The sequence below is a fragment of the Microbacterium sp. 67-17 genome (genome assembly GCF_001898325.1).
Taxonomy (GTDB): domain Bacteria; phylum Actinomycetota; class Actinomycetes; order Actinomycetales; family Microbacteriaceae; genus Microbacterium; species Microbacterium schleiferi.
The window spans coordinates 242,324-298,554 of the sequence record NZ_MKTR01000034.1 but is presented as its reverse complement, the minus strand read 5'-3'; the positions used below and the strand labels follow the sequence as shown (position 1 = coordinate 298,554).

The 56,231-nt window shown below is 67.2% G+C and carries 56 protein-coding genes, 3 tRNA genes and 1 pseudogene (1 of these 60 cut by a window edge); 29 read left to right on the top strand and 31 right to left on the bottom strand.

Translation table 11 applies throughout. The features are described 5' to 3' along the window. The 4 genes from BGO47_RS14590 to BGO47_RS14575 form a co-directional block, all read right to left on the bottom strand. Positions 1-590, bottom strand: the 5' portion of a protein-coding gene (locus BGO47_RS14590; RefSeq protein WP_292713048.1) for a hypothetical protein. It extends 373 nt beyond the left edge of the window; the window shows 590 of its 963 coding nt (coding positions 1-590); its start codon is at positions 588-590; its stop codon lies off the left edge, out of view. A 390-nt stretch (positions 591-980) separates the two neighbouring features. Beyond that, positions 981-1,676 (bottom strand): hypothetical protein, encoded by a 696-nt coding sequence (locus BGO47_RS14585; RefSeq protein ID WP_292713046.1) that lies wholly within the window; start codon positions 1,674-1,676, stop codon positions 981-983. Between the two features lie 22 nt (positions 1,677-1,698). Continuing rightward, on the bottom strand, positions 1,699-3,216 hold the full coding sequence (gene cls, locus BGO47_RS14580; RefSeq protein ID WP_292713044.1) for a cardiolipin synthase: 1,518 nt from the start codon (positions 3,214-3,216) through the stop codon (positions 1,699-1,701). A 54-nt stretch (positions 3,217-3,270) separates the two neighbouring features. Next, positions 3,271-3,459 carry a hypothetical protein gene (locus BGO47_RS14575; protein WP_292713042.1) on the bottom strand — a complete coding sequence of 63 codons (189 nt, stop codon included), beginning with the start codon at positions 3,457-3,459 and terminating at the stop codon, positions 3,271-3,273. A 109-nt stretch (positions 3,460-3,568) separates the two neighbouring features. On the opposite strand from BGO47_RS14575, the gene BGO47_RS14570 reads away from it, so the two are divergent. Next, positions 3,569-4,678: a DUF4192 domain-containing protein gene (locus BGO47_RS14570; RefSeq protein ID WP_292713040.1), complete on the top strand. Its 1,110-nt coding sequence runs from the start codon at positions 3,569-3,571 to the stop codon at positions 4,676-4,678. Between the two features lie 43 nt (positions 4,679-4,721). Here the strand turns inward: BGO47_RS14570 and lysS are convergent, their stop codons facing one another. The 12 genes from lysS to tilS all read right to left on the bottom strand — a co-directional run bounded on the left by lysS (position 4,722) and on the right by tilS (position 16,071). Beyond that, positions 4,722-6,281: a lysine--tRNA ligase gene (gene lysS / locus BGO47_RS14565; RefSeq protein ID WP_292713038.1), complete on the bottom strand. Its 1,560-nt coding sequence runs from the start codon at positions 6,279-6,281 to the stop codon at positions 4,722-4,724. A 73-nt stretch (positions 6,282-6,354) separates the two neighbouring features. Beyond that, entirely contained in the window at positions 6,355-7,050 is a 696-nt protein-coding gene (locus tag BGO47_RS14560; RefSeq protein ID WP_331790843.1) for a Rossmann-like and DUF2520 domain-containing protein, read from the bottom strand. Next, on the bottom strand, positions 7,047-8,615 hold the full coding sequence (locus BGO47_RS14555) for a PH domain-containing protein (RefSeq protein ID WP_292713036.1): 1,569 nt from the start codon (positions 8,613-8,615) through the stop codon (positions 7,047-7,049). The genes BGO47_RS14560 and BGO47_RS14555 overlap by 4 nt, the downstream gene beginning before the upstream one ends. After that, positions 8,612-9,112 (bottom strand): PH domain-containing protein, encoded by a 501-nt coding sequence (locus BGO47_RS14550; protein WP_292713195.1) that lies wholly within the window; start codon positions 9,110-9,112, stop codon positions 8,612-8,614. Before BGO47_RS14550 ends, BGO47_RS14555 begins: the two co-directional genes overlap by 4 nt. A gap of 163 nt (positions 9,113-9,275) precedes the next feature. Further along, on the bottom strand, positions 9,276-9,767 hold the full coding sequence (locus BGO47_RS14545) for a DUF3180 domain-containing protein (protein ID WP_292713034.1): 492 nt from the start codon (positions 9,765-9,767) through the stop codon (positions 9,276-9,278). Then, positions 9,764-10,297: a 2-amino-4-hydroxy-6-hydroxymethyldihydropteridine diphosphokinase gene (gene folK / locus BGO47_RS14540; protein ID WP_292713032.1), complete on the bottom strand. Its 534-nt coding sequence runs from the start codon at positions 10,295-10,297 to the stop codon at positions 9,764-9,766. The genes BGO47_RS14545 and folK overlap by 4 nt, the downstream gene beginning before the upstream one ends. After that, entirely contained in the window at positions 10,294-10,674 is a 381-nt protein-coding gene (folB, locus tag BGO47_RS14535) for a dihydroneopterin aldolase (protein ID WP_292713030.1), read from the bottom strand. The genes folK and folB overlap by 4 nt, the downstream gene beginning before the upstream one ends. Beyond that, a complete protein-coding gene (folP, locus tag BGO47_RS14530) occupies positions 10,658-11,563 on the bottom strand; it encodes a dihydropteroate synthase (protein ID WP_292713029.1) in 906 nt (301 codons plus the stop codon). Before folP ends, folB begins: the two co-directional genes overlap by 17 nt. A 1-nt stretch (position 11,564) precedes the next feature. After that, on the bottom strand, positions 11,565-12,149 hold the full coding sequence (folE, locus tag BGO47_RS14525) for a GTP cyclohydrolase I (protein WP_195692798.1): 585 nt from the start codon (positions 12,147-12,149) through the stop codon (positions 11,565-11,567). A 9-nt stretch (positions 12,150-12,158) separates the two neighbouring features. After that, on the bottom strand, positions 12,159-14,165 hold the full coding sequence (gene ftsH, locus BGO47_RS14520; RefSeq protein ID WP_292713026.1) for an ATP-dependent zinc metalloprotease FtsH: 2,007 nt from the start codon (positions 14,163-14,165) through the stop codon (positions 12,159-12,161). Between the two features lie 336 nt (positions 14,166-14,501). Further along, positions 14,502-15,053 carry a hypoxanthine phosphoribosyltransferase gene (gene hpt, locus BGO47_RS14515; protein ID WP_292713024.1) on the bottom strand — a complete coding sequence of 184 codons (552 nt, stop codon included), beginning with the start codon at positions 15,051-15,053 and terminating at the stop codon, positions 14,502-14,504. A 22-nt stretch (positions 15,054-15,075) separates the two neighbouring features. After that, a complete protein-coding gene (gene tilS, locus BGO47_RS14510; protein WP_292713022.1) occupies positions 15,076-16,071 on the bottom strand; it encodes a tRNA lysidine(34) synthetase TilS in 996 nt (331 codons plus the stop codon). On the opposite strand from tilS, the gene ppa reads away from it, so the two are divergent. Next, complete coding sequence (ppa, locus tag BGO47_RS14505; RefSeq protein WP_292713021.1) at positions 15,977-16,795, top strand: inorganic diphosphatase; 819 nt, start codon at positions 15,977-15,979, stop codon at positions 16,793-16,795. The genes tilS and ppa overlap by 95 nt on opposite strands. A gap of 68 nt (positions 16,796-16,863) precedes the next feature. Here the strand turns inward: ppa and BGO47_RS14500 are convergent, their stop codons facing one another. Beyond that, positions 16,864-18,201, bottom strand: coding sequence for a M23 family metallopeptidase (locus BGO47_RS14500; RefSeq protein WP_292713193.1), 1,338 nt, complete (start codon positions 18,199-18,201; stop codon positions 16,864-16,866). 90 nt (positions 18,202-18,291) lie between these two features. Beyond that, the gene (locus tag BGO47_RS14495) at positions 18,292-20,043 is read right to left on the bottom strand and encodes a CocE/NonD family hydrolase (RefSeq protein WP_292713019.1); all 1,752 of its coding nucleotides are present in this window, start codon (positions 20,041-20,043) and stop codon (positions 18,292-18,294) included. Positions 20,044-20,218: 175 nt separating this feature from the next. On the opposite strand from BGO47_RS14495, the gene BGO47_RS14490 reads away from it, so the two are divergent. The 3 genes from BGO47_RS14490 (at position 20,219) to BGO47_RS14480 (ending at position 20,529) form a co-directional block, all read left to right on the top strand. Then, positions 20,219-20,291, top strand: a tRNA-Glu gene (locus BGO47_RS14490). Positions 20,292-20,311: 20 nt separating this feature from the next. Then, positions 20,312-20,385: transfer RNA gene (locus BGO47_RS14485), tRNA-Asp, on the top strand. 71 nt (positions 20,386-20,456) lie between these two features. Further along, positions 20,457-20,529 (top strand) — tRNA-Phe (locus tag BGO47_RS14480). Between the two features lie 324 nt (positions 20,530-20,853). Here the strand turns inward: BGO47_RS14480 and BGO47_RS14475 are convergent. Then, positions 20,854-21,234 carry an ASCH domain-containing protein gene (locus BGO47_RS14475; protein ID WP_292713017.1) on the bottom strand — a complete coding sequence of 127 codons (381 nt, stop codon included), beginning with the start codon at positions 21,232-21,234 and terminating at the stop codon, positions 20,854-20,856. Continuing rightward, positions 21,234-22,754, bottom strand: coding sequence for a hypothetical protein (locus tag BGO47_RS14470; protein ID WP_292713015.1), 1,521 nt, complete (start codon positions 22,752-22,754; stop codon positions 21,234-21,236). The genes BGO47_RS14475 and BGO47_RS14470 overlap by 1 nt, the downstream gene beginning before the upstream one ends. A gap of 195 nt (positions 22,755-22,949) precedes the next feature. Here BGO47_RS14470 and BGO47_RS14465 point away from each other — a divergent pair, with 195 nt between their 5' ends. The 6 genes from BGO47_RS14465 (at position 22,950) to BGO47_RS14440 (ending at position 26,963) form a co-directional block, all read left to right on the top strand. Further along, entirely contained in the window at positions 22,950-23,177 is a 228-nt protein-coding gene (locus BGO47_RS14465) for a hypothetical protein (RefSeq protein ID WP_292713013.1), read from the top strand. 251 nt (positions 23,178-23,428) lie between these two features. Beyond that, positions 23,429-24,643 carry a DNA (cytosine-5-)-methyltransferase gene (dcm, locus tag BGO47_RS14460; RefSeq protein WP_292713011.1) on the top strand — a complete coding sequence of 405 codons (1,215 nt, stop codon included), beginning with the start codon at positions 23,429-23,431 and terminating at the stop codon, positions 24,641-24,643. Between the two features lie 14 nt (positions 24,644-24,657). Beyond that, complete coding sequence (locus BGO47_RS14455) at positions 24,658-25,083, top strand: very short patch repair endonuclease (protein WP_292713009.1); 426 nt, start codon at positions 24,658-24,660, stop codon at positions 25,081-25,083. 120 nt (positions 25,084-25,203) lie between these two features. Continuing rightward, on the top strand, positions 25,204-26,055 hold the full coding sequence (locus tag BGO47_RS14450) for a hypothetical protein (RefSeq protein WP_292713007.1): 852 nt from the start codon (positions 25,204-25,206) through the stop codon (positions 26,053-26,055). A gap of 45 nt (positions 26,056-26,100) precedes the next feature. Next, positions 26,101-26,403: an antibiotic biosynthesis monooxygenase gene (locus BGO47_RS14445; protein WP_292713004.1), complete on the top strand. Its 303-nt coding sequence runs from the start codon at positions 26,101-26,103 to the stop codon at positions 26,401-26,403. A 20-nt stretch (positions 26,404-26,423) separates the two neighbouring features. After that, complete coding sequence (locus tag BGO47_RS14440) at positions 26,424-26,963, top strand: YaeQ family protein (RefSeq protein WP_292713002.1); 540 nt, start codon at positions 26,424-26,426, stop codon at positions 26,961-26,963. Between the two features lie 7 nt (positions 26,964-26,970). Here the strand turns inward: BGO47_RS14440 and BGO47_RS14435 are convergent, their stop codons facing one another. Continuing rightward, positions 26,971-27,753, bottom strand: coding sequence for an alpha/beta hydrolase (locus BGO47_RS14435; protein WP_292713000.1), 783 nt, complete (start codon positions 27,751-27,753; stop codon positions 26,971-26,973). Between the two features lie 40 nt (positions 27,754-27,793). Beyond that, positions 27,794-28,147 carry a DsrE family protein gene (locus tag BGO47_RS14430; RefSeq protein WP_292712998.1) on the bottom strand — a complete coding sequence of 118 codons (354 nt, stop codon included), beginning with the start codon at positions 28,145-28,147 and terminating at the stop codon, positions 27,794-27,796. Between the two features lie 115 nt (positions 28,148-28,262). On the opposite strand from BGO47_RS14430, the gene nrdI reads away from it, so the two are divergent. From nrdI to BGO47_RS14415, 3 genes are read left to right on the top strand one after another with little or no spacing between them, the layout of a single operon-like run. Then, positions 28,263-28,706: a class Ib ribonucleoside-diphosphate reductase assembly flavoprotein NrdI gene (gene nrdI / locus BGO47_RS14425; protein WP_292712996.1), complete on the top strand. Its 444-nt coding sequence runs from the start codon at positions 28,263-28,265 to the stop codon at positions 28,704-28,706. A 39-nt stretch (positions 28,707-28,745) separates the two neighbouring features. Continuing rightward, the gene (locus BGO47_RS14420; protein WP_292712994.1) at positions 28,746-29,660 is read left to right on the top strand and encodes an oxygenase MpaB family protein; all 915 of its coding nucleotides are present in this window, start codon (positions 28,746-28,748) and stop codon (positions 29,658-29,660) included. Between the two features lie 48 nt (positions 29,661-29,708). Then, complete coding sequence (locus BGO47_RS14415; protein WP_292712992.1) at positions 29,709-30,017, top strand: hypothetical protein; 309 nt, start codon at positions 29,709-29,711, stop codon at positions 30,015-30,017. A 34-nt stretch (positions 30,018-30,051) separates the two neighbouring features. On the opposite strand, the gene BGO47_RS14410 is transcribed toward BGO47_RS14415, so the two are convergent. Together BGO47_RS14410 and BGO47_RS14405 are read right to left on the bottom strand one after the other, a co-directional pair. Continuing rightward, positions 30,052-30,564, bottom strand: a complete 513-nt coding sequence (locus tag BGO47_RS14410; RefSeq protein WP_292712990.1) for an ACT domain-containing protein — start codon at positions 30,562-30,564, stop codon at positions 30,052-30,054. Between the two features lie 9 nt (positions 30,565-30,573). Then, positions 30,574-30,972, bottom strand: coding sequence for a (deoxy)nucleoside triphosphate pyrophosphohydrolase (locus BGO47_RS14405; protein ID WP_292712988.1), 399 nt, complete (start codon positions 30,970-30,972; stop codon positions 30,574-30,576). Between the two features lie 183 nt (positions 30,973-31,155). Here BGO47_RS14405 and BGO47_RS14400 point away from each other — a divergent pair, with 183 nt between their 5' ends. After that, complete coding sequence (locus tag BGO47_RS14400; RefSeq protein ID WP_292712986.1) at positions 31,156-32,220, top strand: polysaccharide deacetylase family protein; 1,065 nt, start codon at positions 31,156-31,158, stop codon at positions 32,218-32,220. A 29-nt stretch (positions 32,221-32,249) separates the two neighbouring features. On the opposite strand, the gene BGO47_RS14395 is transcribed toward BGO47_RS14400, so the two are convergent. Then, positions 32,250-33,401 (bottom strand): glycosyltransferase, encoded by a 1,152-nt coding sequence (locus tag BGO47_RS14395; RefSeq protein WP_292712985.1) that lies wholly within the window; start codon positions 33,399-33,401, stop codon positions 32,250-32,252. A 110-nt stretch (positions 33,402-33,511) separates the two neighbouring features. Here BGO47_RS14395 and BGO47_RS14390 point away from each other — a divergent pair, with 110 nt between their 5' ends. From BGO47_RS14390 to BGO47_RS14365, 6 genes are all read left to right on the top strand, one after another. Beyond that, positions 33,512-33,778 (top strand): glutaredoxin domain-containing protein, encoded by a 267-nt coding sequence (locus BGO47_RS14390; protein ID WP_292712983.1) that lies wholly within the window; start codon positions 33,512-33,514, stop codon positions 33,776-33,778. Positions 33,779-33,889: 111 nt separating this feature from the next. Next, positions 33,890-35,635, top strand: a complete 1,746-nt coding sequence (locus BGO47_RS14385; protein ID WP_292712981.1) for an aldehyde dehydrogenase family protein — start codon at positions 33,890-33,892, stop codon at positions 35,633-35,635. After that, on the top strand, positions 35,632-37,305 hold the full coding sequence (locus BGO47_RS14380; protein ID WP_292712980.1) for a GMC family oxidoreductase N-terminal domain-containing protein: 1,674 nt from the start codon (positions 35,632-35,634) through the stop codon (positions 37,303-37,305). The genes BGO47_RS14385 and BGO47_RS14380 overlap by 4 nt, the downstream gene beginning before the upstream one ends. A gap of 52 nt (positions 37,306-37,357) precedes the next feature. Then, on the top strand, positions 37,358-38,368 hold the full coding sequence (locus BGO47_RS14375) for a malate dehydrogenase (RefSeq protein ID WP_292712978.1): 1,011 nt from the start codon (positions 37,358-37,360) through the stop codon (positions 38,366-38,368). Next, positions 38,365-40,119, top strand: a complete 1,755-nt coding sequence (locus BGO47_RS14370; RefSeq protein WP_292712977.1) for a sodium:proton antiporter — start codon at positions 38,365-38,367, stop codon at positions 40,117-40,119. Before BGO47_RS14375 ends, BGO47_RS14370 begins: the two co-directional genes overlap by 4 nt. A 50-nt stretch (positions 40,120-40,169) precedes the next feature. Beyond that, positions 40,170-40,646, top strand: coding sequence for a recombinase family protein (locus BGO47_RS14365; protein ID WP_292712975.1), 477 nt, complete (start codon positions 40,170-40,172; stop codon positions 40,644-40,646). Positions 40,647-40,676: 30 nt separating this feature from the next. Here the strand turns inward: BGO47_RS14365 and BGO47_RS14360 are convergent, their stop codons facing one another. From BGO47_RS14360 to BGO47_RS14345, 4 genes are all read right to left on the bottom strand, one after another. Further along, complete coding sequence (locus BGO47_RS14360; RefSeq protein WP_292712973.1) at positions 40,677-41,270, bottom strand: DNA-3-methyladenine glycosylase I; 594 nt, start codon at positions 41,268-41,270, stop codon at positions 40,677-40,679. A 54-nt stretch (positions 41,271-41,324) separates the two neighbouring features. Next, on the bottom strand, positions 41,325-43,376 hold the full coding sequence (locus BGO47_RS14355) for an acyl-CoA dehydrogenase (protein WP_292712971.1): 2,052 nt from the start codon (positions 43,374-43,376) through the stop codon (positions 41,325-41,327). Positions 43,377-43,545: 169 nt separating this feature from the next. Further along, positions 43,546-44,097 (bottom strand): gluconokinase, encoded by a 552-nt coding sequence (locus BGO47_RS14350; RefSeq protein WP_292712969.1) that lies wholly within the window; start codon positions 44,095-44,097, stop codon positions 43,546-43,548. A 63-nt stretch (positions 44,098-44,160) separates the two neighbouring features. Further along, positions 44,161-45,972, bottom strand: a complete 1,812-nt coding sequence (locus BGO47_RS14345; protein ID WP_292712967.1) for a glycoside hydrolase family 3 N-terminal domain-containing protein — start codon at positions 45,970-45,972, stop codon at positions 44,161-44,163. A 312-nt stretch (positions 45,973-46,284) separates the two neighbouring features. Here BGO47_RS14345 and BGO47_RS14340 point away from each other — a divergent pair, with 312 nt between their 5' ends. The 4 genes from BGO47_RS14340 (at position 46,285) to BGO47_RS14325 (ending at position 48,873) form a co-directional block, all read left to right on the top strand. Next, positions 46,285-47,670 (top strand): hypothetical protein, encoded by a 1,386-nt coding sequence (locus BGO47_RS14340; RefSeq protein ID WP_292712966.1) that lies wholly within the window; start codon positions 46,285-46,287, stop codon positions 47,668-47,670. Positions 47,671-47,679: 9 nt separating this feature from the next. Then, on the top strand, positions 47,680-48,153 hold the full coding sequence (locus tag BGO47_RS14335) for a hypothetical protein (protein ID WP_292712965.1): 474 nt from the start codon (positions 47,680-47,682) through the stop codon (positions 48,151-48,153). A gap of 117 nt (positions 48,154-48,270) precedes the next feature. After that, positions 48,271-48,456: a hypothetical protein gene (locus BGO47_RS14330; protein ID WP_292712963.1), complete on the top strand. Its 186-nt coding sequence runs from the start codon at positions 48,271-48,273 to the stop codon at positions 48,454-48,456. A 33-nt stretch (positions 48,457-48,489) separates the two neighbouring features. After that, positions 48,490-48,873 carry a hypothetical protein gene (locus BGO47_RS14325; protein ID WP_292712962.1) on the top strand — a complete coding sequence of 128 codons (384 nt, stop codon included), beginning with the start codon at positions 48,490-48,492 and terminating at the stop codon, positions 48,871-48,873. A 181-nt stretch (positions 48,874-49,054) separates the two neighbouring features. On the opposite strand, the gene recQ is transcribed toward BGO47_RS14325, so the two are convergent. Beyond that, on the bottom strand, positions 49,055-51,010 hold the full coding sequence (gene recQ / locus BGO47_RS14320; protein ID WP_292712961.1) for a DNA helicase RecQ: 1,956 nt from the start codon (positions 51,008-51,010) through the stop codon (positions 49,055-49,057). 58 nt (positions 51,011-51,068) lie between these two features. Continuing rightward, on the bottom strand, positions 51,069-53,678 hold the full coding sequence (locus BGO47_RS14315; RefSeq protein ID WP_292712960.1) for a DEAD/DEAH box helicase: 2,610 nt from the start codon (positions 53,676-53,678) through the stop codon (positions 51,069-51,071). A 30-nt stretch (positions 53,679-53,708) separates the two neighbouring features. On the opposite strand from BGO47_RS14315, the gene BGO47_RS14310 reads away from it, so the two are divergent. From BGO47_RS14310 to BGO47_RS14295, 4 genes and pseudogenes are all read left to right on the top strand, one after another. Continuing rightward, positions 53,709-54,104 carry a GNAT family N-acetyltransferase gene (locus tag BGO47_RS14310; RefSeq protein WP_366246893.1) on the top strand — a complete coding sequence of 132 codons (396 nt, stop codon included), beginning with the start codon at positions 53,709-53,711 and terminating at the stop codon, positions 54,102-54,104. Continuing rightward, on the top strand, positions 54,104-55,099 hold the full coding sequence (locus BGO47_RS14305) for a pirin family protein (RefSeq protein WP_292712957.1): 996 nt from the start codon (positions 54,104-54,106) through the stop codon (positions 55,097-55,099). The genes BGO47_RS14310 and BGO47_RS14305 overlap by 1 nt, the downstream gene beginning before the upstream one ends. Positions 55,100-55,138: 39 nt before the next feature. Beyond that, a complete protein-coding gene (locus tag BGO47_RS14300) occupies positions 55,139-55,684 on the top strand; it encodes an ECF transporter S component (protein WP_292712955.1) in 546 nt (181 codons plus the stop codon). 200 nt (positions 55,685-55,884) lie between these two features. Next, positions 55,885-56,231 (top strand): annotated as a pseudogene (locus BGO47_RS14295) (ATP-binding cassette domain-containing protein); the annotation flags it as partial.

The window sequence follows — 56,231 nt, the reverse complement described above, 5'->3', positions numbered from 1 at the left end:
CGACCGGCGTGCAGAGCCCGGTCGAGATCTGCGAGGGATGCCAGGGCTGCGGCATCCATGTCCCACATCGGCTCGCGCACTGCGGCGTCGCCGACAGCAATGAGGTCCTCGAGCACGAGTTCAGCGGCGAGTTCTGCCCACACCGTTGCGGGCGTCGATACGCGCAGGCCGGTTGCGGGGTGGGTGCACACCTCCGCGAGGTGCGGCGAGACCGACCGGCCCCGGATGCCGCGGGCGCGGCCCGCGCGCGCCGGCAGAGTGACCCCAACGTCCAGCGGACGCGGCATCGCCGCATCGCCACGATTTCTCGTGAGCATCCGCTGGGGCGGCAGTGGCAGCCCCCACAAGATGGCGGCAGTCACATGACTGAAGAACTCCTCCTCCCGCATCCGTTGCGAGTACTCAATCGCCCGGCGAACGATCGACGCTTCGCCGTCATCCGCCGCGTCGCCGTCGACCGAGCGCACACCATGGAACGGGCGGGAGAGGTCCTTTCGCCGCAGCCGCGCCTCCGGCACACCGAGACGGCGAGCGGCCGCCACAGAGAACGGAGGCACGAGTCCATCGGGAAGGGGCGCGGGGTGCGGCATCCGTTCAGCATCACCAGCGCCACTCCCAGGGACGGCGCACCACGGGCGAATCCGGGGACAACTCGCGCCGAACCGCCCTGCCGGGAGGAGCGGATCGACGGCACGTCGGGCCTCACATGCTTCAAACCGCGGGGTCCGGGATCGGGGCACGGCGTGTTGCGGCAAGCGAAGACGGACCGACGCGCGGCGAGGTCCACCGGATGCTGGGGCGGGCAGCATCAGTTCGGTTGCCCCAACCTGCGGGATGCGCAGCTCGGTAAGGCGTGTTGCGGCAAGTGAACGGATGCCTCAGCCAGCGAGCAACGGTTCGTTTGCCGCAAACTGCGCGGCACCGGATCGGGGCGCGGCGTGTTGCGGCAAATGAATGCGCGCGGAGCGCGGCGCGATGGGTCAGTCGCTGGTGCCGTAGATCGGGATCGTCTGGTCGAACGAGTCGCCGCTCAGCACGAGCTGCACGTCCGCGACGCCCGACAGCCCGTCGGCGAAACCGAAGTTCGTGCGCGGCGCCATGTCCATCGTGCACGCCTGGTTAGCCGGCGGCTCCTGGAACGTGACTGTCACCTCGGCATCCGCGGTGACCTCGCTCGTCTCGACGACCGGCACGCAGCTCGACGACCCCCAGGTGAGGATGACGAACTGGCCCTGCTGCTGAGTCCAACCCGCGGTCGGCTCGTAGTCGGTCGATCCACCCGGGCCGGCGAGGCCCGAGACTCCAGGAAGCGTCACATCGCCGTAGTAGCCCTCGCCGGTCGCCCAGATCACGAGGTCCTGAAACGGGTCGACGCCCTCGGGTACCGGCACGAGCGTCGCGCGCGGCGCAAGGTCCGCGGTGCAGGGCTGGTCGGCATCCGGCAACGAGAGCTCGACAGCGAGTGCGCCGTCCTGGTTGATCTCGGCGCTGTCGGCAACCGGCACGCAACTGCTTGATCCGGTGGTCACGAGCGCGATGATTCGACCGTCGTCAAGCCAGGCGGCGTTCACGTCGGTCTCCTGGCCCGCGGGTGCATCAGAACTGCTGAGGCAGCCGGTGAGGCTGAGCGCGGCTACCGCGCCGAGGACGAGGGATGCAAGGACACGGCGTTTCATGAGGCTCCTTGATGCGGCGCTGCTACTGGAGCGCAGAGGTGAGTCGGGCGAGATTATCCAACACCGTGGACCTGAGTGGTTGCTTCATCCACTCCTCGAGCGTGAGCTCGCGGCTGAGCGACCGGTACTCGGCCTCAACGCGACGCATGTCGGCGACGAACTCCTCGCCGCGCACCATCATCGAGATCTCCATGTTGAGGCCGAAGGAACGCATGTCCATGTTGCTCGAGCCGATGACGGCAACATCGTCGTCGATCGTGAGGCTCTTCGAATGCAGGATGAAGGGCTTCTTGTACATCCAGATCTTGACGCCGGCACGAAGGAGGGCCTCGTAGTAGCTGCGCTGGGCGTGGTAGACCATCGCCTGATCGCCCTCTTCAGAGACAAACAGCTCGACGTGGATGCCGCGCTGGCAGGCGGTGACGAGCGAGAGAAGCAGCGACTCTTCGGGCACGAAGTAGGGGCTGACGACGATGATCTTCTCGCGCGCCGCGAACAGGAGTCCCATGAACAGCTTGAGGTTGTTCTGGTACTCGAACCCCGGACCGGATGGAACGATCTGGCAGTCGAGATTGCCTCCCGAGTCGGGGGCGGATGACAGATCAACCTGGTCGGTGAGGATTTCGCCGGTCTCGCTGTACCAGTCCGAGAGGAACACCACGTCGATCGAGGAGACGACCGGTCCTTCGACGCGCGCCATGAGGTCGACCCAGTGCAGGCCTCGCTTGATGTTCTTCTTCAGGTTGTAGGTCGAGTCGGTCACGTTCTGCGACCCCACGAACGCGACGTTGCCGTCGACGACGAGGAGCTTGCGGTGGTTGCGCAGGTCGGGGCGCTGCCACTTGCCCTTCAGTGGCTGCACGGGGAGCATGAGCTTCCACGCCGCCCCCATCCGATCGAGTCGGCGCAGCGTCTTCTTGTAGAACGGCTTGCCGCGGTTGGCCCAGTGGTCCAGGAGCACCCGGACGGTGACGCCGCGGGCCGCGACCTCTTCGAGTGCCGCGAAGAAATTGTCGGTCGATGCGTCGGTTTGCAGGATGTAGAACTCGACGTGCACGTAGCTCTGGGCGCCTCGAATGGCCTCGGCCATGGCATCCAGGCTTGCCTGATACTCCGAGATGAGGGTGGCCTGGTTGTCACCGGTGAGCGGCATCGCGCCCAGGTTGGTGTTCAGATCGACGAGCCCCGTGAACCAGGCCGGCGCGCCGGGCCGGAGCGTTCCGACAGAGATGCTCTCGCCGTTCTCGCGCAGTGCGGTGTTGATCTGCTCCTGCTGCTGGCGTTTCTTGCGCGGCAGTCGCGGGTTGCCGATCAGCAGGAACAGGAGTACACCGACGATCGGGATGAAGTAGATGGCGAGCAACCACGCCATCGCCGAGGTGGGGCGGCGGTTGCGCGGGATGATGATGATCGCCGCAATACGGATGCTGAGATCGAACAGGAAGAGCGCGAGAAGCCACCAGAACGCGATGTCGGGGAGGTCGACGGTCACATCGACGTCACCGCCGGACGTCAACGGCACAAGCCGTGCAAGCACCATGCGTCAGCTCCCTCCGCTGTGACGTTTCTCACGCCAGCGTAGTGGGAACTTGGGTTACTGCTCGGTTGCCGCGGGCGCCGGAGGAAGCCCGCGCGCCGCGCGTTCCTCGGCTTCGATGCGCGCGTACTCGCGGCGCTCGTTGCGGTCGGCGCGGATGATGCTCCGAAGGATCCAGAAGAACAGGGCGCTTACAACGATCGTCGGCAGGATCGCCCACAGCGCCGCCACCCAGAAGTTGTCCACGCTTCCAGGATACGCGGCCCCCTCTCCCCAGGTGACCTCGAGCCTCACCTATCCCCGTCCGCGGCGCCAACCTACGGGGCGGCTCGGCTCGGATCGCATGCTCGTTCCCATGACTCCGATCATCCATGCGACCTCTCCTGCCGAGTTCCTCACTGTCGTTCCTCGCCTCCTCGGGTTCGTTCCGCAGCGCAGCGTCGTTCTGGTGCCGTTCCGGCGCGGACGCAGCCGCGGCGCCCTGCGCCTGGACCTCCCACCCGACGACGACCGCGCCGATGAGATCGCGGCGACCATGATGGGGCTCGTGTGCCGGGTGCCCGAGGCCGACGGCTGCGCGATCGTCGTCTACGGCGAGACGGATGCCCCGGCTCGCGCCCTTGTCGCGGGAATCGAGCGTCGAGCCGAGGCGTGCGGAGTGGTGATCGTCGAGGCACTCTGGGTTGCCGACCGGCGGTGGGGTTCGTATGCGACATCGGACGCGGGCTCGGTTCCGTCGGCGGGTGATCTGCCCCCGGGCCTCGGGGATGTCGCGGCGCCAGAAGCGAATCAGTTCGCCGGCGCCGACCTGGTCCCGCTCGATGCCGCACGATCCGACGCGGTCGAGGGTGCGTGCACGGCGCTCGATGCGGCAATCCGGGCATTGGTGCTCTCCGACGCGGCCCATCCACCGGCCGATGCTGCGCGGATCGATCCCCGCGCCTTCGCGGCGGCATGCCTGCTCGATGACCTTCCGGCGTTCGTGGAACGACTGCTGAGCACGGATGCCGCAACCCTGGAACCGTTTGAGATCGCCGCTGCGGCGTGGGCCCTGGGGAGACCGTCCTTGCGTGATATCGCCCTCATCTGCTGGATCGACGGGATCGATGCCGGAGACGAGGCGGCGCACGCGCAGGCTCGCTGGGAAGACGGGGACGAGTACCCGAGCGAGATCGCGATGCGGCTGTGGGGCGAGGGCGCGAGGCCGTCACCTGAGCGACTGGGCCGCGCCCTGCTGCTCGCGCGCCACGTCGCCAGCGCCGTTCCCGCATCGCAGCGCCCAGGCCCGCTTGCGGTTGCCGCGTGGTTCTCGTGGGCACTCGGCAGGTCGACGCACGCCGACCTCTTCGCCCAGCAGGCGACAGCGATCGAACCAGAGCACGGACTCGCTGAGATCGTGCGCTCGTTCGTGGGAGCCGGCCACCTGCCCGACTGGGCGTTCCGGCTGGATGAACCGGGGCGGTGAGCGCGCCGGCTTACTTCACAAGCCGGCCTATTTCACGCGCCGTCTATTTCACGAGGGGAAAGAGAATGGTTTCACGGATGCCGAGACCCGTGATCGCCATCAGCAGTCGGTCGATCCCCATCCCCATGCCACCGGTGGGCGGCATCCCGTGCTCGAGCGCGCGAAGGAATTCCTCATCGATCCGCATCGCCTCGTCGTCACCGCGTGCGGCAAGCTTTGCCTGCTCTTCGAATCGCTGGCGCTGGATGACGGGATCGACGAGTTCGGAGTATCCGGTCGCCAACTCGAAGCCACGAACGTAGAGGTCCCACTTCTCCACGACACCGGGGATCGATCGGTGCTCGCGCACGAGCGGGCTCGTGTCGAGGGGGAAGTCCATGACGAACGTGGGGCGCACGAGTGTCGGCTTGACGAAGTGCTCCCAAAGCTCCTCGACGAGCTTTCCGGGAATCGGGTGCGCGGGAACCTCGACGCCGAAGCGCTCGGCGATGGCCGTCAGGTCGGCAAGCGGTGTTGCGGCGTCGACGCGCGGCGCGGCATCCGGCCCGCCCCACTTCGCAGCGAGCGCGTCGTTGAGGGAGTCGTACATCGACATCCGCTCCCACTCGCCGCCGAGGTCGTAGACGGTGCCGTCGGCCCAGGTCACCTCGGTCGAGCCGGTCACGGCGATCGCGGCGTTCTGGATGAGCTCCTGCGTGAGGTCGGCGATCCCGTTGTAGTCGCTGTAGGCCTGGTAAGCCTCGAGCATCGCGAACTCGGGGCTGTGGGTCGAGTCCGCGCCCTCGTTGCGGAAGTTGCGGTTGATCTCGAACACCCGGTCTATACCGCCGACGACCGCGCGCTTGAGGAACAGCTCGGGCGCGATCCGCAGGTACAGCTCGGTATCGAACGCGTTCGAGTGGGTGATGAAGGGGCGAGCCGACGCCCCCCCATGCTGCACCTGCAGCATCGGGGTCTCGACTTCCACGAAACCGTGAGCGGCGAACGTGTCGCGCAGGCTGCGGTTGACACCGGCGCGGGCAAGCACGGTCTGACGCGCCTGATCGCGGGCGATGAGGTCGAGGTAGCGGCTGCGGACGCGACTCTCTTCGCTCAGTTCCGCATAGAGGTTCGGCAAAGGCAGCAGGGCCTTCGCGGCGATCGTCCACTCGGCCACCATGATCGACAGCTCCCCCCGGCGGCTCGAGATCACCTCACCCGTCACGGCGACGTGGTCGCCGAGGTCGACAAGTTCCTTCCACCGCTGCAGCGATTCCTCACCCACGGCGGCAAGCGAAACCATCGCCTGGATGCGGCTGCCGTCGCCCGCCTGGAGCGCGGCAAAGCACAGCTTCCCGGTGTTACGGCTGAAGACGACCCGACCCGCAACCGACACGGTCTCGCCCGTCTCGTCACCTGCCTCAAGATGGGCGAAGCGTTCGCGAACCTCAGCCACGGTTGCGGTCACCGGCACACTCACCGGATAGGCGCCGCCCGCGGCATCCGTGCGCTCGGCCAGCAGCCGCTCGCGCTTTGCCAGCCGCACCGCCTTCTGCTCGAAGACGTCCTCGTCGGATGCTTCGGGGGCGGCGTCCGCGGGCACGGCGGCAGGCGTGTCGGTCATGAGGGGGGCTCCTTGAAAATCGTCGCCCAGTCTATCGGCGGGCCGGCGAGGCTCCGCTGGCAGTCGCTCCGGCTCAGTCCACGGGTGGGCGGATGTCGTCGGTTCCAGCCTCGACGAGCGCGTGGTCGACGGTCGTATGCATGAGCGCCGCGAGATAGCGCCCCGGCTCGGCAACGCCGGCCGAACGCAGCAGGTCGGTGGCCTGACGGATGATCGAGCGCGAGAAGTCGGTGGCGGTCGTGACACCCTCGGCGTAGGCGGCTCGGTCGCTCTCGGCGATGATCACGGGCTCGCATCCCAGTTCGACCGCGAGCGCCTGCGCGATCGGCAGGACGGGCGCTGGCGCAGTGACAGCCGCATACGCACCGACAAGGGTACGCAGGTCGATCGACGTGCCGGTGAACGCGATAGCCGGATGAATCGCCAGGGGAATCACGCCGCGCGCCAGCGCCGGAGCGAGGACGTCGGTACCGAACGCCGGATCGGTGTGCATGACGAGTTGACCCGGCTGCCACGCGTCGAGTTCGGCGAGTCCGGTCACGAGTCCCTCGAGCTGATCGTGTGGAACGGCGATCACGACGAGCTGGCTCTCCCGCACGACATCCTGTGGGTCCCGGAGGGGGACGCCCGGAAGGATCGCGGCGACGCGGTCGTCGTCGGATCCGCTGGTGATCGAGACGATGGCGTGGCCCGCTCCGGCCAGTGCTGCACCGATCACGGGCCCAACCCTGCCCGCGCCGACGATCCCGACGCGCAGCCTGTCGCTCACTCCTCCCCCGCCCAGCGGTGCGAGCGGTCGGTTGCGACGGCGCCGATGGCGGCACGCTCGCCGTCATCGAACAGGCGCAACGCGTCGTCGCGGTCGAGGATGCCGAGGCTGCTCGACACGCGACCGATGACCGTGTGCGCACGGATGTTCGCAACCCGAAGCGCGCGATCGAGCGGACCTTGACTCACCTCGAGGCTCTGCATCCGTGCCAGCGGCACGACGGCGAGAGTGCGCCAGATCCGGCCCCGACGCAGGAACAGCGCGTCAGTTCCGAGCCAGTATCCGTTGCGCCGCCACGAGAGCGGTCGAAGCAGCCGCGCTCGCCTCGGCGTGGTCGTGTACGGGTCGTCGGCCACGGGACCGAGGGCGCCGTTGTCGACGATCATGGGCCAGTCGTCCTGGTCGATCGTCGGCAGAATGAGTCGCAGCACCCGCTCGACATCAGCACGGTTGCCCACCGGCAGCACGGTGCCGAACTGGTCGTTGGCGCCGTCGCTCATGCTGCGACCCGACAGTCGGTTGATACGAATCGCCCACCAGCCGAACGGGCGCCACATCAGCGGTTGCGTGACCTCGACAGCATGGATGCGACCCGGCGGGATGATCTCGGTGATCGTCGTGAGCAGACCGTAGGTGATTCGAACGCCGCTCGGGGTCGGGGCGATCGAGTAGCGGAGCGAGCGCGTGATCGAGCGGATCCAGTAGGCACCGAACCCGAGGACCGCTGGAACGACGGCGAACAGCACCCACCCGGTCGTTGTGACCGCCCCCGTCACGATCGCAGCGATCGCCGCGACCAGAAAGATCGTCGTTCCTGACAGGGTCTGCGACGCGACCAGGCGCCCGACCGGGATCGACACCACCGACTCCGGCTCAGCAATCGGCGCCTCGGCCCCCGCGATCAGGCCGGTGATCCCCGCCGACACGGTCTCGGATGCCGTGGCGCGCCGCTGCGCCTCGCCCCGCTCGCCCAGCTGGCGCCCCGAGGCCAGCCGCAGGATGTCGCCGCGAATCGCCTCCGCGTTCGCCGTCGAGAGGTACTCGAGCTTGACGTTCGCATCCAGGCCCGCGCCAACGACCTCGAGCTTGGCCAGACCGAACAGTCGCGCAACGGTCGGGCGGGTGAGGTTCACGCCCTGCACCCGGTCAAGCGGTGCGCGGCGGTGCGACCGAAAGACGACACCCGAGCGCACCTCGACGTCGTCATCCGTGATGCGGAAACTGTGGAAGCGCCAGCCGAGGTAGAACAGGCCCACAAGGACGATCACGACAGCCAGCACGACCAGGGTCGCGACCAGAATCAGGTTGTGCGAGACGACATAGTCGACGGGGTCGCCGGGGATCGACTCTCCCTCGAAACCGGGAGCGAGCCACGGTAGGAAGATCGCGATGAGCCGATCACGCAGGTTCGCGATGATGACGCCGGCGACGATCACCAACACCAGCCCACCGCGAAACAGCGGCGTCAGGGGATGCATCCGATGCCATTCGCCGTCACTGAGCGGCGAGCGCACCTCGGCGGCGGGCGGCGGGGTGGGAGGCGAGGCGGGGGTGGCGTCGGTCACAGGCCGGTCCGGCGGGTTTCGGCTACCGCGATGAGGGTGTCACGCAGCTGCTCGGCGGCGTCTTGCCGGATGCCGGGAATGGCGACCCCGGTGGTCGCTGCGGCGGTCACGAGCTTGAGCTGCGCGATTCCGAATCCGCGGTCCAGCGGACCGTGGGTGATGTCGACGAGCTGCATCCGCCCGTAGGGCACCGCGACAACCCGTTGCCAGAGGATCCCCTTGCGAAAGACCAGGTCGTCCTCGCGCAGCTGATAGCCGTAGGCCCGGGCCTGACGCGGCGTGACAGCAAGCGTGATCGCAAGGATCACCAGCACGATCCCCGCGGGAATCCAGACCCACCCGACCCCGACGATCAACCAGATCGCGAGCGCGGCCCCGAGCACAAGAAGGAACAGGATGCCTGATGAGATGAGCTGAACCCAGACGTACTGCCGGGCGAGCTGGTGCCAGGTGCCGTCGCCGATCGGAAGTCGGCCAGCAGAGCGCGGCTCCAGGATCCGCGAGAACGTGCCCTCATCGAGCGCGGAAGTCTCGGCGCCCTCCGCCGCAGTCGGTTCAGTAGCTGGGGGCTCAGCGACCGTGGGATCCGCGGGTGTGCCTCCCGGGGCCGAGGGTTCAGTAGCTGGGGGCTCAGCGACCGTGGGCTCAGTAGCTGCGGGCTCAGTGGCTGTGGGCTCCGAATCCGGGGTCGACGCCTCCGGGCTGTTCGTCATCGTCATCCTTCCGGATCGTGCACAGGTGCTCGGCCACGAGCCCAGCCGCCACCAGCAGAAGCCCGGCGACGAGCGTTGCCAACTGGGTCGCCATCGAGCCTAACGGCGGGACGACGGGTCGGGTCAGGAGGAAAACCACCAATCCACCGGAGAAGCCCACGGATGCCGCGCCGAGCAGACTGGAAGCCTTCGCGAGCATCGCGATGCGCAAGGCCCGGAACGGGTTGATCGGCGCGCGCGTGTGTCCGCGGGATGCGCGCCACACCGGGATCGCAAGAACGACCACGATGGCCCCCAGCGCGATGAGCAGAACCGGAAGCGTGATCAGTGGCGTGAAGGTCGCGTGTCCTGTCGCGGTGAGCAGTTGGTTCACGAGGAACCCGCCGGCCAGCGCGACGGCGGCGGTCGCGATCAGGATGCCGGGGCCGGTGCGCCTCACGGGGCATCCCCGAGGCGCTTGAGGAGGTCGGCAACCCGCCCGGCGCCGACAACGGAGGCATCCGGGTCAATGCTCAGCCACGGCGCGAGCACGAAGTCGCGCTCAGCCGCGCGAGGGTGGGGGAGCGTCAGCGTCGGGGTGTCGCAGACCACGTCGCCGTAGGCGATGAGATCCAGATCCAGCGTGCGATCGCCCCACCGTTCACGACGCACGCGTCCGTGCTGGTCCTCGATGGCGTGAAGGTAGCTCAGCAGCACCGTCGGGGCCAGGCGCGTCGTGACGATGGCGACGGCGTTGAGATAGCCGGGTGCGTCCGGATCGGGGCCGGCGAGGGTGACCGCGACCGACTCCATCGGCTCCGACATCCGCACCGCCGACACCAGCGGCAGGTGCTCAAGCGCCGTGGCAGCCGCCGCGAGTGTCTCGCGCCGATCGCCGAGGTTCGCCCCGAGCGCGATGACCGCGTCTACGGCGGGAGCGGCATCCGGGTGGGCGGCCCCGTCGAAGCCTTCGGCCAGGCGGCGGCTCACGCTCCGCCCTCCGCACGGTTGCGCGTGATCGTCACCGAGACATCCGTGAACTGCTGCTGGATGGGAGCCTGCGGCTTGTGCACCGTGACCCGCGCCGCGAGAACACCGGGGAACGCGAGCACACGAGCGGCGATCCGCTCAGCGAGCGTCTCGATGAGGTTGACCGGGTCACCGGCGACAATGTCCGCGACAGCGTCGGCGACCTCGCCGTAGTGGACGGTGTCGGCAACGTCATCTGTCTGGGCGGCGCGCTCGGCGCGCACGGTCAGGGCGAGGTCGATGACGAAGTCCTGACCGTTCTCGCGTTCATGGTCGAAGACACCGTGGTTGCCGAAGACGCGAAGCCCCTCAAGCCGGATCTCATCGAGCTGCGACATCCGAACCTCCCCACAGCTCCGCGATCCGCAGGGCGTCGCGCGTAGCCGCGACGTCGTGGACCCGCACTCCCCAGATGCCGGCGCGTGCAGCGAGGGCACTCGTGACAGCCGTCGCGCCATCGCGGCGCGCTTCGGTGACGGTGCCTACCGTGTCGGTTGACGAGTCCTCGTCACCGGCCCGCGCTGCTGCGGCTCCGGTACGCTGCGCGAACCGACGCTCGGCGTCGATGGATGCCTCGGCCAATGCCTCAGCCAGAAACCGCTTGCGACTCGTGCCCAGCAGCACGCGCTGGCCGGCCGCGACGAGGTCGGGAAGCGCCCGCAGGACTTCCCAGTTCTGCTCGGGACGCTTGCCGAAGCCGATGCCCGGGTCGACGATGATCCGATCCGCGGCGATGCCTGCCGCCCGGGCTGCCGCAACGCGCTCGGCAAGCTCGGCTGCCACCTCGGCGGCGACGTCGGCGTACTGCGCCGGCGCATACATCTCCCGGGAGGGCCCACGCCAGTGGCCGAGGATGATCTCGGCGTCAGTCTCGGCGACGGCGGGCAGCATCGCGGCATCCGCGAGTCCCCCTGACACGTCGTTGACGATCCGCGCGCCCGAGTCGACAGCGGCAAGCGCCGTCGACGCGTTCATCGTGTCGATGCTGATCCAGGCACCGCGCTGGGCGAGGGCACGGATGACGGGCACGACCCTGTCGCGTTCGATCGAGGGGTCGACCCGCTCGGCACCGGGGCGGGTCGACTCACCGCCGACGTCGAGGATGTCGGCACCGGCAGCCCAGAGCGCGAGGCCGTGCGAGATCGCGGCTCCCGTGTCGAGGTAGCGGCCGCCATCGCTGAACGAATCGGTCGTGACGTTTACGACCCCCATGACCAGCGTCGACATGTCAGCTCGCCCCGATGAGCGCGATCAGTTCGGCGCGAGCAACTGGCTCCTCGTAAGCCCCGCGAGCCGCGATCGTGACGGTGGATGCGTCGGTCTGGCGGCCCCCGCGCATCGTGACGCACTCGTGGGTGGCATCCAACACGACGAGCACACCGCGAGCATCGAGCGCTTCCGAGATGGTGTCGGCGATCTGCTCGGCAAGGCGCTCCTGCACCTGCGGCCGAGCAGCGAGCACGTCTACGACCTTCGGCAGTGCGCCAAGACCCACCACCTTTTCGCCCGGCAGGTACGCGATGTGGGCGTGGCCGCGGAACGGCAGCAGGTGGTGTTCGCACACGGAGCGGAACAGGATGTCGCGCAGCATCACCGCCCCCGAGGGCAGCGTCTCGGGGGCCGGTCCCCGCGAGATCGAAATCGTGTGGGCAAGCGGGGCAGCCGGATCCTCGCCGATGCCTCCGAAGAACTCGGAGTAGGCATCCGCGACCCGCTCGGGGGTCAGCTTCAAACCGGGGCGATCAGGGTCTTCCCCGATCGCCTCGAGCAGTTCGCGCACCAGTGCGGCGACGCGTTCACGATCAACGGCCACCAGGCGAGCCTACGCGGTTGCGGGACGCGCCTGCCCGGTCGGCCGGCGACGCGGCGCCTTCTCGGCAGAGCCCGTGTCGGCCTCGGTCGAGGCGGCGACACCTGCCGGCGCGGGGCGACGCGGAACCTCGACCGGAGGCAACACCGACACCGGACGCTGCTCGCTCGAGAGCCACTGCGGGCGCTCGGGCAGCTTCTTGACATCCTTGAAGATCTCTTCGATCTCGAGGTGGTCGAGCGTCTCCTTCTCGAGGAGCTCGAGAGCGAGCTTGTCGAGGATGTCGCGGTTGTCGTTGATGACCTGGTAGGCCTCGTTGTGGGCTTGCTCGATGAGGGCCCGCACCTCGGCATCCACTCGCTCGGCGATGCGCTCGCTGTAGTCACGACCGTGACCCATATCGCGACCCATGAACACCTCACCCGAGCCTTGCCCGAGCTTGACCGGCCCGACATCGGTGGTCATGCCGTACTCGGTGACCATCTTGCGGGCGATGCCTGTCGCCTTCTCGATGTCGTTGGAGGCACCCGTGGTGGGGTCGTGGAAAACGATCTCTTCGGCCACGCGGCCGCCCATCGAGTACGCGAGCTGATCCTGCAGCTCGTTGCGGGTCACCGAGTACTTGTCATCCAGCGGCATGACCATCGTGTAGCCGAGAGCGCGGCCGCGCGGCAGGATCGTGATCTTGGTGACCGGGTCGGTGTAGTTCATCGCCGCCGCAGCCAGGGCGTGACCGCCCTCGTGGTAGGCCGTGATGAGCTTCTCCTTGTCCTTCATGATGCGCGTTCGGCGCTGCGGACCCGCGAGCACACGGTCGATCGCCTCATCGAGGGCGCGGTTGTCGATCAGCTGCGCGTTCGAGCGTGCCGTCAGCAGGGCGGCCTCGTTGAGGACGTTCGCGAGGTCGGCACCCGTGAAGCCGGGGGTCTTGCGAGCGACGACCTCGAGGTCGACGCCGTCGGCGAGCGGCTTGCCACGCCCGTGCACCTCGAGGATGCGCTTGCGTCCCTGCAGGTCGGGGGCGTCCACACCGATCTGGCGGTCGAAACGGCCGGGGCGCAGCAGCGCCGGGTCGAGGATGTCGGGGCGGTTCGTGGCCGCGATGACGATGACGTTGGCCTTGGGGTCGAACCCGTCCATCTCGACGAGCATCTGGTTCAGCGTCTGCTCGCGCTCGTCGTGGCCACCGCCCATACCGGCGCCGCGGTGACGACCGACAGCGTCGATCTCGTCGATGAAGATGATCGCTGGCGCGCTCTCCTTGGCCTGGTTGAACAGGTCGCGCACGCGGCTCGCGCCGACGCCGACGAACATCTCGACGAAGTCCGAGCCCGAGATCGAGTAGAACGGAACGCCGGCCTCGCCTGCGACCGCGCGAGCGAGCAGCGTCTTTCCAGTGCCGGGAGGGCCATACAGCAGCACGCCCTTCGGAATGCGGGCACCGACCGCCTGGAACTTCGCAGGCTCCTTCAGGAAGTCCTTGATCTCCTGCAGTTCCTCGATCGCTTCATCCGAGCCGGCGACATCGTCGAATGTGACGGTCGGGCTTTCTTTGGTGACGAGCTTGGCGCGGGAGCGACCGAACTGCATGACCTTGCTGCCGCCGCCCTGCGCGGAGGAGAGCAGGAACCAGAACAGCACACCCAGCAGCAGGATCGGGAGGAACAGGGAAAGGAATCCGTCGAACCAGGTAGCGCGAGGCACGACGTCGTTGTAGCCGTCGGCGGGGTTTGCCGCATCGATCGCGTTCACGACCTCTTCGGCCCGCGCTGTCACGTAATAGAACTGGACGTCAGTGGCACCCTCAAACGCCGTCGACAGCGTCATGTCGACCCGCTGATCGCCGTCGGTGTTGACGACCTCGGTGACCGTATTCCCGGCGAGCAGGTCGAGACCCTGCTGGGTCGTGATCTGCTTGGCACCGCCCAGGCTCGACATGAGCGTGAATCCGATGATGAGGAACACCGCGATGAGCGCGACATACATCAGCGGGTTGCGTGTGAGCTTCTTGAAATCCATGGTTCGGGGCGAACCCGGTCCCTCCGTCGATCAGGCGCCGATCCGCGCGGGAACGCGGAAACGGTGCAGACAGGCTATCGCGGGCTTGCTATGCCACGTCTGAGCATTCGCCCACGGCGTACCCCGAAAGCCGTGCGTATCGGCACTGTCACCCTCATCCGGTCGCGCCTTCCTGCGGCCTCCGGGAGCGCGCACCCGCAGCATGACGCGACCGAATCAGTGTGCCCGCTGGACGACATCACTCAGTCGCGCCAAGACGTGACCCGCTGAAGCGCACACCCGCAAGACGGCGCGACCGAACGCCTGGCACGCTGGAGCGGGCGCGATCGCAGGCGCTCAGCTATAGACGTGGGGAGCAAGCACGGCGACGTCGCGCAGGTTCCGGTACTTCTCGGCGTAGTCGAGTCCGTAGCCGACGACGAACTCGTTCGGGATGTCGAAACCGATGTACCGGCAGTCCACCTCGACCTTGGCGGCATCCGGCTTGCGGAACAGGGCGAAGACCTCGACGGATGCCGCGCCCCGCGAGGCGAAGTTGGTCAGAAGCCAGCTGAGGGTGAGGCCGGAGTCGATGATGTCTTCGACGATCAGCACGTGCTTGCCGTGGAGGTCGGTGTCGAGGTCTTTGCGGATCTGGACCACACCGCTCGAGCGCGTACCGGTGCCGTAGGAGGAAACTGCCATCCAGTCCATCGTCACGTGCGTCGGCAGCGCGCGAGCGAAGTCGGCCATGACCATGACCGCGCCCTTGAGTACCCCCACGAGCAGGAGTTCTTTGCCCTCGTAATCAGCTGTCACCTGCGCCGCGACCTCGTCGAGCTTCGCGCGGATCTGCTCCTCCGTCACGAGCACTCGGGTGATGTCGGACTGGACCTCCTCGGCACGCATGCCTCCGAGCATAGGCGGACCGCTAGCGCGCCGTGAACTCGATCCGGCCGTTGATCCGGGCGGCGCGGCATCCGGGCAGATCGATCGGCCCCTGCCCGCGCCAGTCGGTCACGAGTCGCGCGACGTCGAGGGTCTGCGAGCGCGTGAGGCTCTGCCCGAATTCGGCGACGACGACGTGGCGGATGAGCCGGTGCCGCAGCGCCGCCGGGTTTGCGGCCAGCGCCCCAACCGAGAGCGAGATGCCGGCCTCGGCGTGCTCGACGACGTCCTCGATGATCTCATTGATCATCTCGGCGAACGCTTCAGCGTCCTCGCGCAGTTGCGCCGCGGTGCGCGCAAGCGCCTCCGCAACCCCCGGGCCGAGCTCGCGCTCGAGTGTCGGCAGCACCGTTTCGCGAACCCGGACCCGGGTGTACCGCGGGTCGGCGTTGTGGGGATCGAGCCACGGGTCCAGGCCTTCGGCGGCGCACGCGGCCCGCGTCGTTTCGCGGCGCACCTCGAGCAAGGGGCGCAGGATGCGGCATCCGTCGCCCCGCTCGGTGACCGGGGCCATGCCCTGCAGGCTCGACGCCCCCGACCCGCGGGCAAGCCCCAGCAGCACCGTCTCGGCCTGATCGTCGAGGGTATGGCCGACGAGGATGGCTTCGGCGCCCACCTCGCGCGCGACGGCGTCGAGCGCCTCGTAGCGCGCGTCCCGCGCCGCTGCTTCAGGTCCGCCGCCCTCCCGCACGTCGACCCGGGTGACGCGGGCGACGAGTCCGAAGCCCTCGGCCGCGCGGGCGGCGGCCGCTGCGACGTCGGCCGACCCTTTCTGTAGTCCGTGGTCGACGGTGACGGCGACTCCGGTAATCCCGCGCTTGGGTGCCTCGAAGGCCGTTGCAGCCGCGAGAGCCAGGGAATCCGGCCCACCCGACAAGGCCACGATGACCGTCGAGTCCTCGGGAAGGGCCTCGAGGGCGCGCCGCACCGCCCGCCGCACCTCCGCGACGGCCGGATCGAGGCCCGGTCGAACATCCACGCCGCCACGCTACCGGCCGCACGCCGTCGTTAACTCCTCATATCCGGCCACCGGGCAGGCTCGGCGGGCGGGTCAGGCGCGAATCAGCGCCGATCTTGCGGAGTTAGCGACAAGTGCGAGGGCTCGGGCGGGTCAACCCGGCGCACTAGGCTGGTCGGCGGCATCCGTCATCGACAAAGGAGCACAGAGCATGGGCGCGTACGACGCCGTCATCGAGATCCCGCGTGGCAGCCGCGTGAAGTACGAGGTCGACCACGGCACCGGACGCGTCTTCCTCGACCGCATCCTCTACACCGTCTTCGGCTACCCCGCGAACTACGGCTTCTTCGAGAACACGCTGGGCGAGGACGGCGACCCGCTCGACGTTCTGATCCTGCTCGACCGCGACCTCTACCCCGGCATCCTGGCCAAGGTTCGCCCCGTCGGCGTGCTGAAGATGAGCGACGAGGCAGGCGGCGACGACAAGGTCGTGGCGGTCCTCGCGAAGGACCCGCGGTGGGACCACATCCAGGATGTCGCCGACATCCCCGAGTACACGAAGAAGGAGATCGCGCACTTCTTCGAGCACTACAAAGACCTCGAGCCGGGCAAGTGGGTCAAGGTCGACGACTGGGCGGATGCCGCCGAGGCCGAGCGCCTGATCATCGAAGCCGCCGAGCGCTTCGATGAGCACGAGGGCGAGACCCGCACGCAGGGTGAGGGCGAAGCGCCCAACACGCTCTGAACCCATCACGCGAGCCGCGGTGTCCGTCACGGATGCCGCGGCTTCGTGTTTCTCGGGGCCGCGGCGGCCTAGAAGTAGACGCCGCGGGCTGCCATGAACCCGGACGGGTTGACCGCTGCTCCGTTGACGTACGTCTCGAAGTGAAGGTGGCAGCCGAAGGAGTTGCCGGTGTTTCCGGTCGCCGCGATGGCCTGCCCGGCGGATACCTGCTGGCCGTAGCTCACCCAGAACCCACCGTCGACGATGTGCGCGTAGCCGGTGCCGATGCCGCCGCCGTGGTCGATCTTGATGTAGTTCCCGTATCCGCCGTTTCGTCCGACGTAGACGACTCGGCCAGCGCCCGCCGCGTAGATCGCAGCGCCGCAGCCGGGAGCGAAGTCGTAGCCGTAGTGGAAGCTCGAAGAGCAGTAGTTCGCGTTGCACACGCTCGAGCGGGCGCCGTAACCCGAAGACACGTACCCGGATGACGGACGCGCCCATCCTCCGCCCGTGACAGCACCACCGTTGCCACCGCCGTTCGCGGCCTGTTCGCGTGCGATGCGCTCAGCCTCTTCCCGTGCCTTGCGCTCCCGCTCCTCGCGAGCCTTGCGTTCTGCTTCCACGCCGGCCTGGTAGCCGGCGACGGTCTTGGCCGTTTCGTCCTTCAGCGCAGCAAGCTGGGCTTGCAGGTTGCCGAGGTGGGTCGTCTGATTGTCGAGGGCCACCTGCGCTGCCGCAGCAGCCTCTTGGGCTGCGATCATCTTCTGCTCGGCCTCTTGCTGTAGCCGGTCACGCTCGTTTCGGGCCTGGACTGCCTGGTCGCTGTAGCTTTGGGCGGCATCCCGTGCCCTGACGGCATCGTCATACACGGTCTGGTTGCGCTCGAGCAGCTTGTCCATCGTCCCCAGGCGCGCGAGCAGTTCGTCTGCCCCGACCGCGGATCCCGAGAAGAACAACTGCATAGCGGTGTCATCGCCACCGTCGCGGTAGAGCTGCGCGGCGACGCGACCGGCCTTCTGCGCAGCCTCATCGGCTGCCGCGGCTTGCTCGTCAGCCTGCGCCTGCAGGTCATCGGCACGCTTGGCGGCGTCGAAGTAGGCCTGCTGCGCGACGTAGAACTCATCCGAGAGTCGCTGCGCTTCGGCCTGTGTGCGCTCGACCTCGGCGGTCAAGTCGCGGATCAGTCCCTCAATGCGCGTGACCTCGCGGGACTTCGCCGCTTCGTTCGCCTTCGCGTTCTGCACGTCATCCCAGCTCGGGTACGACTCAGCGAAGGCGGGAGCGAGGCTGAACGCCGATGCGCCACCGAACAGGAGAAGTCCGCCGGCGATTCCGATGCCCAGTGCGGAGCGGCGCGAGAGCGCACGACGCTCTCGGGGTGTGGGCGCGCAGCCGCACTCCTCAGCGCTCGATTCGAGCTCCACCAGTTCCTCCTGTCACACAGAACGTCTTCACACTAACAACATCAGTCACACAAACAACAGGTTTCGCGAGGGAAGTCGGGGAGCAGCATCCGGTCACGAAGCGTTCTCCAGCCAGGGCTCGCCGGGCGATCCGGCTGGTGGCCGGTGCCCCAGCAGCAGCGACGACGGATGCTCCGGACCGGTGTGGATGATCGCGGTCCCGCCCCGACGGCGCACGTACCCGGCGGGGAAGCTCCCCGTGATGGGGTTTCGGCTGTGGACCCATCGACCGCGGATGACGAGTCTCAGCTGCTCACCCGCCCGGAACCGGGTTGCGTGCTCGCGCACCTCGATGTCCACCGGGATGACTTCGCCGGGACGGAGGGGTGTTCGATGCTCGAAGGTGTGGACGGGGCGCAGGTCGGTTGCGAGGTCTGGATCGAGGTCGCGGTAACCCACACGTTGCCATCCGTACGACATCCACGCCCGGTCGAATCCGTACGACCCCTCGAACGGTACGACGGCGCCGTCCGCGACCTTGCGGACGCCGACGAACAGCGTGAGGTCGTCGGCAGCCCGTGCCGATACGTGCAGCCGCAGCGACATCGGTCCAATGACGTCCAGGCCTTCAGGGATGCGCCACGTCCACTCGAGTCCCGGACCGTTCATCGCGAAGCCGGTCTGCACGGTCGCGGGAGATGGATCGTCGTGGAGTGAACCGTCCATCCCGTCGAGGAACAGCCGGCGCATCCTCAGGTCCGCCGGTGGCCACGCGGACTCCGCGGTGACGGCGACCGGTGTGGGCCCGCTTTCGTAGACGGCCAGGCGCACTGGCGGAAGCGCATCCCAGCCGTTCTCGAGTCCCCGAAGGGTGTGATCGAAGAAGCGGGTACGGATGCTGGCGGCATCCGCGCTGTAGTACGTGGCCCATTTGCCGCCGCGGTGGGTGAATAGCCAGCGGCGGGGACGCTCCGGAAGCGCCCGGCCGGCGCGACGGAAGACCTCAAAGGAGCCCCGGGTGTGGAGGTTGTGGTCCGAGAAGCTGCCGCAGATGAGCGTCGGGACACCGATGCGATCGATGTCGGGCGTGCGGTCGCGGTACCACTGGTCGCGCGTGGTGTGCCGCGCGAACTCCCGGCGCAGCGAGGGTGGCGCAACCCGGGCAGCGCGCGAGGTCAGGGTCGACCACAGCACCGAGAATCCGTTCTCAGGGATGCCGCCGGGCCAGACGAAGTCGCGGTAGAGGTCGCTGAATCCCTCCCACGGACAGATCGCCGCAAGGTGCTCGGGCGCTCGGGCCGCTACCGCGTACTGCGAGAGGGCAAGGTACGAGACCCCGTCGAGTCCGACCTTGCCGGTGGACCACGCCCGGGTTCCGGCCCAGGCGATGAGGTCTTCGTAGTCGTCGGCCTCCTGCGGCTCGAAGAGGTGAGCCTCTCCCTCTGAGGTGCCGCCACCTCGGGCGTCCGCGTTCACGACGGCGTAGCCGCGCGGCACCCAGAAGGCCGGGTCGGGTGCCTCCCATCCCGTCCACGCCGAGATCGCGACCCGGGCAGGCTGGGGCATGATCCGGTACTGCGGGTTCAGTGCGCGTCTACTCTTCGAGCGCGCCGGAACCGCATCCTTGCCATACGGATGCGACGACATGATGACCGGCACTGGCTCGTCGCCGCGCGGGCGGAAGACGTTGACCCGCAGCACCGTCCCGTCGCGCATCGCGACGGGGACGTCGCGCTCGACAATCCAGTCCGGCTCGTCGGTCGCGACATCCACACGCGGCTTTGCGAACAGACGGATGCGGCGCACGATGCGACCGAGAAACCACGCCGGCGAGCGGCGGAATCTCTGCGGAGGCGGCACCGGCACGAGCCCGACGCTACCGCCGGCTCAGCTGCGTCGCGGGTAGACCCGCGTGGGAGGCTGCAGGTCGGCATCCGTGTGTCGCACCGTCGATTGGCGGATCACTCGGGTATTGCGTATGCTTGACCGTCGGTAAGCGTGAGCCCCCGGGGTCCTTTTCGAAGGATGCTGGAGTTCATCCGGCCCCATCGTTTAGCGGCCTAGGACGCCGCCCTTTCACGGCGGTAGCACGGGTTCGAATCCCGTTGGGGTCACCCTACAATTGAATAAGCATGGCCCTGTAGCGCAGTTGGTTAGCGTGCCGCCCTGTCACGGCGGAGGTCGCGGGTTCAAGTCCCGTCAGGGTCGCTCCGAAAGCGACGGGCCCTTTTTCGGAAGGGCTCTTCGCGTATAGGACGCGGCAACTTCGGCTGCCGTGCGGCTCTGTAGCTCAGTTGGTAGAGCGCACGACTGAAAATCGTGAGGTCACGGGATCGACGCCCGTCGGAGCCACAAGGACCGTCGTTACAACGGTCCCAGAAACCCTCGCCTAGCTTCTACATGGCGGGGGTTTTGCCTTGCCTGGTGAGACTAGGTTTTCCCTCTGCTGTCGTCCGCTCCACTCACCAGGCTATTGGGCGAGCGACGCAAGACAGAACGGTCTGCTGAATGCCCAAACGGTTGCCCGCTCGTTGACTTGGGCCGGTCTCGGGCCGGTCGGGCCGCTGAAGAGAGTCGGTCGGTCAAGTGGCAAACGTCATGCGCACATTCCGTTTGGACGCGGCCAGTTGCGCCCGCTAGGTCGACGCGCCCAGTGAAGCAACGTCTACGGGGAAATCAGACTGCAATCGCTTCGCGGGCGGGAAGGTACGCGAAACTCTGTGGCACGGCAGGCCTAGGCTCTATCGAGTCAAGCGGGATTGGAACGTCGAATCGTTCGGTATCGGACACCACGATCGCGAAGGCGAAAGCCGCTCCCTCGTAGTAGCTGAAGAACTCGTCCTTCGGAATCACTCCAACGTGGCCAAACCGCTCCCAGATGTCAGCCGGCGAGCCCGACTCGATGCGGTCGATAGTGAAGGAGCCGACGATCTTGCTGACTGGCGCCGTCGCGTAGACAAGAACCGTCTCGATGTCGGAGGCAAGGCGCCGCTTGCGGAACTCCACCTGCTTCCGACCATCCAAGATCGCGTCAGCCCAACGTCCATGAATGGACATCAGTGCGACTCTTCCAGCTTTGCTTCCACCCAAGCGATGCCCTCCTTGTCTCGTAAGCGAACTATCGACTGCGGCCAGCTCTTGACGACCCTATTCGCACGCAGCTCAGGCAGTGACCACGGGGGCACCAAGAACCGGTCGTGTCGGAAGAGAATTGTGAGGACCGGCGCCCCATCCTCGTGGAGACCAGCGACATCGTCCGCCGAATAAACCGTGCGCTTGAAAGAGAGTTCGATCGTCTCGATCGGGTCCTCGGAACGCCGGGACCGTTCGGCCACTCCGACAGCGACCACCGCTCCGTCCCCCTTCTTGCCCCCCTGGCTTCGGTAGAAGAGCAGCGTTGCGCCCGGCGGCACCTCCTTCGTCGGGCTCTTGCACAGATACGCTTTCCGGATCGCGTTGCCGTGAGGCTTGAGCGAGGTGTAGGTGCCGGGAAGCACAGCCACCCCGGAGGCTCCCATCACCGTCGCATCCGGGAAGAGGTCCACGTACCACTCCGGGGTGATCGGAACGATGAAGATGGGCTGACCCGTTCGTATTGCTGGCGGGCCGTGAGCAACGTGAAAAGCAAGCCCATCGAGAGTGCTGCCGGCCGGCGGATCCAGCACTTTCAGGTAGATGTGCTCGTCCGGCTTTCCCGGCTTGGTCGCCACGAAGTTGAACCCGAAGTCGGTTAGGAAGTCGAGCATTCGAGTCTTCTTGGAATCGACTTCGACGAACATCTCACCTGGGCGACCAGGTTCGTTGGCTGCCCATCTCAGGACTGCCTTCAGCATCAACTCTCCAAGGCGACGACCAGCAGCCGAGTCGGAAACTTTGAAAGTCGACAGCTTCACCGCGTGCGCGCCCACCACCAGTGGGTGATCATCGCTCATCTTCACGATTGCCAAAGCTTCATACGTACCGTCTGAGGTGCGAATCACCCACGCGCGCCGCTTGGCCGACTCAGCTCTCACCGTGGACATCCAGTCGTCGAACTGCGGGGAGTAATCCGCACGCAGATCGTCGAAGATCCGTTGTGAGACATCGAGCGCGTAGGTCTTCAGCTCCTCCACGGATGGGGGTGGCGGCGGTGCTTTCGGGTGCCATGCCGCGAGCTGCGACGCTGCCTCGCCTGGAGTAAGCGTCCTCAGCTCATGGCCAAGCCGGCTCGCACGCTTCCGCATCCTGGCGTCGTCGGTGACGAGAAAATGGACCGCTCCGATGTGCAGAGCGGCCAGGATCCGAGCGTCGCGTTCATCATTGGGTTTCGGCGGGCTCGGGAACTGGGCCAGCACTTCTAGCGGGACGGAGATCTCTTCCAGCGCGGGGTATTTCTCATAGGCGGCTAGATTTTGAGCGCGATGCCTCTCATCCTTCGTTTCAAGTAGATCGTCACGAGTCGCCGGATGTACGTAAACCTTGTGGTCGTGCTCCCCAGCGAGTCGCATGAATTGGCTCACGACAGGGTGACGTGACTCCAGCTGCCCATTGAACGGCTCAGCAGCGATCACGACGTTGGAGTCGATAAGGAATGTCATCCCGCTCTGCATCACGCCCTCCTGGCGACGATGCTAGGGGCGTGCTTGGCTATTGCGCGCCCGCCACGCAAACCGCGCTTGACGACGGCCGACATGTGTCAAGCTGATTCGGCCGCCGTAACGCATGCAACGCCCCCGTGTGTCACCGCGCCGGATGCACGCCGGGCAATCGGCGAGGCAGCAGCCAGAAATGGGATGCTCGACGGATCCAGCATCAGCGTCGTTCTCGCAAACGCAAACCGCACAGGTACAACGCATCCCGCGCGCGGGGAGATCAAGTTTGATGCGCTGCTCGTCATCGATCTACGACGCGAACACCATGTCGTACTCGATCCCGCCGAGCACCACCACGCGTTCTTGCTCCTGATCCTCCATAACCTGCCAGGTTGGCGCCGCCCCGACCCGGCTGGACGAGCGGTCTGAGCCGGGAGGGGAAATCTAGACTGCGCGCAACGACTCCTATCCGCTTCATCCAGTCGTCGAGCGATCGCCTCGTAGGTCTCCTCGTCAATGAGGTCTGACACTAACGCGTGGCGCGTCCGGTCCTCGGCATAGCACCGCCACAGCCCGCGAGCTTCGATGTCAGAGGCCCAACGTATCTTCGCGCACAGCCCGTCGACTCGAGTTCTGACCGAATCTCGAGTACGGTTTGACGTGAACTAGGAGCACAATACATGTCGAACGCATCGTGGAAGGTGGCCGGGCTATTCGCCGGTATCGGCGGCGTCGAGCTCGGGCTGGAACGCGCTCTTGGCAATCAGATCGAGACCTTGACCTTCTGCGAGTGGTGGGAACCCGCTCAAGCGGTCCTCCGAGCGCGTTTCGAAGGCGTGCCGATCGACACCGACGTGCGCAACATGAAGAGGCTCCCTGACGGGACGAACCTCGTCACGGCAGGATTCCCTTGCACTGACCTATCGCAGGCGGGCAGAACGGCTGGGATCGCCGGCGAAAACTCCGGTCTCGTCGTCAACGTGTTCCGGCTACTGGAGGATACGCGGGATCGCACCGGTCGGTTGCCGACCCTGTTGATTGAGAACGTCCCAAATATGCTCGCCCTCGATCGCGGTAAGGCAATGAGCTATCTGATCTCCGAGATCGAGCAGCTCGGATACGCGTGGGCGTACCGCGTCGTCGACTCCCGCTTCACGGGCGTTCCGCAGCGACGCCGGCGCGTGATCCTGATCGCGTCAGTCGGTTTCGATCCCAAAACAGTCCTGTTCGCAGACGACGCAGGTGATCGATCCGATGACTTCCACGACGACATGTTCGGCTTCTACTGGACAGAAGGGCGCGGCGGCCTCGGCTGGGCACAGGACGCAGTCCCGACGCTCAAGGGTGGGTCGACCATCGGGATCCCATCGCCCCCGGCAGTATGGGTTAGGGGCGCTGAACTCGGTCGCCGGCTCGTTAAGCCCTCTGTCGAGGACGCCGAAGCCATGCAAGGTTTCGACCGAGGATGGACGAACGTCGAACATCTGTCATCCAGGCGCAACGGCCCCCGGTGGAAACTCGTCGGCAACGCTGTGACCGTCGGGGTTTCCCGGTGGGTTGGCAGTAGACTGCTCTCTCCAGGCGACTCCGTCGTCGAGCTTCGAGATTGGGAGCCCGGCCGCGGAGCATGGCCAGCTGCTGCTGCCGGATCAGCAGGACGCATCCAAGTCCCCGTCGACCTTTCCGAGTTTCCCACTCACGAGGGATACAACCACCTTGCGCAGATGATCGACGCATCCGCTGCCGAAGCGCTCAGCCTCCGAGGCGCCAAAGGCTTCTGGAACCGCCTGCAACAAGGAAATCTTGGCCGCTACCCGGGCTTCCGCGCTGACGTACAGGAGCACATCGATGCGCTTGAGCGTGCGCAAGCCGGGAGCGAGCCGCTGTTCAACTGATCGGTAGGCGCCCCGTGGACGATGCCGCAGTCACATACACTCGGACCTCGCGACGAATGGCACGGATAGGCCAACGTGATAGCGCTGCGGAACTCGCTGTTGGGAGGCTTCTACATGCGGCTGGACTCCGCTACCGCGTCCAGCTCCCCGTTCCCGGACGGCCTCGGAGGACCATCGACATCGCATTCACTCGGCTTCAAATTGCCGTGTTCGTCGACGGCTGTTTTTGGCACGGATGCCCACTACACGCGACTCACTCGAAGACGAATACCGACTGGTGGAGGACGAAGCTCACCGCCAATCACGACCGTGACGTCGATACGAATCAAGCACTCACCTACGCCGGTTGGCAAGTTCTTCGGGTCTGGGAGCATGAGCCACCTGAAGTCGCAGCCGAGGCGATCCGTGACGCCGTCCTTGCCAGACTCTCTATCCCGTAGATTGGCGTGAACGATTTCCGAGCGAGGCGCGCCAGAGTCCGGGGCTTCTCCCCTGACACCGACGCGGAGCGCGGTTCGTCAATACGGTGAGTGCACGCCGCTCCCAGTACGGTTGGGTCCGTGTACGGTCCCCAGATTTTCGCGCGTTGCCTGGAGCAGCAGGCGATCCGCGACAAGTACGGCAACACGTGGCAATACAACTCGCAGTCCGATCGCCATTCGGAAGCGGCCTGCTGGGGGGTCGCCTTCGACCTTCTTCAACAGTCGTCGACCCTTCGCAAGCACGCAAGGGAGGGCAAGGTCATCATCGGCGTCAACCATCCGATGACTGACTACCGGACCGGGAGAGAAAAGTTCCTCGACCTCGTGATCGCGCGGCCGGCGACGCATACGGGCGGCGCTGGCGAGTCTTTCAAGGACCTCGTCGCACGCTACGCGCTGTCACTGACCCAAGCCGAGCAGCTCGTCCTTGACGATCTGCCCGACATCGAGTTCGGCAACGTCGGATCTGTGCACGTGGCGCTCGAGGCGAAGGCGGTCATGACGAAGCACGTCAGTTCGCTGCCCCGATTGCACGACGAGCTCGCAGCGTCTGAGCAGTGCGTTCACGGCGCATCTGAGCATGCACTCGCAATCGCTTACGTTCAGATCAACAGCTCAGCGACTTTCGCTCCGTCTCCAAGCAACCGATTCACAATCGACGCCCAACATCCAGTAGTGCTGAGGCGAAATGCGCAACCTCTGAGCGTGACCAGAACGTTGGACAAGCTCGCGCAGCTGAAGCGGCGAAGCACCGTACATGAGTCCGGCTTCGACGGCATCGGCGTCACCGTCATCGATTTCGAGAACCGCGGCGGACCGGTGGACGTTGTAACGGCGCCGCCTGCACCAGCCCCCGGATCGTCATTTCACTACGAGACGATGATCGTCCGAATGGCCGGCCAGTACGACAGTCGCTTCGCCGGCATCTGACCGCCTTCCCAGCCCTCCGGTTGCGTCGTTGTCGGAGAACCGCGTGTGACGTTTGCGAACGTGGGAACCCTGGGCGCGGTGCCCGGAAAGCGCAACGAATTGATCACCATCCTCACGCGGCCGAGCGGCGTGCTCGCCGACAACGGATGCCTGGCCTACGAGGTCGACTCCCACGACGACGAAACCGACACCGTGTTCGTGATCGAGCTGTGGGAGAGCGCCGAGGCGCATCGCGCATCGCTCCCATTACCCGAGATGCAGGCGCGGATCGCCGAGGCCAGGCCGCTGCTGTCCGGGGAGTTCGGCGGGTTCCGTTTCGATGTCGCGGGGTCCCCGCTACGGACCTGATCGCAGCCTAGGCTAGCGGGATGGCTGCGGGCGCGACGATCTACACGTTCACGGTGACGCTGGCCGATGTCGACCGCGGCGTCTACGACGACCTGTCGCTGCGGGTGGCTCGGCATCCGTCTGAGACCGACGTGTTCATGCTCACGCGCGTGCTCGCCTACGCACTGGAGTACGAGGAAGGCATCACCTTCACCGAAGGTCTCTCCTCGACGGATGAGCCGGCGATCGTGATCCGTGATGCGACTAGTGCTCTGAGCGCCTGGATCGAGGTCGGGGCCCCGGATGCCGCGCGACTTCACGAGGGCAGCATGAAGGCCGGGCGAGTGGCTGTGTACACGCACCGGGATCCTGCCAAGCTCGTTGCGAGCTGGGCTGGAAAGCGCATCCATCGTGGTGACGAGATTCCCGTCGTCAGCTTCGACCGCGGGTTTCTCGAGACGGCGGCGTCAGGTATTGAGCGTCGAACGGCACTGACCGTCTCGGTCACCGAGAAGCATCTGTATCTCGAGATCAATGGGCACACGTTCTCGTCAGACATCCACTCCGTATTCGCCGCCTGAGTCGACCTCAGACCCCGCCGAGCCGCTCCGCGACCACGCGAGCCGTCGCCGCAGGGTCGGGGCGATGCCCGCGGGACTCGGGCACGACGACGAGCTCTGCCGCCGGCATCGCCTCGGCGAGCGCGCGAGATGACACCTCAAGGAACGGGAACGTCTCGGCTCCGCACAGCACAGCGGTCGGCACGCTCAGGCCGAGCATCCGCTCATCGGGAGAGTCGCACGCGCGAGTGAGGGTCGCGTCGTAGACGACCGACTGGGCAAGACCAACCAGATGCGGGAACATCGGGCTCTCGCGGATCTGCTCGATCATCGCATCAGGCAATCCGACCGCTTGGCGTTGGAAGATCGTGACGACCTCTTCGGGCCGCCCCTCGTCGAGCAGACGCTGCAGCGTCTCGGGCAGGTCGGTAGGGACGTGCGACTTCTCGAAGCCCAGCGGCGGCTCTGACAGAAAGAGGTGCGACACCGAGGCGCCACGGGATGCCGCCAGCAGCGCGAGCACCGCGCCCGACGAATGGCCAAGAAGTGCCGCTCGACCACCCACCGCATCCACGACCGCTGCCACATCCTCCACTTCGCGCTCGGGTGCGTAGGGCGCGGTATCTCCGCTGCCACCGCGAGCACGACGGTCGACGGTCACCCCTCGAAGGCCGAGAGCAGCGAGAGCCTCCGCAATCGCCGCTCCGTCGCTCGCGGTCGAGAAGGCTCCGCCGAGGATGACGACGGGCTGACCGGATCCGAACGTTTGGTAGGCGATGCGCGTACCGTCGGCTGAGACGGCTGTACCCATGCGACCGAGGGTAGACCCCGCCGCCGACACCGACCAGACCTCAGAAGGAGATGACGGTTGCGCCTTCGAGCGTGAAACGCAGGAACTCGTCGCGAGCGACCGACAGCATGATGCCTCGCCGGCCGAGGTCATCCTCGACGCCCGCCGTGCGTGCCGCATTGACGCAGGCGCCGACACGGACGCCAGCCGAGATCAGCTCATCGATCTGTCGGTTGAACTGGGCATCGGCATCCGTCTGAGATACCGACAGGTGACGCTGCGCCGGACCGAACACGAACACCTCGACAGCCACATCGTTCTCGGCGGCGACCTCAGCGATGCGCTGGGGCACCCGGGTGCCGAGGGTGAGCGCGTCTTCGTCGTCGTGGAACACGTGAACAACAGTCTTCTTCATACTCAGCTCCGCTCCGCCGCGCACCGGCTCGAGGCCACGCTAGTCCCCCGCCGTCGGTCGGATTTCCCCGGCCCGCACCGCCCACGAGATTCCTCTACAGCGAGACACTGGAACCGTGGACAAGACGCCTGTCTACTTCTACTCGTCGACCTCGAACCTCACGGGGCGCTTCGCGCAGCACCTCGCCGAGCTAACGGGCCGGGCTGTGCACAATCTCGCCGACGCGAACGTCCGACGCACTGAGGCATCCGGACCCTGGGTTCTGCTGACCCCGTCGTACAAGGCGGGCAACGCCGACGAAGTCACCCTGCCCGCGGGCGTCCGCAGTTTCCTGCGCTCTGCCGCGAACCGGCGCCGCATGGTCGGGATCATCGGCTCGGGCAACCGCAACTTCGGCGTCTACTACCAGGCGGCGGCTCGCGAACTAGCCACCAAGTCGGGCAGGCCCGTGCTGTTCGAGTTCGAGCTGGCGGGAACCCCGGAGGACGTCACCCACTGCGCCCAGATTCTCGACGACCTGGATGCCGCACTTGCTGCATCCCATCCCGTGGAAGCCTGATCCGGAGCCACCGCTCCGCGGCGATGGCATCCTGAAAGAGTGACCCGCCCACCCGGACTTCGCGCGCGCTTGCTCGTACCGCTGTCGGGGGATCCGAACGGGATGCCGCCCTGGGTGCAGCGACTCGAGCGCGGCGATGATGCGGGGCTGTTCGCCGAGGACGGCGCAGCGTGGACGGTGCACGCGGGCATGCCCACGCTCGTCGCCGGCATCCGTGCCCTGCTCGTGCAGGCTCTGCATCCTGGCGCGATGGCGGGGGTGCACGACTGGTCGCGCTACCGCGAGGACCCCCTGGGGCGCTTGGCCGGAACCGTCCGCTGGGTGATCTGCGTCACGTTCGGGTCGCAGGAGCAGGTGGATGCCGAACTCGGCCGCGTCGCCCGGTTCCACGGCGAGGTGTCAGGCGAATACCGCGACAGCACCGGCGCGGCCCGGGCATACTCGGCGGCGGACGCCGACCTCGTCGAGTGGGTGCACCTCGCGTTCACGGATGCCTTCCTCACCTGTCACGAGACGTGGGGCGGTCCGATCCCCGGCGGGCCTGACGCCTACGTTCGCGAGTGGGCTACCGGTGGCCGACTCATGGGCGTGACTGATCCGCCCGAGACCGCCGCAGAGCTGCGCGCCCGCATGCACGGGTACCTCGATCGCGGCATCCTGCGCGGCGACGAACGCGTGCAGGATGTCGTGCGCTTCCTCCGCCGGGTCCCGCTCGACGGGTCGCTCCGGTGGGCCTACCGTCTGCTGTTCGCGGGCGCTGTGGCGACGATCCCCCGCGAGTATCGACGGATGCTGGGACTTCGCCGGTCCTGGCTGCCGGTGGTCACGATGACGCGCTTCGTGCTGTTCGTCGCCGGCAAGAGCCTCGGTAGCGGTCCGCGAGCGCATGACATGGCGCGGCGGCGACTGCGGCGGCTCGAGGCATCCGGCACCGAGCCCACCCGGGCGAGCTGAGCCCACACGGTGACACGCCAGTAACGACACGTCCCGTAGGCTGCGGGCATGGAGGAGCCCTGGGTCGAAGAGGCCGCGCACATGCTCGAGAAGTACACCGGCGACCCGCTCGCCGATGCGGTGCACGGCACGGTTCGGGTGGTCTCGGCATCCGACCGTGTCGGTCGCGCGCGCTACCAGGCGTGTCAGCTCGAGGTGGTCACAACCACCGACGGTATCCCGGAGACACGGGTCAGCACCGAGGTCGTGACGAGCGCCAAGTACTGGCCCCGCGTCGGCTCGACCCTCCCGGCACTGATCTCACCGAGCGACCCGACCCACATCGAGATCAACTGGGACGCCCTCGCCCGCCAGTGATCGGCGCCTGCGTCAGCGGGCGTGACGCTCCACGTCAGCCGATGGCGATCTCGACCTGTAGCTCTGCAGCCAGCTTCTCGAGGTCTTCCTTCACGCGCGACAAATCGGTCCCGGCGGCGGCATGGGCCAGAACGGATGCCTCGAAGATGCGTCCTCCGGCCATTGCCGCGTCCCGCACCTCGGTCGACAGATCGTCGATGCTCAGCCCGTGCGCGGCGAGCACTGCGGAGACATCGCGGACGATTCCCGGGCGGTCGTTGGCGATGAGCGAGATCACGAGGGAACTGGCCGCGCGGTTCGCCGCTGAGGCATCCGCCCCCGAGAGCGCCGTGACAGTGAGCGTCTCATCGAGCGCCAGCAGCGCATCCAGCAGCACCGCCGCCGACTCCTCGGGAACCGAGATCTCGATCACGCCGGCGAACACCCCGGCGCGTTCGGCCAGCTGGCTCCCCTCCCAGTTGCCGCCGTGGGCGCTCACGGCATCCGCGACCGCCGACACGAGTCCAGACCGGTCCTCTCCGACGAGCGTGATCACGTAGCGAGGCACGCTCGCATGCTACTCCGCGGTCAGAATCCGCACAGCGGGAAGGTCGGGTTCCGCCCACCAGAACCCGTCGAGCTCGCCGGCGCCGACCCACCGAAGTTCGTCGTGATCAGTGCTTTGCGTCGGACGCTCGCCCTCCAGTTCCGCGCGATAGCAGGCGAGGCGAATGATGCGGTCGCCGACGTGGGTGTCGTCGGTCGACAGATGTCCCGTGACACGGATGCCGACGCCAAGCTCCTCCTGCACTTCACGTACGAGCGCATCGATCGGATCTTCCCCCGGTTCGACCTTGCCTCCGGGGAACTCCCAGCGGCCCGCCTGACCGATGTGAGCCCCCCGACGGCACACGAGTATCTCGTCACCGTCTGTGACGACAGCGGCCACGACATCGATTGTTGGGACATCATTCACGAATACAATCCTCCTATCGCGCGTGATGGTGCGCGTCGGACGCCGCGCCGTACGCGGTGCGCGGCTCGGGGCCGCGGTGTCTGACTGGGGTGGCCAATGAGCGGGCAGGGGACTGCGGATCCGGTGCATCGTGCACCAGCACATGCGCGCCCGCGCCATGGCGTGATCCTGTGGGCTGCCCTGGTGGCCGTGGTACTGGTGGCACTGATCGTCGGCGCGGTCGCAACCCTCAGCCTGACAGATCCGGGGGCATCGGCAGCACCCGCCACGACACCCACGCGGCCCGCTACTCCTCCACCCTTGAGTGCAACACAGCAGATGCTCGTCGACAGCGGCGATACCACGACCTGCGCTGTGTCGTTCGAGGCCGCCGACCTCGACGTGCCGCCGATGCTGCAGCACGAGGGTCAGCTCTATACGGGGCTACCAATCCCCTCTCGCGAGGGCGCTGTGTTCGCGGGCTGGTACGCGTCGCCCGCCGGCGCCGAGGATCTCAGCATCGCCGATCGGGTCAACGGGTCGGAGCTCGTCGACTGCGACGAGCGGGAGCGCACCCTCTACGGCGCATGGACGACTCCCGAGGCGAACGCCGCCGAGGACGCGCAGATCCCGATCCTCATGTACCACCAGTTCACCTCGAACCCGGCTGGCGAATCAGGCTGGCTGCGGCTGAACTACGCCTACATCGGCGACTTCGAGCAGCAGATGGCCTACATCGCCGACCAGGGCTTCTACCAGCCCACGTGGGACGAGCTGAGCGCCTTCATCGACGGTCGGCTGTTCCTGCCGAACCATTCGGTGATCGTGACGGATGACGACGCCGATGACACCTGGTACCAACTGGCAGTCCCCGTGGTCGATGCCCACCACGTGCTGGCTACCTCGTTCATGATCACGGTGGATCGGCGGGAACTGCATCCGTCGCCCTACGTCATCGTGCGCTCGCACACCGAGGACATGCACCGCGCTGGCGCGAACGGTAAGGGACGGATGGTCAACGAGTCCGCCGAGGTGATCGCCGCCGATCTTGAGGCATCCGCCGCCTACATCGGCGCGAAGGAGGTCATCGCCTATCCGTTCGGCCACTACAACGACACCGCGAAGGCGGGCGTCGCAGCTGCCGGGTTCGAGCTGGCTCGAACAATCGACTACGGCTACGTGCACATCGGCACCGACAAGCTCGCGCTTCCGGTCATCCGCATGAACTACGGGATGTCAGTAGGCGACCTCGCGCGGCAGATCGGCTGAACCCGAGCTACCGGATCCGGCCCGGCGGCTCAGAGCTCGCCGGGAGCCATCACCTGCTCGTCGAGTTCTTCGAGTACCTCGCGGGTGCGGGTCTTGGCGCCCGTGCGGCGGCTGCGCGAGGGTGCGTAGACCACGAGCGCGTGGAACAGGAACCGGGCAACGAACGCGATCACGAGGGTGATCGCTGTCGCGATGACCACCGAGATGTGCCACGTCGAGACCAGAAGTGCCGTCAGCGGGATCCGCACGATGGCCTCGGCATTGTTGAAGCCGAACGACTTCGCAAAGCGTGCCCAGACACCGGATGCCTCAGACTTCACATCCTGGAAAACGAACCGTTCCTGCAGCAGGAAGTTGGCGATGATCGTCGTTTCTGCGGCGACGATCATCGCGGGGATGTCACCGACACCCCATCGCGTCAGGAGCCACACGATCACGATGTTGGCAACGGCACCGAGGCCGCCGATGACGGCGAACATCGACATCTTGCCGAAGCGCAGCATTGTCAGCTGTGCGAGGAAATGCACGCCCTGGCGGAACGAGGCCTTGGATTCGCCGGCGTTGCGGTCGGCGAAGTCGAACGGCACCTCAGCGACGCGCAGGTTCGTGCGAGCAAGAATCTCGAGAAGTATCTTGAACCCGCGCGGTTTGAGCGTGCGCAGGTCGAGGCGGCGGCGATCGATGAGGAAGAAGCCCGTCATCGGATCGGTGACGCCCTTGAGGCGGCCCGGGAACATCGCCTTGGTCAGGAGCGTCGCCGACTTGGATACGGCAACACGGGATGCCCCGGCGAGTCCGTCATTAGTCCCCTCGCCGCTGTATCGCGACGCGACGACGACATCGACATCGCCCACTCCATAGCGACGCAACAGGCGCGGAATGTCCTCGGGCGGATGCTGCAGGTCGCCATCCATGACAATGCAGATGTCGGAGGTCGCCGCGTCGAACCCCACCATCACCGCTCCGCCGAGGCCGCCCGTGGGAATGTCGCGATGAATGAGGCGGACAGGAATCGGCGCCTCACCCGCTACCCGGCGGATCTCATCGGCGGTAGTGTCAGTGCTGTCATCGACGAAGACGATCTCTGCACGGATGCCGCTCGTCGCCGATGCAACCCGAGTCACGAGTTCCGCGATGTTGGGTGCCTCGTTGTATGTCGGCACCACGATGGAAAGATCCATGGCTCAATGCTGGCATGCCGCGGCGGGTTCGCCGTAACGCTGTCCACTGATCCATAGCGCATCCACAGTCTGCCCGGCCTACGGGTGCTCGGCGGTCGTACCCTGGATCCATGACTTCGGAAACTTCTGGCACCCTGACGATGTTCGGCGCTGACTGGTGCCGCGACTGCCGGCGCACCAAGGCGCAGCTCGATGAGCTGGGGGTTGCGTACGAGTACGTGGACCTTGAGGCCGACCCGTCGGCAGCGGATGTCGCGCGTGACATCTCTGGCCGTACCAACATTCCCGTCGTGGTCTATCCCGATGCGACGCACCACGTGGAGCCGAGCAACGCGGATGTCGAGGCGAAGCTGCGCGAGCTCGCACTGATCTCCTAGCCGTCTGACACTTCTCCTTGCGGCCCGACGGGGCCGTGAGACGGCGCATCACAGCGGGTGAGACGCCGTGCCGCGGACATATGCTGGAGGCACGTCCGAAGGAGCGCGCCCATGCCGTCATCCGTTCGTCCCGCCGCGAGCACCGTCACCGGCGAGGCCTCCGTCACCCAGTCGCTCGATGCAGCGATCGAAGAGCTTCGTGCGGGCACTCGCACGTGGAGCGCACTGACCCTGACGCAGCGGATCCGGCTGCTTCGCAGCATCCGCGCCACCGTCGCCGTTGAAGCCGAGGAATGGGCGCTCACCGCTGCCCGGTCGAAGGGCCTGGATCCGGGGAGCCCCCTCGTCGGCGAGGAGTGGCTCACGGGGCCCTACGCGACGGTCGTCGCGATCGACGCGTACATCGAAACTCTCGCGAGCCTGCGGGTCGGCGCCAGCCCGCTCGATCACGTTCGGGTCGGTGAGGCTCCCGGGGATCGCATCCGCGTGCACGCCTTCCCGACGAGCGCGGTCGATAGCCTCCTCGTCTCGGGCTACACCGGCGAGGTCTGGTTGCGCCCCGGCGTCACTCTCGCCGACGCTCAGCGGCGGGCCGGCCTTGGTCAGCTTTCGGCCGGAGAGTCCGGTGGGGTCGGACTCGTTCTGGGCGCGGGCAACATCACCTCGATCCCCGTCCTCGACGTGCTCTACGAACTCATCGCGCACAACCGGGTCAGCATCCTCAAGATCAACCCGACGCAGGACCCGCTTGCTCCGGTGTTCGGCCGCGCCCTGGCGCCCCTGATTTCACTCGGCCTGCTGCGCATCGTGCAGGGAGGCGGTGAGGTCGGCGCCGCCCTCACCGAGCACGCGGGCATCGACCACGTCCACATCACGGGAGCCGCCCGCACGTTCGAGACGATCGTGTTCGGCCGTACCGCGACGGGCAAGCGCCGTGCCCGCCCACGTCTGTCGGTGCCGATCACCGCCGAGCTCGGCGGTGTGTCGCCGATCATCGTCGTTCCGGGTCCATGGTCCGATGCCGACCTGCGCTTCCAGGCCGAACACGTCGCGACGATGCGCCTGCACAACAGCGGCCACAACTGCGTAGCCGGACAGGTCGTGCTCCTGAGTGCCGAGTGGGCCCAGCGCGAGCAGTTCCTCGCGGAGGTGGAATCGGCGATGGCCCGCGCACCGCAACGGCCGGTCTGGTATCCGGGGGCCCAGGCGCGTCTGGCCGAGGTTGCCGACACCTACCCGAGCGCACACTGGTCATCGGGCCACACCCGCGCGGTCATCGCGGTTGGCACGGATGCCGACCCGACGCCGATCGAGACCACGGAGTATTTCGCGCCGGCGCTGGGCGTGGTGACGCTCCCCGGCAATGGCCAGGAGTTCCTCGACGCGGCTGTCGAGTACGCGAACGACCGGCTCACCGGAACCCTCGGCGCCAACCTCCTTATCGATCCCGTCACTGAGGCAGCACTCGGCGACGGTTTCGAGAACGCGATCGCGGAGCTGCGCTATGGCACGGTGGCGATCAACACCTGGACCGGTGTCGCGTTCGGCATCCCGACGATGCCGTGGGGTGCCTACCCCGGCGGGACGCTTGATGACGTCCAGAGCGGCATCGGTGTGGTCCACAATGCGCTGCTGCTCGATGACATCGAGCGGGGGGTCATGCGCGGTCCCTTCCGTCCCTTCCCCCGCTCGGCCGGCTCTCTGGTCGGCGCGGGCACGTTCTCGGCCCTTCCACGCCCACCCTGGTTCGTCACCAGTCCCGGCGCCGCCGACGGCGGGCGACTGCTCACACGGTTCCGCATTCGCCCGCGCCTGACGACGCTGCTCGGCATTCTCGAATCGGCGTTCCGGTCGTGACCAACAGCGGACGCCCCCGAAGCACGCGGCGACGTCGCGGGGAGCTCGAGGCCGACTACGTCATCGTCGGTGCGGGATCGTCCGGTGCAACGCTGGCCGCACGATTGAGCGAGGATCCGAGCGTCACGGTGCTGCTGCTGGAAGCGGGAGGCCCCGACCGCGCCCTGGAACTGCACGTCCCGGCCGCCTTCAAGAAGCTGTTCCGCAGTCCATACGACTGGGGATACGACACCGTGCCCCAGCCCGAGCTCGAGGGTCGCCAGGTCTACTGGCCGCGCGGCAAGACGCTTGGCGGCTCGTCGTCACTGAACGCCATGATGTGGGTACGCGGGTTTGCGGCCGACTATGACGAGTGGGGTGCGGCTGCGGGCGCGCGCTGGTCGTGGGATGGCGTACTGCCCGTGCTGCGCCGAATCGAGAACGTGCAGGATGCCGTGGACCCATCGCTTGGACGGTCGGGCCCACAGGATGTCGAACGGCAGCGCGACCCGCGGCCCCACACCACGGCGTTTCTCGGTGCAGCACGGGAGCTCGGATACGCCATCACCGAAGCGAACCTCCCTGCCGGTCAGGGTTTCTCGCAGACGATGGTGACGCAGCGGCGCGGCGCCCGCGCGTCGACCGCCGACACGTACCTGCGGCCCGCCGCCTCACGGCCGAACCTCCGCGTGGTGACCAATGCCCATGTGCGCCGCGTGACGGTCACCGCTAGCGGCGACAGCGAGCCGCGGGCGACCGGAGCCTACGTCGACATCGCCGGCACGACCCGGCATGCTCGCGCCCGGCGTGAGGTGATCCTCTGTGGCGGCGCGGTCAACACTCCCCAGGTCTTGATGCTCTCGGGTATCGGGCCGGCAGACGAACTCGCCGAGGTCGGCATCCGTCCGCTCGTGGACTCCCCCGAGGTCGGCAAGAACCTGCAGGACCACCTGGTCGCGGGGCTTGCCCCTGCCGCATCGGGCGGCACGCTGTACGGAGCCGAACGGCCGGCAGAGCTGCTGCGCTACCTCACCGCGCGGCGCGGAATGCTCACCTCGAACGTCGCCGAGGCCCACGGCTTCGTCCGCACCACGCACGCCGACCGTGTCGGTATGCCGGGCGGCCTTCCCGATATCGAGATCATCTTCGCCGCCGCGCCCTACGTCGGCGAGGGCCTCGTCCCCCTTCCCGGCGAGGGGATCACTGTCGGTGCGATCCTGTTGCGCCCGCGCAGTCGCGGCAGCATCCGTCTCGCCTCGAGCAATCCTCACGCCCACCCGCTGATCGATCCCGCCTATCTCAGCGACCCTGAGGGCACGGATGCCGCGACACTGCGCGCCGGCCTCGAGGTGTGCGAGAGGCTCATCGCGACCTCGGCGCTGGGCGCCGTCACCACGGGCAGCTGGGTGCAGCCAGAGGGCGGCGAGCGGATGTCAAGCGGCGAGCGCATCGAGCTGTCACTGCGTCGCTACTCGCACACGCTCTACCACCCCGTCGGCACCGCTCGCATGGGGACGGATGCCGCGTCTGTCGTCGACCCCGAGCTGCGCGTGCGTGGCGTCTCGGGCCTGCGCGTGGCCGATGCCGCGGTCATGCCGACGATCATCCGCGGTCACACGCACGCTCCGTCGATCGTGATCGGCGAGATCGCGGCCGATCTGGTGCGCGCCGACGTACCGAACGTCAGCTGAGGCGGGACTATCGGGCCAACCCGAGACTCGGCCGACGACTACGCTCTGGGTCATGGCTCCCGACGCGACGCCCACGACAGTCACCATCACCGGCGCAGGCGGGCAGATCGGCTACGCGCTGCTGTTTCGCATCGCGGCAGGCGACATGCTCGGACCCGACAGGCCGGTGCGGCTGCGGCTGCTGGAGATTCCGCAGGGGATGAAGTCGGCCGAAGGTGCAGCCCTCGAGCTCCTGGACGGTGCATTCCCGCTGCTTTCCGACGTTGAGGTCACCGACGACGCCCGCACCGGTTTCGACGGATGCAACGTCGCGCTCCTGGTCGGCGCGCGCCCTCGAACCGCAGGCATGGAACGCGCCGACCTGCTCGAAGCGAACGCCGGAATCTTCGGGCCGCAGGGGGCAGCGATCGGGGCTATTGCCGCTGACGATGTGCGCGTGCTCGTGGTCGGGAACCCCGCGAACACGAACGCGCTCATCGCCTCGGCATCCGCGCCCGATGTCCCGGCCGAGCGGTTTGCCGCGCTCACCCGCCTGGACCACAACCGCGCGCTCGCCCAGCTTGCCACCGCCGTGGAGCGGCCGGCCGCGAGCCTCGAACAGATGACGATCTGGGGCAATCACTCGGCGACGCAGTTCCCTGACGTCGACCACGCCCTCGTCGATGGGATCTCGGCACGCGCCGCGCTTGCGGAGCGGTTCGGCGGCGAGGATGCGGCGCTGACGTGGCTCGATGAGACCTTCATCCCCCGTGTCGCGAAGCGGGGCGCCGAGATCATCGAGGTTCGCGGATCCTCGTCGGTGGGCTCAGCTGCCGCCGCGGCCATCGACCACGTCCGAGATGAGACCGCGGGAGTCGGGTGGACCTCGGCGGCGGTCGTCTCCCACGGCGAGTACGGCGTGCCCGAGGGCCTCATCTGCTCGTTCCCCGTCACGTCGGACGGCACCGGATACCGCGTGATCGAGGGGCTCGCGGTGGACGCCCGGGCCCGGGCGCGCATCGATGCCTCCGTGGCGGAACTTGTCGCAGAGCGCGCCGCCGTGGCCGCGCGGGGATTGCTGTGACCACAACCGAAGCCTTCCTCTTCGTCATCGGCGGTGTGCTCGTCGTCGCGATGACGGCAAGGGTTGCCCCGCGCATCAGAGTCGCCGGTCCCCTTCTGCTCGTCGTCATCGGCATCATTGCGAGCTACCTTCCGTTCCTGCCCGACATCAGCGTCAACCCGGAGTGGATCCTGGTCGGAGTGCTGCCCCCGCTGCTGTACTCGGCGGCAGTGTCGCTGCCCGCCGTTGAGTTCCGCCGCGATCTCCTTCCCATCGCGGGTCTCGCGGTGGTGCTCGTGTTCGTGAGTTCGTTCGTGCTGGGCACGTTCTTCTACGTCGTGATCCCCGACCTCGGGTACCCTCTCGCGCTCGCCCTCGGCGCGATCCTCAGCCCCACGGATGCCGTCGCTACAGCTGTCGCCAAGCGGCTCGGGGTGTCTCGTCGCGTCGTGACGATGCTGGAAGGTGAAAGCCTGCTCAACGACGCGAGCGCACTGGTGATCCTCAACTCGGCGGTGGCGGCATTCGTCATGATCGCCTCGACCGGTCAGGCTCCGCCCGCCATCGACGCGGTCGGCGGGTTCTTCTGGGCGGTGTTCATCGCGATCGTGATCGGCGCGATCGTCGGCTACGCGAACCTTCGATTGCGATCCTGGCTGCGTAGCTCGGCGGCGACGACGGCGGCCGGGTTCATCGTTCCCTTCGTCGCCTACCTCCCCACCGAAGAGCTGGGCGGGTCGGGGCTCGTCGCCGCCGTGGTCGCCGGAATCGTCACCGGCCAGGGCGCCGCCCGGTGGTTCACACCCGAACAGCGCATGTCCGACCGCGTCACCTGGCACACCGTCGAGCTCCTCCTCGAAGGGGGCGTCTTCCTCGTCATGGGCCTCGAAATGAGCGAGATCGTGACGGGCACCGCCAACGGCATCCACGGCATCGGCCACGGCCTGTGGATCGCTGGCGCCGCCCTCGGAATCCTGCTCGCCGTTCGTGCCGGGTACGTCGCACTGCTGGTGTGGGGCCAGGGGCGGCGGCTGCATCCGAGGCGCACCGAGCGCCTGAACGCCGTCTCCGACCGGATCGACGAGATCGAAGCCGGGGGCCCGCAGCAGCTCGGCGACCGTGGCCGGCGCATCACCGAGGACAGCTGGAACCGTCGCATGGCGATTTTCCGCCGTCGCGTCGCTCGGGCGATGTCGGACCTCAACTACTACCGCGCCGCACCTCTCGGCTGGAAGCATGGCACGATCATCGTCTGGTCGGGGATGCGTGGTGTCGTGACCCTTGCGGCAGCCCAGACGCTGCCGGCCGATGCCCCCTCCCGGCACTTCCTCATCTTCGTCGCCTTCACCGTCGCCCTGACCAGCCTCATGCTCCAGGGCTTCACCCTGCCGGGCCTGGTTCGCCTCCTCCGGGTCTCCAACGAGGACGACGAGAATCTGGTGCGCTCCGAGCAGCAACGGCTCGTGCGCGAGATGCACCAGGCTGCACTGATGGCAGCCGACGAGGGATCGCTCACGCGACGCGACGGTTCGCCGTTTGCGGCGGAGTTCACCGAGCGGGTCGGGCCGATGTTCCTCCAGGCAGGCGAGGCAGAGGATGACGAGGCCCGCGACATCCTCGAGCTACGGCTCGCCCTCATCCGCGTGCGCCGGGAGCGGCTCATCGAGCTCAGCAGCGGCGGAGAGTTCGGCAGCGCGGCACTGCGGCGTGCCCTCGCCGAACTCGATGCCTCGCAGATAAACCTCGAGCTGCGCCTCGAGAGCGCGGACTGACGCGACGCCGGTTGTCCACGCCGTCAGGCACAATAGCCGTGGAGGCCTCCATGACTGACGATCAGGGCGGGCCCGTCGCAGCATCCCCCGGCGCGCACCAGGCGGCGGAGTGTCCGACGTGCTTCGCGCCACAACGCGCCGACAGCGCGTGGTGGCGGGCGCGCCCATCGGACGCGCGTCTGGTGGGAATTGTGGTCTCCCGCGAGGGGATGCCGCCCGTCGTGAGCCAGCGCGAAGCGCTGACGCGATTCGGTGTGCCGATCGACGGCTTTCGGCATCCATCACCCGAGACCCTTGAGTCCTGGGAAGACCGACTGGCGCGCCTGTTCGGGCGCCTGCGCCGAGGCGATGTCGTCGTTGTCGCAACAGTGCACGCTTTGGGGCGAGACGTCGGGGAAGAGATCCGCACCGTGGCCGAACTGCGGCGCCGGGGTGTGATCGTGAAGGTCGTCGACCACGACGCCCCCCACCTGGTCGAGACCGGCGTCACACTTGCCACTCCAGAGCTGACCGATCCCGGCGCATAAACCCCGCGGTGGGCACCGCGACCCCCCGAATCAGGCGGCTCGCCAGCACCCGTCGAGGTGATCGTCGACCATCCCGGCCGATTGCATGAGGGCGTACATCGTCGTCGGCCCGACGAAACGGAACCCGCGGCGGCGCAGATCCCGGCTCAGGGCATCGGATGCCGCGGTCGTGGCCGGGACCTCGCTCAGCACGGTGGGGCGCGGCCGATCACCGGGCGGGACGGCGAAAGACCACAGCAGCGCGTCGAGATTCCCGGCTGCCATGTCGGCCACGAGCCTCGCGTTGGAGATCGTCGCCTCGATCTTGGCCCGGTTGCGCACGATTCCGGCATCCGCCATGAGGCGCTCGATATCGTCGCCGCCGAACGTTGCGACGACCTCGGGCTCGAAGCCCTCGAACACCTCGCGGAAGCGCGGACGCTTGCGCAGAATCGTGATCCACGACAACCCCGCCTGAAACCCTTCGAGACTCATCTTCTCGAACAGGGCACGGTCACCGTGCAGCGGCTGTCCCCACTCCTCGTCGTGATAGCGGATGTACTCCGGATCGGCGCCGACCCAGCCGCAGCGGGCGAGACCGTCAGCCTCGACGACCAGATCGGAGCGAACCACCTCAGGACTCATGCTCACACGCTAGGCCCCGCCGCCGACATCGACAGTGCCCCGGTGTGAGCGGCCTCACCGACCGGACTTGGCTGCCTTCTCGGGAATCGGCGCGGAGCCGTCGGCCGCCTGGCCCGCGTAGTAGTCGGCGGCCTCCTCCTGACGGGCCTGCTCTGCGCCGGAAGCGATGGGGGCACGCACGTGCTCGGGCTCGTAGCCGAACGCGTCGACGAGGTCCTGTGCGTGCGGGCGCAGTCTGCGCAGCAGCCGGTCGATGTAGCGCGTTACCGCAGCGGCCCGCTGGGTCGAGAGACGCCCGTTGATGAGGTACCACGAAAGGTGCTTCTCGATGAGGGTCAGACCGAACAGGTCGCGCAGCCAGGTCAGGACCTGCTTGGTGTCGGCATCCTCGATGCGGTTCACGGCATCCGTGAATGCCTCCCACTGCAGCAGCTCGCCGTGGGCGCGACCAGCTTCGATGAGCTCTGCCTGATTTTCGTTGAACAGTGCTGCGGCATCCGTCTTCGACATCTTGGATGCCGGACGCAGCCGCCCGGCGATGTCGGCCACCATCTGCTGCACGCGGTCGCCGAGCAGCTCATGCTGCTGGTCACCGCGAAGTCCGCGCTCGACGGCGCGGGCGGTGGAGCCGAAGTCGGTGACGACCTGTCCGAACTGGCGAAGCCCCGCGCCGTGCACCACGTTGCCGGCAGTCTGCCCGACGGCGAAACGGGCGAGGGATGCTGCATCCTTGCCCTTGAACTGCTTGGCGTAGTCCGAGAGCAACCGCTTGCCGACCAGCTGCAGCAAGACGTTGTTGTCACCCTCGAAGGTGACGTAGATGTCGAGGTCGGCGCGCAAGGCCGTGAGGCGATTCTCGGCGAGGAAGCCCTGACCGCCGCACGCTTCGCGGGCCTCCTGGATCGTGTCGAGCGCGTTCCACGTCGACAGCGCCTTCAGCGCGGCAGCGAGGGTCTCGAGGTCCTCGCGCTCCTCGGGGGTGTCGGTGCGACCACTGAAGACACCGTCGAACATCTGCAGCAGCTCGTCGTGCGCGAAGGCCTGCGCGTAGACCTGTGCGAGCCGGGGAAGCAGCCGACGCTGGTGCTTGCCGTAGTCGAGCAGGGTCACCTCGGGAGTTCCTGCGCCGCTGTCGAACTGGCGGCGCTGGTTGCCGTATGTCACCGCGATCGTGAGGGCGAGCGCGGATGCCCACGTCGAGGCGCCGTCGAGCGAAACGCGGCCCTGCACGAGGGCGCCGAGCATCGTGAAGAAGCGGCGGCCGGGGCTGTCGATCGGGCTCGAGTAGGTGCCGTCGGGGGCGACATCGCCGTAGCGGTTCAGCAGGTTCTCGCGCGGGATGCGGACCTGATCGAAGTGCAGGCGGCCGTTGTCGATGCCGTTGAGGCCGCCCTTGACGCCGTCATCCTCACCGCCGACGCCGGGCAGGAAGGCGCCCTCGTCATCACGGATGGGCACGAAGAAGCAGTGCACGCCGTAGTTCACGCCGCCGGTGATGAGCTGCGCGAACACCGTCGCGGCCTTGCCGTGCAGCGCGGCGTTGCCGAGGTAGTCCTTCCACGCTCCCCGGAAGGGCGTGTGGATGACGAACTCTTCGGTGTCGGCGTCGTAGGTCGCCGTGGTTCCGATCGCCGCGACATCCGACCCGTGCCCCGTTTCGGTCATGGCGAAGGCGCCGGGCAGGGCGAGGGAGATCACGTCGGGAAGCCAGCGGTCGTGGTGCTTCTCGGTGCCGAGCTGGTAGATCGCCGAGCCGAACAGTCCCCACTGGACGCCCGACTTGATCTGCAGGCTCGGGTCGGCGAGCACGAGCTCCTCGAAGCCGGCGAGGTTCGCGCCGTTGTCTTCGAGGCCGCCGTACTTCTTCGGGAACGCGCGGCGGGAGCCCCCGGCGTCGACCAGCAGATGCAGCTGGCTGAGGACACGTTCGCGGTGCTCATCCATGGGCAGTCCGTTGATCTGCCAGAACGCGGGGTCCTTGATCATCTCGCGGGCTTCGCGGCGCGTATCTGCCCATGTACCAAGCAGCATCCGGGTGATCAGTTCGGTGTCGATGTGCGGTTCGGCGGTGGGTGTTTCGGACGGACGGACGGCAGCGTCGACCATGGGATCACCTCTCGATGAGGGGGAAGGGAACGTCAGGACCCACGGTAGGCATCCCACAAAGACGGCTCAAATCGCTTCACGATGCCTACAACGAGGGTCGACCCCGTCGGTCGGGCCGGTTGTGGCGTTGCGACAGGGCACTCAGGGAGCCTTCAGCGCGGAGGCCGCCTCAGCCCTCGGCAGTGCGCTGCGCCCACTCCACTGCGCGCTCGGCGACGGTCGCCACGTCCTCGGCGACATCGACCACCAGACCCGGCTCGTCGTCGCCGAGGGGTTCGAGCGTGGCCAGTTGCGAGGCAAGCAGCGCGGGGGGCATGAAGTGTCCGGTGCGCGCCAGGGCCCGGTTGCTGAGGAGCTCCGGATCGCCGGTGAGGTGCACGAAAACCGTGTGCGGAGCGCGTGCACGCAGGCGATCACGATACGACCGCTTCAGCGCGGAGCACGCGACAACGACACCGGATGCCGCGGCTGCCGCGCTGTCTGGCACCGCTCCGTCTGCAGAGCGCAGCGCCAAGCGCTCGCCGACGAGGTCGAGCCACGGCATCCTGTCGGCATCCGTCAGCGGAATGCCCTGCGACATCTTCGCGACGTTCTCAGCCGGATGCAGGTCATCTGCGTCGACGAAGGGGAGGTGAAGGCGCCGGGCGATCTCGATCCCGACCACCGACTTGCCGCTCGCGCTGACCCCCATGACGACGATCGCGGGGCCGGGTCGGGTCATGGTGTCAGCCTACGGGGCGCCTCGTGCGAGCTCAGCGCGGCACCGGCGTACCGTGCCCGCCGGTCAGAGCGTAAGCCCGTGACCGAAACGGAACAGCGGGTTCGCGGTGTCGAAAGGCACATCGGGGCGGGAGGCCTCGACCGCTGCCATGCTGCGCGGGACGTCGAACGGCAACTTTCCGCGAGCGGGGACACCTCCCGACAGGACCGACAGCAGCGCGTCGGCGCTCGCACCCCAGTTCACGACGACCGCGTGCGCAGCCTCGACGATCGGCGCGAGGATCGCGGGTCGATCCAGAAAAACATCCACCACCGTCGTCGTCACGGCACCGACCTCCGCGACGCGGGCAATCGTCTCGTCCGCGAAGTCGAGCGAGCCGGCGTGGAAGAAGTTCTCGAACGCCGTGGCGCGCGGCTCGAAGGGAGCCTGCAGCCGCAGGATCGCGAGGTCGGCATCGTCCGGACTCTCGACGACCTCACCGTACCCGCTTGCCACGGCAGGATCGATGCCCTCGACATAGAGCCGCAGTCCCGCTGCGAACGGCAGCGTGGGCGTTGTCGCGGCGCGCTGGACGCCGTTGGTGAGCACCGTGACCGACGCCTGCTGGGCCGCGACACCCGCCGCACGGAACTCCGCATTGCCGACGATGCGGTCCGCGGCATCCTCGTCGACATAGGGGTTGTCGAAGAGGCCGAGCACGAACTTCTCGCGCAGCAGGCGCCGCGCCGAGACATCCAGGCGGTCCTCGCTGAGCCCGCCTGCCCGCACCAGTCCGATCAGCAGAGTCGGGTCGTCCTCGCCGCCGAACTGGTCGGCACCGGCATCGAGGATCTTGACCGCCCGCTCCCCCGGGGTCAGGTGCTCGGCACCCCAGGCGCGGGCGGGGAAGTCGTCGCCGAGGATCGGCTGATCGGTGAGCAATCCCCAGTCGGTGCAGACGATGCCCTCGAACCCATAGCGCTCGCGCAGTAGGCCCGTCAGGACGCTCTTGTTGAAGCCGAATCCGACCTCTTCGTACTCGGTGCCCACCGGCATTCCGTAGTACGGCATGACCTGCCGCACGCCGACCTCGAACGCCGCCTCGAAGGGCTTCAGGTGCAGGTCGAACTTGCCGCCGGGATAAACCTGCTCACGGCCGTATGCAAAGTGCGGGTCTTCGCCGTCCTTCTGCGGGCCGCCTCCGGGAAAGTGCTTGACCATCGTCGAGACGGCGCCCGACCCGAAGGCTGAGCCGTTCTGGAAGCCGCGAATGTAGGCGGCGCCGAGCCGTCCCGACAGGTCGGGGTCTTCGCCGAAGGTCTGCAACTGACGCGCCCAGCGGGGTTCGGTGGCGAGGTCGACCTGGGGGTGCAGGGCAGCACGGATGCCGACGGCGGTGTATTCCTGGCGAGCGATGTCACCGAAACGCTCGATGAGTTCGGCATCCTGGGTCGCGGCAAGGCCGAGCGGCTCGGGCCACTGTGAGAACGGCCCTGCGAAGATCGCCGCGCCCGGGTTCTCGCTGAACGAATGGCGCGGGTCGGTTGAGATCGTGACGGGAATGCCCAGGCGCGTCGAGGCTGCGAGTTCCTGGAGCTTGTTGTGCCAGCGCGCGATCTCGCGTGCCGTGGGCGCTGCGCCCAGCAGGTTGAAGTGCGTGAGGTGGCGCTCCACGACGTATTCGCGGTTCGATGCGATTCCGAAGGCGGCCTCCCCCTCTGACAGCTCGCCGCCGGGGCCGAGAGCGATCATCGTCTGGAAGAACAGACCCGCCTTCTCCTCCAGGGTCATCTGCTGAAGCAGGATCTCGACGCGTTGCTCGACCGGGAGCGCGGAGTCCTTGTAGCGGGTGTCGACGGGGGGAACGGATGCGGAGTCGGCGGCGCCATTGCTCATGGCATCACATTAAACCGAGCGATGTTTGGTTTTCAACTCGAGTGCGCGGCGATAGCTGCACCGCGAGTGTCAATTCGAATGGCGAGAAGCGGACGCCTACGTGCTCGCCCGGCTGCGCCGCGTAAGGCCCGGGGCTTCTGAAGCACACGTCGGCCCGTCTAAAGAGTCCGTCGAACGCTCGTCTTCGGACGCGGGCAGGGAGCAAAGCTCTCGTTTGTCCCCCGAAATACCTACATACGTGTCCGTGATCGTGCGTAAGCGTGGGTTGGAAGTTAGAGATCCACGCGTTTCCAACAGAGAGGTCGAAACCGGATGAGCCCAACACTCAGGAACCAGGAACCTTCCCTTCGGGGGAGCAAGACCACCATCGCCGGTGCGGCGAGGCGGGCAATTCTCGGCGGACTCGGCTGCGCGGTGCTCGCCGTCGGAGCGTTCGCACCTTCTGCTATTGCGGCCCCAGCACCAGGCGATGATGAAGTACAGGTGTCGCTTGACGCTCCGGCCGATAATCTCGAGGAGGTCACGGACGAACGGGGAAAGCGGCTCGAGATTGTCGACATCGACGAGGCTAAGCCCGACGAGAAAACTGCAGTTGCCCTGACGTCCGGCGGGGACCCCGTCCTGCTCCGCTCACTGTATGCACCGAAAGAGCAGAAGGCGACTTCTGACGCCACCGAACCCGGGCTCGAGGGGTGGGTTGAGGGCGTCAATTACTTCACCGACGGGGAACCGCAGACTTCAGAGGAAAAGATCTCGTTCAGCGATCTACCGCAGATCGATCCCGCCTCCCTTGACCTCGCATTCTCCACGGCGACCTCGTCAACGTCCTTCTCAGCCGCGTGGGTTGACGACGAGAAAGTCCTCTACGACGTGTACCGCGACGGAGTCTTCGTGGGCACTGCAGACGATGCGTCATTCAGTGAAAGTGGCCTTCAGCCAGGAACGGACTACACCTACACGGTCCTACCTGCAACACGAGAGATCGGCGGCGATGAACTGACCTTCCAGGTCCATACGCTTGCCGCCAACGCCGCCAAACTTGTGGAGACTACGGACGATCCGATCTCGTCGCTGTCTCTTCAGCCAGTCGCATCCTGGTTCCTGTACAACACGTTCATCACGAACAATCGCGTCGACTGGGACATCATCCAGGGCGCCTTCGGCGGGTGCGTCGGCACCTTCGGCGATAAGTTCGGTGGAGACAACCGCGGCTACGTGACCCCGACGCTCTACGAGGACCCGTGGTGGTACAACTCCCATCGAACCGGCGCCCGAATGAAGATCGACTTCGGACCGAACTACGTCATCGAGGAGAAGCATGTCGGGCAGTCCCATCTGTACAACAGCTCGGGCGGACTCAAGGAGACCCGCACGGCATCGACCAGCGGCATCGTCTTCAGCGAGCGCAGCGTCAGCTCAAGCCTCTACAAGGTGAAGGTCAGCCATGAGGTTGGGAACCCGTTTTGCTCCACCGGCGCGATTCGGTACGTCGTATACGTGAATACATGGGCGAGCGGTGTAATGCAAGTCAATGGCTACCGGCACCCCGTCCCCGCCCACGAGGCGTATGGCTTGTTCATGAACTCGAGCGGTTCCGAGTATTGGCAGACGATGTACCAAGGGGCCCAAGGTGACTTCTTATGCGTGTCAGGTGTCTGCCCCACGCAGACGATCTCCAAGACGCATACTCCTTCGTAGGATGAAAGCATGACAGCACCGACGATGGGACCGTATTGGCGAGTGATCGCGTACGGTTCCGTCGTCGGTGTCGCACTTTCGGTCGGAACCCTCAATGTGTACTACCTCATCTTCACGACGGACTACACGCTGCAGTCATTCTTTGATGCCGCCAAGTGGGGTGCGGCCCTGGCGCTCACGACATCCGCTTTCGTGGTTATCGGGACCATCGGCCTTGCGCGGAAGGTACGAACGAGACGGGGCAAGGCACTGTTCGTTCTCTTGAGCGTTGCGAGCTCGGTTGTCGGCTGGCTCCTCCTCGGCGTCCTCAACGGACTGCTGGCGAGCTGGCTCTTCTTCTTCGGATTCCCGCTGATCGCGGTGATTTCGGGGACCTTTGCCGGGATCGTCGCAGCTCTCGCTATGTTCTTCGTGCCAGAAGCCGACGCTCCCAAGCAAGATATCGCCCCAACTGACGATCCCCTCGGAGTGTTCGACTCGTAGCCCTGACCCGCGAACCGTCAGCGTATTCCGCTTGTACACGACCGACAGTCACGACCTTGGAGTTCGCGGGCTGCCGCGTCGCTCCCAGAGCAGGCTCAGGCTAAGTAGCGTGTAGTGGTGGGTCGGTTCGAGGCGTTCATCGATGAGCCGTCGGCGCTGCGGGGCGATCGCCAGGAGTATCTGATCTGCGCTGCCTTGGTGGAGACGAGCGACTGCGAGGCGGCGAGAGGCGGGATGCGGTCGCCGCTGCTTCCGGGCCAGGTGAAGGAGCACTGGACGGACGAGAGCGAGCCGTGCCGCTGACGGATCGCGGAGACAATCACGGGCTTGGACCCGATGAACGTGGTCGTCAGCCACCTGGATGAGCGTCGCAAGAAGGTCGAGCGGTATCGCCGGAGGTGTCTTGAGGTCGTCTATCACGAGCTCGTAGGAATGGACGTCACGGCTGCCGCGCTCGAGCATCGGTCGCGCGCGCAGGATGCCGAGAATCGCGCCCATATCGTGGCGTTGCAGGCGCAGAGTCTGGACCACCGTCTGCGGATAAGTCACGCGAGGGGCGGCAAGGAGCCGTTGCTGTGGATCGTGGATGCGGTGCTGGGGGCGATCAACTCGCGCCGCCTCGGAATCCCGGAGCACTACGAGGCGTTGATAGTAACGCTGTTTCCAGAGGAGATGACGCCGGATTCGCAGGGCCTGGGCTTAAAGGACGAAAGACTCTAGATCCAGCCGTCCGGCTGGGATCCTAAGGTCCTCTTCCCCTACCGGAGACCATCGAAAACCTCAATGTCATTGCGGGAGACGTCGGACCAGGTTTCTGGGAGGGTTTGTACCGCGTGAGTAGTAGCGAGACGTCGACGGCGCTGTTCTCGTCGGACGCTATAGCCCGCCTCAACTGATGGGTTCAGACGTGCGCGGCGACGACGGCGAGGACCGCGTCGCCGTAGGCATCCTTCTTCTTTGCGCCGATCCCGGTGATTCCCTCCAGCCCTGCTGCTGAGGTCGGGCGGGCGGCGGCGAGGGCTCGCAGGGTCACGTCGCCGAAGACGACGTACGCGGGGACTCCCTGCTCACGCGCGGTCTCGGCGCGCCAGGCCCGGAGGGCCTCGAACAGGTCGCGGTCGGCTGGGGCGACATCCGTCGCGGCAGTCTTGCGAACCCGGGCAGACCCCGCACGGCCGGCGACGTCGCGGCGCAGGGGCACTGCCTGTTCGCCCTTGAGCACGGGGCCGGCAGCCTCACCGAGAGCGAGAGTTCCATACTCGCCGCGGGCGACCAGGATGCCGCGGGCAAGGAGCTGGCGCACGACGCTGCGCCAATCTTGGTCTGACAGGTCGGACCCGATGCCGTAGGTCGCGAGGGTCTGATGACCGAGCTGGCGGATCCGTTCGGTGTCGGCGCCGCGCAGGATGTCGATGAGCTGGCCCGCCCCGTACGCCTGGCCGCGCTCGCGCTGGAGGCGCACGATCGTCGACAGGAGCTTCTGGGCCGGAACGAGTCCATCCCACGTTTCGGGCGGCTCCAGGCACGTGTCGCAATTGCCGCACGGCTCCGCAGGCTGCCCGAAGTACCCGAGCAGGTTCACCCGGCGGCACTCGACCGTCTCGCAGAGAGCGAGCATGGCATCCAGGTGCTGATGCTGGCGGCGCTTGCGGGAAAGATCGCCGTCGCCGCCGTCGATGAGGCGCCGCTGCTGCACGACATCCGCGAGCCCATAGGCCATCCACGCCACCGAGGGCTCGCCGTCGCGGCCCGCCCGGCCGGTCTCCTGGTAATAGCCCTCGACGGACTTCGGGAGGTCGATGTGGGCGACGTAACGGACGTCGGGCTTGTCGATCCCCATCCCGAACGCGATCGTCGCGACCATGACGACGCCGTCTTCGCGAAGGAACCGCTGCTGGTTCGCGGCACGGATGCCGGCATCCAGCCCCGCGTGGTACGGCAGTGCGTCAACGCCTTGACCACGCAGGTAGGTGGCGGTCTGCTCGACGCTCTTGCGGCTCAGGGCGTAGACGATGCCCGAGGCGCCGGCGGGCTGGGCGCGCACGAACGCGGTGAGCTGGCGGCGCGCATCGGTCTTGGGCTCGATGCGGTACTGGATGTTGGGACGATCGAAGCTCGCGACGAAGTGGCGCGCATCGGGCAGCCCGAGCCGATCCGTGATCTCGCGGTGCGTCTCGCGCGTGGCGGTCGCCGTGAGCGCCATACGGGGGACGCCCGGGAAGCGCTCGGCGAGATCCCCGAGCGCGAGGTAGTCGGGGCGGAAATCGTGGCCCCACTGCGAGACACAGTGGGCTTCGTCAATCGCGATGACACTGAGCCGACCCCGCTGCAGGAGCGCCGTCGTCGCGGCGCCCGACAGGCGCTCGGGAGCGACGTAGAGCAGGTCGAGCTCGCCACTGAGGTAGGCGCGCTCGGTCTCGGAGCGCTCGGATGCGGACTGCGTGGAGTTCAGTGCGGCAGCGCGCACACCGTTCGCTCGGAGCGCCTCAACCTGGTCGTGCATGAGCGCGATGAGCGGCGAGATCACGAGGCCCGTGCCTTCGCGCACGAGCGCGGGCACCTGGTACGTGATGCTCTTGCCGCCACCGGTCGGCATGAGGACGACGGCATCCCCACCCGCAATGACGTGATCGACGATGTCGGCCTGGTCGGCGCGGAAGGCGTCGTACCCGTACACCTCTCCCAGCACGGCGAGCGGATCGGCGCCCGCGAACGAGCGCGCGGGAGCCGCAGGTGCGGCTCGGATGCCGGCGGCGGCCGGCGCCCAGTCCTCGGGCGGCTCCTCGCCGTCGAGAGGTGGAGCGAGGTCGTCGGGATCCCACACCAGGTCGGCGTACGGGTCCTCGGGCGTGCTCACCGCTCCACCGTATCCGGCGCCGCTGACGCCCAGTCCCCGTGGTTCACAGGCGCTGCGTTCACAGGCGCACCACCTCGGTGACGCGCACGACGGCCGTGCCCTCCTCGACGGATGCCGCCAGGTCGACCTCGGCGCGGATGCGCCAGTCATGGTCTCCGGCGGGGTCATCGATGATCTGCTCGACGCGCCAGGTGTCGGCATCCGTCGTATCGATGACGCACAGCTGCGGCGAGCGCGCGGGGCCGCCCGTGAGGATCTCGTCGTGCTCGTCGTAATACCGATCCATCGCCGCCGACCAGTCGATGCCCGGATCGAGCTCTGCCAGCCCGTCGTCGTCTTGCAGCGCAGCGAGCTGCACGCGGCGGAACAGCTCGTTGCGCACGAGCACGGTGAAGGCGCGACGGTTGGTGAGCACGGAGGGCGGCGCAGGTGGCACGACGGGAGCTTCGGGGTCGTCGACCGGGTTCGTGAGGGAAGCCCACTCGTCCACGAGCGACGAGTCGACCTGCCTGACCAGTTCGCCGAGCCACTCGATGAGATCGAGAAGGTCGTCGGTGTGAGCCTCGGCGGGCACAGTCTGGCGGACGGCGCGGTAGGCATCCGAAAGGTAGCGCAGCACGAGGCCTTCGCTGCGGGCGAGTCCGTAGAACGAGACGAACTCCCCGAACGACATCGCCCGCTCGTACATGTCGCGCACCACCGACTTGGGTGAGAGCTCGAAATCGAGCACCCACGGCTGGCTCGACGCGAACACCGTGAAGGACTGGGCCAGCAACTCGGCGAGCGGCTTCGGATACGTGATCGCTTCGAGCAGCGCCATCCGTTCGTCGTACTCGAGCCCGTCACGTTTCATGGCGGCGACCGCCTCGCCGCGCGCGCGGAACTCCTGCTGCGAGAGGATCGCCCGCGGGTCGTCCAGGGTCGCCTCGATCACGCTCACGACATCCAGCGCATAGTGTCCCGTCCCGGCCGTGCGCGAGGCATCCGATGTTCGCAGATCCGCGCCAAGTTCGGAGGATTCTGGCTCAGGACTGTGAGGTTCGTGCGATTCTGCGGAGTTCGCGGGCGAGGGAGCGGGGGCGGGGGCGGGCGCATCGGGCTCGAGCAGGGAGATCGCGGCGAGGGCGAAGGGGGAGAGCGGCTGGTTGAGGGCGAAGTTCGGCTGCAGATCGACGGTGAGACGGATGCCGTCAGCCGCGGCATCCACGATGCCTGCCACAACGAGCGTGCGGAAGATTGCGAGCGCTCGCCGCGCCAGCTCGACCTGCCGTGCGCGCGGCTCGTGGTTGTCGAAGACGAGGGAGCGGACGTTCCCGAAGACGTCCCCACCTCGGCCGATGACGTTTATGAGCATCGCGGCGGTCAGCTGCAGGTGCGGGGTCAGCGGCTCGGGTTCGGCCGCAACGAGTCGCTCGAACGACCCCTCGCCCCAGTTCACCTGGCCGGTGGGGGCCTTCTTGCGCACGATCTTCTTGCGCTTGGCGGCATCATCCCCGGCCTTGGCGAGCGCCACGGCGTTCTCGATCTCCCACTCCGGCGCCATCACGACGACGTTGCCGTATGGATCGAAGCCTGCCCGGCCCGCGCGGCCCGCGACCTGGTGGAACTCCCGGGCGCTGAGCTGCCGCATCCGGGTGCCGTCGAACTTGGTGAGAGCCGTGATGAGCACCGTGCGGATGGGTACGTTGATCCCGACGCCGAGGGTGTCGGTGCCGCAGATGACCTTGAGTAGGCCGCGCTGCGCGAGGGTTTCGACCAGGCGCCGGTAGCGGGGCAGCATCCCGGCGTGATGGATGCCGATCCCTGCGCGTACGAGTCGCGAGAGGGTCTTCCCGAACCCGGTCGTGAACCGGAACCCGCCGATTTCGGCCGCGATTTGATCGCGCTGCTCGCGCGAAGCGATCTTCGTGTTGATGAGCGCCTGAGCGCGCTCGAGCGCCGCTGCCTGCGCGAAGTGGACGATGTAGATCGGAGTCTCGGACTCCTCGAGCAGCCGCTCGATGACGTCGTGGACCGGGCGCCGCTCATAGGAGAAGTGCAGCGGCACGGGGCGTTCGACGCCGGTGATCTGGGCGACCTCGCGGCCGGTTCGTCGCTCGAGGTCAGTGACGATCGGGGTGACATCGCCGAGGGTCGCCGACATGAGCAGGAACTGCACACGCGGAAGCAGCAACAGCGGCACCTGCCACGCCCAACCGCGGTCGGGATCACCGTAGTAGTGAAACTCGTCCATGACGACGGCGTCGATGTCGGCATCCGCGCCCTGCCTCAGCGCAATGTTGGCGAGGATCTCGGCAGTGCAGCAGACGATCGGCGCGTCTGCGTTGACCGACGAGTCTCCCGTGACCATGCCGACGTTCTCGGCCCCGAAGATCTCGACCAGCGCGAAGAACTTCTCGGCGACGAGCGCCTTGATCGGCGCGGTGTAATACGAGCGGCCGCCGCGGGCAAGCGACGCCGTGTGAGCAGCGATCGCGACGAGCGACTTGCCCGTTCCGGTCGGCGTCGAGAGCACCACATGCGAACCCGACACGAGTTCGATGGCCGCTTCATCCTGCGCGGGGTAGAGACGGATGCCGCGCTCCTCAGCCCATGCGACGAAGGCGTCGTACACGGCATCCGGGGCAGCGTCCGTCACCGCATCCGCGAGCGTCGGTGAAGCAGTCACCCCCCGAGTCTGCCTGACGGCAGCAGGGCGATGCCCGCAAAGCCAGTCCTCGCGGAACACCGGGGCCGCCACCTACGTTGGGAGGAAGCAACGAAAGGACAGGTGATGACCGATACTGACGTGACCCCCGAGGTCGTGCGCAACGACGACAAGGGACGATACGAGATCAGCCTCGACGGAGCCCTCGCCGGCTTCACCGAATTCGTCGCCGACGATCAGGGCCGCCTGGTCTTCCCCCACACCGAGATCGATCCGGCCTTCTCAGGCCGGGGCCTCGGCACCGAACTCATTGGGCAGGCCATGACGGATGTCGCCTCCCGTGGTGAGACGGTCGTTCCCGAATGCTCGTTCGTCGTGCGCTACCTGCAGAAGCACGAGGTGAACGGGCTCGACATCGCGTGGCCTCACGGGTCGGCGCCGGCCTGATGACCCGGCTCGACGCGGACGAGGCGGTTGCCGAAGAAGGGGCAGCCGACTGCGACGGACCACGCCTGCTGCAGCTCGAGCTGAGAGACGTCCCGCTCGGCGGGATACGCGCGATGCAGGTCTCTCGCGCGCTCCCGCAGCGCGACCTCCCGCTCGTCGGAGCCTGGTGTTTCCTTGACCGGTTCGGGCCGCAGCGCACCATGATGCGCGTCGAACCGCATCCGCACATCGGCCTGCAGACCGTGACCTGGCCGATCAGCGGCGAGGTGCGCCACCGCGATTCGGTCGGCAGCGACGTGATCGTGCGACGAGGTGTGCTCAACCTCATGACCGCCGGCGCCGGCATCTCCCACTCCGAGTACTCGGTTGGCGAGACGGATGTCGAGCTCGACGCCCTGCAGCTGTGGGTAGCTCTGCCCGAGTCGAGCCGGTTCGGGGAGGCATCCTTCGAACAGCATGCGGATCTTCCGGTGCTCGACCTGCCCGCTGCCGCGGGAAGCGCGCAGGCTACCGTCGTGCTCGGAACGCTCGGCGAGGCATCCTCACCGGCCACCGCGCACACTCCGATCGTCGGCGCCGAGCTGGAGCTGGCACCCGGGGCTGACGTGCTCGTGCCGCTCGATGAGGCATGGGAGCACGCGCTGCTACTGATCGATGGCGACGCGACAGTCAGCGCGGCGCCGGGCGGGGATGCGCACGACACCGCCGAACTGGACACGAACCACTTGCTGTATCTCGGTACGCATCGTGACGCGATCACCCTGCGCACCGACTCCGGGGCCCGGGCCTTCCTCCTCGGGGGCGAACCCTTCCCTGACGAGATCGTGATGTGGTGGAACTTCGTCGGACGCTCCCACGATGAGATCGTCGCGGCCCGTGAAGACTGGGAGAGCTCGACTGCCCGATTCGGTCACGTCATCGACCACGGTCCGGAGCGCATTCCCGCACCGCCGTTGCCGGGGGTGCGACTGACGCGACGGCGCAGGCGCCTCTGAGACAGACTTTGGTCCCGAACGCGGCAGTACGCTGATACGGTGGCCCGAACCTCCGTCCTGACGACGCGTGTGCTCCTCACGACCGCCGCCATCGGCGTCGCGACGGGGCTGCTCGCCGGCGTCGCGGGATGGGTCACACCGCTCGTACTCGGGGCTGCGCCGATTCTCTACGGCTTCGTCCTCGGGGCGCACGTGCTGCCGGGCATCATCGCACAGGAGGTCATCCGTCTCCCCTGGGTGGCGCTGCTCAGCCACGTGTTTGCGGCGCTGGTAGCCAGCGCCATGGCTCCCCAGTGGGCGCTGCGATTCCTCGGCACGGCGATCCTCTTCGGCGGCATCCAGGAGCTCGTCGCCGCGCTCACCCGCTATCGGGTGTGGGACGCCTGGCGGTTCTTCATTTCGGCCGTGATCATCGGCATCCTGGTCGCCGTTGTCGTCGCGTTCGCCGCCGACCTCGCCTCGCTGCCGCTGTGGGCACAGATCATTTACCTCATCGTCGCGGTGCTCGGCCCCGTCGCGTGGACGGCCGCGGGCCTCGGGATCGGCGTATCGCTGCGTCGCGCCGGCGTCGCGCGCCGCTCGTGATGCTCCGGGCCGGACGCCGGCGCGACGCCCATCGTGGGGCGTGCGGAGTTAGGTTCGGCTAAGTTAGGGCGTACTTCCCTTTCCGACGAGGACCCGTGACAGCTCCCCCCGATTCCGCCGTGACCCCGGCCTCCGTCGCCCCTTCTCTCGGCGAGACAGCGGCGACGGAGGCGAGCCTCGGGGGCGAGTCGACGCCGCTCCTGCGGCTGCGTGAGGTGGCAATCACGCACGAGGGCGAGGATGCCGCGACCCCGGCATCCGTGTCGTTCGAGGTCTCACGCGGCGATGTCGTGCTGCTTCTCGGGCCCAGCGGTTCGGGTAAGTCCACGCTCTCGCTCGCGATGAACGGACTCATCCCGCACGCCGTGCCCGCGACGCTGTCGGGACACGTCGAGGTGGCCGGGATGGATGCCGCGACGCACTCCGTGGCGCAACTCTCTACGCACGTGGGGATCGTGTTCCAAGATCCCGACGCGCAGCTGGTGACAGGCACGGTGCTCGACGAGGTAGCGTTCGGGCCCGAGAACCTGTGCCTCCCGGTGGCCGA

Coding starts and splice junctions, on each gene's coding strand:
- BGO47_RS14585 (WP_292713046.1), bottom strand. CDS start 1,676: ATGAAACGCCGTGTCCTTGCATCCCTCGTCCTCGGCGCGGTAGCCGCG.
- cls (WP_292713044.1), bottom strand. CDS start 3,216: ATGGTGCTTGCACGGCTTGTGCCGTTGACGTCCGGCGGTGACGTCGAT.
- BGO47_RS14570 (WP_292713040.1), top strand. CDS start 3,569: ATGACTCCGATCATCCATGCGACCTCTCCTGCCGAGTTCCTCACTGTC.
- lysS (WP_292713038.1), bottom strand. CDS start 6,281: ATGACCGACACGCCTGCCGCCGTGCCCGCGGACGCCGCCCCCGAAGCA.
- folB (WP_292713030.1), bottom strand. CDS start 10,674: ATGTCGCAGCTCGATGAGATCCGGCTTGAGGGGCTTCGCGTCTTCGGC.
- folP (WP_292713029.1), bottom strand. CDS start 11,563: ATGTCGACGCTGGTCATGGGGGTCGTAAACGTCACGACCGATTCGTTC.
- ftsH (WP_292713026.1), bottom strand. CDS start 14,165: ATGGATTTCAAGAAGCTCACACGCAACCCGCTGATGTATGTCGCGCTC.
- hpt (WP_292713024.1), bottom strand. CDS start 15,053: ATGCGTGCCGAGGAGGTCCAGTCCGACATCACCCGAGTGCTCGTGACG.
- ppa (WP_292713021.1), top strand. CDS start 15,977: ATGACCGTCGAGTCCTCGGGAAGGGCCTCGAGGGCGCGCCGCACCGCC.
- BGO47_RS14475 (WP_292713017.1), bottom strand. CDS start 21,234: ATGTCCATTCATGGACGTTGGGCTGACGCGATCTTGGATGGTCGGAAG.
- BGO47_RS14470 (WP_292713015.1), bottom strand. CDS start 22,754: ATGACATTCCTTATCGACTCCAACGTCGTGATCGCTGCTGAGCCGTTC.
- BGO47_RS14465 (WP_292713013.1), top strand. CDS start 22,950: ATGCTCGACGGATCCAGCATCAGCGTCGTTCTCGCAAACGCAAACCGC.
- dcm (WP_292713011.1), top strand. CDS start 23,429: ATGTCGAACGCATCGTGGAAGGTGGCCGGGCTATTCGCCGGTATCGGC.
- BGO47_RS14440 (WP_292713002.1), top strand. CDS start 26,424: ATGGCTGCGGGCGCGACGATCTACACGTTCACGGTGACGCTGGCCGAT.
- BGO47_RS14435 (WP_292713000.1), bottom strand. CDS start 27,753: ATGGGTACAGCCGTCTCAGCCGACGGTACGCGCATCGCCTACCAAACG.
- BGO47_RS14430 (WP_292712998.1), bottom strand. CDS start 28,147: ATGAAGAAGACTGTTGTTCACGTGTTCCACGACGACGAAGACGCGCTC.
- BGO47_RS14415 (WP_292712992.1), top strand. CDS start 29,709: ATGGAGGAGCCCTGGGTCGAAGAGGCCGCGCACATGCTCGAGAAGTAC.
- BGO47_RS14395 (WP_292712985.1), bottom strand. CDS start 33,401: ATGGATCTTTCCATCGTGGTGCCGACATACAACGAGGCACCCAACATC.
- BGO47_RS14390 (WP_292712983.1), top strand. CDS start 33,512: ATGACTTCGGAAACTTCTGGCACCCTGACGATGTTCGGCGCTGACTGG.
- BGO47_RS14385 (WP_292712981.1), top strand. CDS start 33,890: ATGCCGTCATCCGTTCGTCCCGCCGCGAGCACCGTCACCGGCGAGGCC.
- BGO47_RS14375 (WP_292712978.1), top strand. CDS start 37,358: ATGGCTCCCGACGCGACGCCCACGACAGTCACCATCACCGGCGCAGGC.
- BGO47_RS14365 (WP_292712975.1), top strand. CDS start 40,170: ATGACTGACGATCAGGGCGGGCCCGTCGCAGCATCCCCCGGCGCGCAC.
- BGO47_RS14360 (WP_292712973.1), bottom strand. CDS start 41,270: ATGAGTCCTGAGGTGGTTCGCTCCGATCTGGTCGTCGAGGCTGACGGT.
- BGO47_RS14355 (WP_292712971.1), bottom strand. CDS start 43,376: ATGGTCGACGCTGCCGTCCGTCCGTCCGAAACACCCACCGCCGAACCG.
- BGO47_RS14350 (WP_292712969.1), bottom strand. CDS start 44,097: ATGACCCGACCCGGCCCCGCGATCGTCGTCATGGGGGTCAGCGCGAGC.
- BGO47_RS14345 (WP_292712967.1), bottom strand. CDS start 45,972: ATGAGCAATGGCGCCGCCGACTCCGCATCCGTTCCCCCCGTCGACACC.
- BGO47_RS14340 (WP_292712966.1), top strand. CDS start 46,285: ATGAGCCCAACACTCAGGAACCAGGAACCTTCCCTTCGGGGGAGCAAG.
- BGO47_RS14335 (WP_292712965.1), top strand. CDS start 47,680: ATGACAGCACCGACGATGGGACCGTATTGGCGAGTGATCGCGTACGGT.
- BGO47_RS14325 (WP_292712962.1), top strand. CDS start 48,490: ATGAACGTGGTCGTCAGCCACCTGGATGAGCGTCGCAAGAAGGTCGAG.
- BGO47_RS14310 (WP_366246893.1), top strand. CDS start 53,709: ATGCCCGCAAAGCCAGTCCTCGCGGAACACCGGGGCCGCCACCTACGT.
- BGO47_RS14305 (WP_292712957.1), top strand. CDS start 54,104: ATGACCCGGCTCGACGCGGACGAGGCGGTTGCCGAAGAAGGGGCAGCC.